The sequence below is a fragment of the Streptomyces sp. NPDC048392 genome (genome assembly GCF_043200575.1).
In the GTDB taxonomy this organism is placed as follows: Bacteria; Actinomycetota; Actinomycetes; order Streptomycetales; family Streptomycetaceae; genus Streptomyces.
The window spans coordinates 254,078-308,483 of the sequence record NZ_JBICYB010000005.1; the positions used below are offsets into that span (position 1 = coordinate 254,078).

A 54,406-nucleotide genomic window follows, 5' to 3' on the forward strand; every position below is an offset into this window, starting at 1 on the left:
AGCTCGTCCAGTGGAAGTACGGCGCCACCGGCATCGTCGCCCTGCTCCTGCTCACCCTGGGCATCAAGGCCAAGAGCCCGTCCGTCAGCTCCGCCGGGGCGGTGCTGCTGGCCCTCCTGGTCGCGGGTCCCGCACTGTGACCGGGGACGGTCAGGCCGTGAGCAGCAGCTCCGAACTGATCGTCCCCCACAGCGCGTCGAACCACAGCCGGGACTGCTTCACGAACACGCCGTCGCGCAGGCCACCGCCCTGCTCGAAACCGAACAGCGTCGAGCGGATGCCGTCCGCGTCGTACAACTCCAGCTGCTCGTGGCCGATCTCCTGCTCGCGCCTGCTGAGCGTGTAGTAAGCGAAGAGAGCCTCGGCACGGTTGAGCACGTACAGCTTCACCGGCGGAGTGAAGGGCAGCGCGCGGAAGGAGACGCGCACGTCGATGCCGTGCGTGGCGCGCAGGCTCAGCAGGTTGTGCTGGAGCACCTGCCCCTGGGCGTTGCGCATGGCCAGCCACCGCTCGTGCACCGGGCCGTCCGCCGCACCGCCCGCGACCGCCACCGGAAAGGCGAGGTCCATGTCGCCGCTCGGCAGCAGGACCCGGACGTCGACCTTGGCCGGTTTCAGTCCCCCCGCGTGGATCTGGCGCAGGGCTTCACCGAGGGCGAGGGTGAGCGAGACGGCGGTCAGGCACAGGGCGTCGATCTCCACGTGCTCGGCGGCGAAGGCGGCCGCGATCCGGGGCGCGAGGGCGACCGTGGTGGGCATCGGCCGCGCCCCCGGGCCGGCCTGGGCGCCGTAGAGGTCGGGCGCGACCGTGGCGGGGCTCCCCTTGGACACGTTGGTGAGCAGACGTTCCGACTGCAGGATGCGCAGGGCCTGACGGACGGCGCCGCGCTCCACGCCGAACTCGTCGGCCAACTGGGCCTGCGTGGGCATGCGCTGGCCCGGCCGCAGCCGACCGGACCTGATCCGGGCGCGCAGCTCGTCGGCCACCTCTCCGTGTGTGGTCTGTGGCCGCTGCCATCTCTTCCGCCCGTTGACGGGGGCATGTTCCGGCTCCACGACCAAACACTACAACTTCTCGCCATCTTTGGGCAGTTCACCGGAAGGTGGTTATGAGCCGCCCCCAAGCGGAGATAAGTAGAGAGAAGTTGGCAGCCAACTTGAGCAACGTGGTCGAACCTCACGGAGGTTGGCCACCACGGTGACAGGGGGTCCACCATGCCGCTCATCGCCATCGTCGTCGCGGCTCTGGCCATCGGGTTCGAGCAGCTCGTGCAATGGAAGTACGGGCCGATGGGCATCATCGCGTTCGTCGCGCTGTCCATCGGTATCAAGGCGAAGAACACCATGATCGGCGGTGTGGGCGCGGTGATCCTCGTGATGCTGCTCGCCCAGTCCGGCTGACCGACGTACTGCCGGCCGGGCCCCCTTCCGGAGGGGAGCCGGGAGCCCGGCGGCAGTAGGCACCACGCACAACAACCACAACCATCACCACAACCACAACCACAACCACAACCACAACCACAACCGGACAGCACGCGCTACGGATGCGCACGTCCACCCGTCACCGGCGGAAGGGAGCACCTCAGAACATGTCCGGGCACCAAGGCCGCCTGGACGTACGCAGCAGGGCGTCGACCACACGGGCGGCGCCCGCTCGTTCCTCCCGGACCCGGCCGAGCGCGGCCAGCCGCAGGGCCGGCTCGTCGCCCAGCCACAGCGCGGCGAGCGCGGCCACGTCGAGCACGAGATGGGCACTCTCGGTGGTCGGCGCGCAGGACGCCCCGTCCGGTCCCGCCTCCAGCCGCCACCGCCCTCCCGTCAGCCCGCCCCGGTCCACGACCTCGAGGACCAGCGACCCCCGCCCCTCGTACGTCCGCGCCTCGAGCGCCCGTACGACGTCCAGGATGCGCACCCACAGCCAGTCCGCCTGCGTGGTGATCCTGGCCGCGCGCGGGTCGGGCAGGAGGTTCGGGAGCAGGTCGTCGGGGGCCCGCCAGCCGCTCTTCACCGTCGTGATCCAGTCGACCGAGCACAGGTAGCGCCACAGCGCGCGCTCGGCGGACGGGGTCACGGCGAGCAGCCAGTCGACGGTCGCCGTGTTCAGCGGCTGCTTGGCGCCGCCCCAGCGGTCGTCGCTCCGGTACGCGGCCATACCCTCGACCTCGCCGTCCGCCGAGCGGTAGAGGGCGTAGTAGGGCTCGGTCCAGTGGGTGTCGTTCAGCTGCACGACCCCGGTCCTGGCCTCCCACCACAGCTCGGCCCGGCCGACGGCGCCCGGCTGGGCCCGGCGCAGCCGCTCGTGCAGCTCGGGACCGAGCTTGCGGACGTCGGCGCCGTCCACCAGGTCGATCCGGCCGCCGTCCTCCGGGGCCGCCCGGCGCGGGTCGAGACCGGCGCGGGGCACGTCGACCGTCCACTCGGTCATGGTGGTGGCGGGACCGAAGCCGTACCGGCCGTAGATCGGGTACTCCGCCGCGATCAGCGTCGCGACGACGTCCCCGCGGTCCTTCGCCGCGGCCAGGTCCTGGACCATCATCCGGGTGAGCAGGCCGCGGCGGCGGTGGGTCGCGGTGACGGTGACGTTGGAGATCGCGTCTGCCCCGACCAGGCCGCCCCCGACAGCCGTCAGCTCCTGGTCGAAGGACCGGAAGGTCGCGACGCAGCGATCCCCGTCGAAGGCACCGAGCAGCCGGCCGGGCACGAACTGCCGGCGCCGCGCCTCCAACTGCTCGGCGGCCACGACGGGCGACTGCAGGAACCCGGTGTTCAGAGCGCGGTTCCAGTCGGGGAACTCGTCCTCGGTGATCGGGCGTACGTCGATGTCGGTAGGGCGGGTCATGCGCTCACGGTAGGCCGACGCCCCCACCCGCGTCGCGGGGATTTGCCGGACCACGTCAGAACGCCGCCCGGACCTCCCCCACCTCACGGCCGCCGCCCAGCAGGGGGGCGCGGCCGATGCGGTCGACGACCGGGCCCCGCACGTCCAGGAGGGTCAGGGCGCGGGACAGTACCGGGCCCAGGGTCCGGATCGCGCCGTCCTCGATCTTGAAGGCGAGGGCGCGGCCGTCCGGCAGGGCCACCGCCTGGACGGCCTCCGCGCCCATCTTGGAGAGGGTGCCGGGCACCTCGCGCATCAGCCAGGTGTCGGCGCGGCGGCTGCCTGCGACGTACTCGGGGTGGGCGCGCATCGCGTCGGCGACCCGGCGCTCGGCCGATCCGGGCTCGGCGCCGACGAAGGAGCGGAAGGCGCGGGCCAGCCCGACCAGGCTGATCGCCATCAGCGGCGCCCCGCACCCGTCCGTACCGACGGCGGCGGCCGGCTCGCCCGCCGCGTCCTCCACAACCCTGTGGATGATCCGCTGGAGCGGGTGCTCCGGGTCCAGGTACGTCTCCAGCGGCCAGCCCCGCCGCGCGCAGACCGCGAGCATCGCGGTGTGCTTGCCGGAGCAGTTCATGGTGACGCGGTCGGGCAACGCGCCCGAGGCCAGGTACGTCTCCCGCTCCTCGGCGTCCAGCGGCAGGTCGGGCGGGCACTGGAGCAGGGCCGGGTCCAGGGCGTACTCGTCCAGCATCTTGCGGACCAGGTCCCGGTGAAACGGTTCTCCGGAGTGGCTCGCGGCGGCCATCGCCAGCCGCTCCCCCGAGAGGTCGAGACCGGCCCGCAGCACGCCCGCCGCCTGCATCGGCTTGTTGGAGGACCGCGGGAAGACCGGCGCGGTCACGTCCCCCAGCGCCAGCTCCACGGCTCCGTCGGCCCCCAGGACCACCAGACTGCCCCGGTGCCGCCCCTCGACGAAGCCTGACCGGACGACCTCGGCGAGGACGGGCGGCACGACGGGCGCGAGGGCGGAGGTGGGCACGGACTGATCCGCCTGTGACGACGCCTGGTTCCTTCGTGACGCCTGGCTCGGCTGCGACATCTGCGACGGCTGGGACGCTTGTGGCTGGTGGGGCGACGCAGACGGCTGGGGCGCTTGTGACGGCTGGGGCGCTTGTGACGGCTGGTGGGGCGCGGGCATCGGCGGTGGCCTTCCGGACGGTGGACCCGCCGGGCGACGGCCCCGGGATCACCGGGCCCCGGGGCGGCGCGGATGGCCGCCCCCCGTGTCACACGAGCAGGTCGTCGACTTGTGCTTCCCCTTCACGGTACCGGCGCGCGATCTCCCCGCTGCAGCCGTCCGCCGTGCGCTGAAGTCGCTGCCTGCGCCGGGAGACCTGCTGCTCGTAGCGCACGAGCCGCCCCATTCCGGCGGTCAGCTCGACGTCGGTGCGGGCCGTCAGGTCGGACAGCTCCACCTCGCCCAGTATCTCCGCGGCCAGCCGTCGGCACTCCTCGCTCCTCGGGGTGCCGAGCGTCACATGCCGGGCGGAGGAGCGCTGCCGGGCCGGCGCGTCGGCGAGGATCTCCGACAGCCGCTCGACCACGGACCCCGTCGTCGCGGTGGTCACCACGGCCGTCGGCCCGCGCCCCGCCAGCTCCGCACGCAGGATGTCGATACGGCCCTGCAGCATCCGTCGTACATAGCTGAGGTCGGCCTCCTCGCGCTGGGCGTCCCGGCGCAGGGTGCGCAGCTCCGGCAGGCTCAGCGCGGTCAGGTCCCGCTCCGGAGGCTCTGCGGGCAGCTCCGGACTGTCCGTGCGCTGCACGGGTGGCCGGGGCGCCTCCAGGGCACCCGGACACGTCAACGCGGCAGTCCCGAACGACCGCCCCGTACTCGGTGTGCTCATGTGTCTCAACCGTCCCCTCGCCCAGCGCCTGGGAGCATCGTGCCACCCCCGGTGGCCGCTATGTGACCGAGTGCCCACGATCGGCCCCGATCGGCCCCAGATGGGGGGTTAGGTAGCGAAAAGAAACCCCGTACGGGCCCGCCCGCCGACACCCTGGGGGCGCACGGCATCATGACGGGATGCGTGCAGTGGTGCAGCGGGTGGACGGCGCGAGCGTCGTCGTGGACGGCGAGACCGTGGGCGCGATCGACGGCGAGGGCCTGTGCGTCCTGGTCGGCGTCACCCACGACGACACCAGGGAGGAGGCCGCGCGGTTGGCCCGCAAGCTCTGGTCGGTGCGGATCCTGCACGACGAGAAGTCGTGCGGCGACCTCGACGCCCCGCTGCTGGTGATCAGCCAGTTCACCCTTTATGGCGACGCCCGCAAGGGCCGCCGCCCCACCTGGAACGCCGCCGCGCCCGGCGCCGTCGCGGAACCGCTGGTCGACGAGGTCGTCGCGCAGTTGCGCGCGCTGGGCGCGACCGTGGCGACGGGACGTTTCGGCGCACGGATGCGGGTGTCGCTGACGAACGACGGCCCGTTCACGGTCCTGGTCGAGGTCTGAGACGCGGTGCCCGCGACGCCGGGTCCGCAGGGCCCGGGACGCCGGGGGCCGCAGGTCCCGGGACGCAGGGTCCGCGGGGCCCGGGACGCGGGGTCCGCGGGGCCCGGACACCGGGGTCCGCGACGCGGGGTCCGCCGGTCCGTCAGGGCTCGACGACCGTCTCCTGCGCCGCCGCCGTGTCCTCGGCCATCAGCCGGGCGTCCACCGGCACGTTCCGCTTGACCAGGGCGAGGGCGACCGGGCCCAGCTCGTGGTGGCGTACGGACGTGGTGACGAAGCCGATCTTCCGGCCGTCGGGGCCGTCGTCCGCGAGGCGCACCTCGGCCCCGTTCGGCGGCAGGCGGACCTCGCTGCCGTCCAGGTGGAGGAAGACCAGGCGACGGGGCGGCTTCCCGAGGTTCTGCACCCGGGCGACGGTCTCCTGCCCGCGGTAGCAGCCCTTCTGGAGGTGCACGGCCGTGCCGATCCAGCCCAGCTCGTGCGGGATGGTCCGGTGGTCGGTCTCGAAGCCGAGGCGGGGGCGGTGCTGCTCGACGCGCAGCGCCTCGTGGGCGAGGATCCCGGCCGGCGGTCCGGCCTGGGCGGCGAAGGCCTCCAGCTCCTCCCGGGGCAGGAAGAGATCACGGCCGTACGGTGTCTCGCGGACCGCGGCGGACGCGGGAGCCGGGGCGATAGACCCGGCCGGCAGGTGCACGACGGCGGTGTCGGCGGTGCGGTCGGTGACCTCGACCCGGTAGAAGAACTTCATCGACTCCAGGTAGGCGATCAGCGCCTCCTGGCTGCCGGGTTCGACGTGGACCCAGACGGTGGTGCCGTCGTCGACGAGGTACAGGGCGTGCTCGATGTGGCCGTTCGCGGAGAGGATCAGCGCCTCGGTGGCCTGGCCGGTGGGCAGGTCGCTGACGTGCTGGGTGAGCAGCAGATGCAGCCAGCTCAGCCGGTCGTCGCCCGTGACGGCGACGACACCGCGGTGGGAGAGGTCGACGAAGCCGGTGCCGTCGGCGAGGGCACGCTGTTCGCGGAACAGGTCGCCGTAGTGGGCGGCGACGCCTTCGTCCGCACCCTCGGCGGGGACGGCGCCGGGCAGGGACAGCAGAGGGCTCTTCATACGCCCCAGCCTACGACTCGCTTACGACTCGGTAGTTGAACCCTTCAGGGAACAGCTCTCGCACCGGCCGAAGATCGCGAAGTGCTTCATGTCGGTGTCGAAACCGAACTGCTCGCGCAGCTTGGCGGTGAAGTCGGCGGCCACCGACAGGTCGGCCTCGATCACGTTGGTGCAGTCCCGGCAGACCAGGTGGATGTGGTGGTGCCGGTCGGCCAGGTGGTAGGTGGGCGCACCGTGACCGAGATGGGCATGGCTGACCAGCCCCAATTCCTCCAGCAGCTCCAGCGTGCGGTACACGGTGGAGATGTTGATCCCCGACGCCGTCTTCCGCACCTGGCCGAGGATGTCGTCGGGGGTCGCGTGCTCAAGGGTGTCCACGGCTTCGAGCACCAGCTGCCGCTGCGGGGTCAGCCGGTAGCCGCGCTGCCTGAGGTCGCTCTTCCAGTCGGTGCTCACCACACCCAAGAGTCTAGGACTACTTGAAGAAAGCGATGCCGTCGTCCGGCATGTCGTCCGGCAGAGCCTTGGCCCAGCGCTCGACGTCCTCCGGCGTGACGACCTTCTTCAGGTGCGCCGACATGTAGGGGCGCAGCTCGACCTCGGGGGTCTGCTTCTCGCCGACCCACATCAGGTCGCTCTTGACGTAGCCGTACAGCCGCTTGCCGCCGGTGTAGGGCCGCGAGGCGGCCGTGCGGGCCACCGCGTCCGTCACCAGGTCGATCTGGGGCTTCTGGTCGGCCAGCGTGCCGTACCAGATCTCGATGACGCCGTCGTCGCGGGTCATCGTGACCTCGACCCTGCGGTTCGCGTCGATGCGCCAGAAGCCGTACTCGGACTCCAGCGGACGGACCTTGTCGCCCTCCTGGTCCAGGACCCAGGTGTGGGACCGGTACTCCAGGAAGTCGCGGCCGTCGTGCGTGAAGGAGACCTCCTGGCCGAAGTTGCACTTCTCGGCGCCGGGGAAGTCGTGCACGCCCGCGCCCGCCCAGTCGCCCAGCAGAAAGGCGAGCGGGACGAGGTCCTTGTGGAGGTCGGACGGGATCTCGATCATGAGCGGTACTTCCTGGCGTCGGTGATCAGCGCTGGCCCTGGTACAGCTTCTTCACGGTCAGACCGGCGAAGGCGAGGACGCCGACGCAGACCAGGACCAGCAGGGCTTCGAAGAAGATCTCCACGGGGTGCTCCTCGATTGAGCGGAGTGCGGTACGTGAGCCAGGCCCTGGGTGCGCAGGGCCGGGGCCCAGCTTACGCGGCCGCGGCCCGGCCCTCAGTGCGAGGTCCGCCGGGCGGATCAGTGCCGCGGCTTCTTCGGCGGCAGTTCGCGCGGGTCTCCGTCGGTGCGCACCCTGCGGTCGCGGGAGGCCGGGAGTCGCTTCGCGGTCTCCCCGGGCTTCGCCGGGCTCGCCGGTCCTACTCCGAGACGACCCCCACAGGACGTGTAAGACGCGATCGACCGAGGGTGCGCCCAGGAGACCCGCAGTCCGGGCCGGGGATTGCGGCGATGTTGACTACGATTCGGCCATGGCGAAGAAGCTCGTGATCAAGGTGACGGCGGGGGCGGACGCGCCCGAGCGGTGTTCTCAGGCGTTCACGGTGGCGGCGGTGGCCGTGGCCAGTGGGGTCGACGTGTCGCTGTGGCTGACCGGTGAGTCCGCCTGGTTCGCGGTGCCGGGCCGCGCGGCCGAGTTCGAGCTGCCGCACGCCGCGCCGCTGCCCGATCTGCTCGACGCGCTCCTGGCGGGCGGCCGGGTGACGCTGTGCACCCAGTGCGCGGCCCGGCGCGACCTCACCGAGAAGGACGTCATCGAGGGCGTACGGATCGCGGGTGCGCAGGTCTTCGTGCAGGAGGCGCTGGCCGACGACACGCAGGCGCTCGTCTACTGACTCCTGCTGAAAAGCGCGAACAGCCGGCGGAGGACTGTCACTGGGGCGCTCAGATGAGCGCCACGAGGACAGTGGAGGGCGAAATGCTCACGCTTTCGCGGTGGATGGCCCCGCCCGGAGGCGTCCGTTCATCGCGGCGTCCGTCTGGGCACGCGCAGGGCGCAGCGGCGCCCGCCGACGGCAGGCCCGCCCTCATGACCGACGCCTGGGCCCAGGCCCTGTCGTCAAACTCCCGTCTGCCCAGCGACGTCATGCACGCACTCTCGCCGTACCGGGCGACGATGCGAGCTTGACGACAGGACCTAGTGCGGGCGCTTCTTTCCGTCCAGTTCGTCCCACCACGCGTCGGACTGGGCGTCGCCCGACGGGTCGTCCCACCAGCGGTCGTCGGGGCCGCGCCGGTTGGCCGTCATCGCGGCCAGCGGCGGGATGAGCATGGCCACCACGCACATGCCCACGGCCGCCGGGACGGACCAGATGCGCACGACTGCCCAGGCCAGGACGAAGAGCACGATGCAGGTCCCCATCATGGCGAAGTAGACGTGCCGCCGCCGCGCGTACATACCTCCAGCGTAGGCCCGTCACGCCGGAGGGGCCGCACCCCAGGCGTCCAACCCGGTGGGTGCGGCCCCTCGGCCGTCGCGTGCCGACGACTGCCGGCGACTGCCGGCGACTGCCGGCGACTGCCGGTACGTGCCGTCAGACGGCGATCGCGACCTCGGCCAGGCCACCCTGCTGGGCGACGACCGTGCGGTCGGCGGAGCCGCCCGGGACGAGCGCGCGTACGGTCCAGGTGCCCTCGGCCGCGTAGAAGCGGAACTGGCCCGTCGCGGAGGTCGGAACCTCCGCCGTGAACTCGCCGGTGGCGTCCAGCAGACGGACGTAGCCCGTCACCGGCTCGCCGTCGCGGGTCACCTGACCCTGGATGGTGGTCTCACCGGGCTTGATCGTCGAGGCGTCGGGGCCGCCGGCCTTCGCTCCGCACATGTCGTACTCCTGAGGGGTTGGGAAAGGTCGGTCGGGGTGGTTACTTCGCGGCGCCGAGCTCGATCGGCACGCCGACGAGGGAGCCGTACTCGGTCCAGGAGCCGTCGTAGTTCTTGACGTTCTCCACGCCCAGCAGCTCGTGCAGGACGAACCAGGTCAGGGCCGAGCGCTCACCGATACGGCAGTAGGCGATGGTGTCCTTCGCCAGGTCGACCTGCTCGTCGGTGTAGAGCTGCCTGAGCTCGTCGTCCGACTTGAAGGTGCCGTCGTCGTTGGCGTTCTTCGACCACGGGATGTTGCGGGCGGACGGGACGTGCCCCGGACGCTGCGACTGCTCCTGCGGGAGGTGGGCCGGGGCGAGCAGCTTGCCGGAGAACTCGTCGGGCGAGCGGACGTCGACCAGGTTCTGCGCGCCGATGGCGGCGACCACGTCGTCACGGAAGGCGCGGAGCGCGGTGTTCTGCGGCTTGGCCTTGTAGTCGGTGGCGGGGCGCTCGGGCACCTCGTCGCCGGGGACCAGCTCGCGGGCGTCCAGCTCCCACTTCTTGCGGCCGCCGTCGAGGAGCTTGACGTTCTCGTGGCCGTAGAGCTTGAAGTACCAGTAGGCGTACGACGCGAACCAGTTGTTGTTGCCGCCGTAGAGGACCACCAGCGTGTCGTTGGCGATGCCCTTGGCCGACAGGAGCTTCTCGAAGCCCTCCTGGTCGACGAAGTCGCGGCGGACCGGGTCCTGGAGGTCCAGGGTCCAGTCGATCCGGATCGCGTTCTTGATGTGGTTCTTCTCGTAGGCGGACGTGTCCTCGTCCACCTCGACGATCGCGATGCTCGGGTCGTCCAGGCGGTCCTGCAGCCAGTCGGCGTCGACCAGGACGTCACTGCGGCTCATGTTTTCTCCTCCGGGGCAGTTGGCGGCGGGGCGTGCGGTGAGAGGGGGACGCGCGCTCGGGCCGTGCGGCGGCGCGCGGGTGTGCCCGGGGGCACGGCGGGGTGAGGGGGCGCGGACTGGCGGCGTCGCCGTCCGCCTCAGAAGGTGCGACAGAGCATGGCGGCAACGCGGCACAGGTCCACTGCCCGCCGCTTCGTGAGATCCGCCTGTCGCTTCATAAGGACCGATCGTAGGGATTGAGGGCGGGCCATGTCACCGACGTGTCGCATGATGAGACACGATCGTCCGGAATGCGGGACGGAGGCCGGTGTCGGACGTCGCCGAGGACCGCCCGGGGCGGGGGCGGTCGTCTCCGCATCTACGGTACGGACGGTGCCGTCTCGCCTGTCGGACGTCATGCCCGTGGCGGACGCCGGACGCCAGAAACAGGACGCCAGAGACAGGACGCCGAACACAGGACGCCGGCGCCGTGCGGCGGGCCGCCCCTCGTCCTACCCGGCCAGCTCGACGTTCGAACCCTTCACCGTGATCTCGACGCCGTCCTCCGCCGCCTCGACCTTGTCCAGCTCGATGCCACCGGGCAGCTCGTCGATGGTCTGCTGGAAGTCGGTGATGGCCCGGATCCGGGACTCGGCGAGCTCCCTGCCGCCGATCTCCGGCAGACCGTCGGCGACCACCTCGACGTCGTCGTCCTTGACCTCGACCGAGCTGAGCACCTCGACCGGCTCGGGCACCTCGACGCCCAGGACCGTGGCCCGGAGCGACACCTTGATCTTGCCGTTGCCGCCGTCGGAGAGGCCGACGACCCTGGCGGTGATGCCGGGCGCGATGTCCGTGGGCTCGGACTTGGCGGCCTTCATCAGTTCGTCGTAGCCGACGGTCGCGGTGCCGGTGGCGGTGGCCGCGGTGGCGGACCTGTAGTCGCCGGAGAACGCGACGCCCTTCATGTGCGCGCGCAGCTCGGCGATACGGATCTTCTCGTCACCGTTGCCGGTGGACGCCTCGTAGTCGTCGATGCCGACCTCCACGTCACCCAGTTCACCGCCGGCGACCTGGGTGAGGAAGGGGAAGCCGTTGATCGAGACGTCCGGCGTCGAGGCCAGGTTCTCGGTGCTGCGCAGCTTGTCCGCCACCTCGTCCTCGGCGAAGTTGACGGCGACACGGTCGGCGATCACGAAGAGGCCGCCCAGGATCACGACGACGATCAACAGTATTCGCAGTGCGCGCATGCGGTGTTCCCCACCCTGGACGGTCGACGACGGCGGACCCGACGACCGGAGGCCGTCCAGCGCGAGCGTAACGCGGGCCGATGGCACCCCCCGAATTTTGTCGACCACCTGTAACAAGGGTGCCCGGCAACGCTCAGGCCAGGGCCCGGCCCAGGAGATAAACGGCCGGGGCCGCCGCCGCGAGGGGCAGGGCCACGCCCGCCGTGAAGTGGACGAAGCGGGAGGGGTAGTCGTAGGCCGCGACCCGCAGGCCGATCAGCGCGCAGACCCCGGCGCCCGCGCCGAGCAGGGCCCCGGACGCGCCGAAGTCCGTCATCGAGCCGACCGCGATCCCCGCACCGGCCGCCGTGAGCAGCGCGACGACCACGGACGCCGGAGCCGGCAGCGGCAGGGCACGGGCCACGGCGGCCACGGCGACCGCGATCGCGCCGACCGTCACCGCCTCCGCGTCGGCGGCGAGATACCCGCCCGCGACGACGGCCAGGGCCGCCGCGGCGATGGTCGCCATCAGGCCGTACATCCGCTCGTCGGGGTCGGCGTGCGAGCGCAGTCGCAGGACGAGGGAGAGCAGCACCCACACCCCGAGCGTGCCGAGGATCGCCGCCGGGGAGCGGTCCGACACCAGCAGCGCCGCGTCGGCGGCGAGCGCGCCCGCGAAGCCCAGCGCGATGCCCTGCCGGGCGGGCCACATGCCGTTCAGACGGAACCAGCCCGCCGCGGTGACGGCCTGGAGGGCGATGAGCGGGACGAGGAGGGCGTACGTGCCGAGCGCCGCCGCGCCGGCCAGCAGCAGCCCGAGCAGCGCGGTGAGACCGGCCGGCTGCATGCCCGGGTCGATGATCGGCGACCGCCCCTCCGCCCTGGCCCGCTGCGCGTCCGTGACCCGCGTGTTCCCGGCGACGGTCGCGGGACCGTAGCCCGGCTCGCCGGGGACGGGGGCGGGCACGGGGGCGGGCGCGGGGGACCCGTACGCCTGCGGCTGCGGCTGGTGCTGCGGCTGCGGCTGCGGCTGCGGCTGGGCTGCGTACATCTGCGGCTGGGACTGGTACGGCTGCGACGCGTACGGCTGGGGCTGCGGCTGCCCCTGCGGCGGCTGCGGCGGATACGACTGCGGCTGGGGCTGCGGGGCGTGCGGCGGCAGGTACGCCGTCTCCTCCGCGGAGACCGGCGGCTGCAGCTGTGTCTCCCAGGTCTGCCCCTGCCACTGCTGCGTGTACTGACCGGCGTTCGGGTCCGGTTGCTCGCCGTACCCCTCGTACGGCTGCTGCCCGGGCCACGCCTGCGCGTCGTACCCGGCGTACCCCGCCTGCCCTGCGTGGGCCCCGTGCTCGTCGTACCCCTCGTAGTGCCCCTCGTACGGCTGGTCCTGCCGGTACGGCTGGTGCGGCTGGTGCGGCTGGTGCGGCTGGTCGGTCATCGCTCACCCTCCTGCGAACGGCGGGAGCACCTCGACCGTGCCGCCGTCGGCCAGCCGTACCGTCTCGTGCCCGCGGGTGCCCACGGGGTCGCCGTCGACGAGGAACGAGCAGCGCAGCAGGACGCGCGCGAGTTCGCCCGGGTGGCGCTCGCGCACCGCGCCGAGCGCGTCGGCGAGCGTCGCCGCGTCGTACGGCTCCTCGGCCACCCCCGCCGCGGCTTTCGCGGCGGCCCAGTAGCGCACCGTGACCTTTGCCATCTGGATCCTTCGTCGCCGGTGCCGATCGGCGTCGGTGCCGATCGGCGTCGGTGCCGATCGGCATGAACAGTGTCAGGCTAGCCCGCCCGGGACACGGCCCAGTCGCCGATGCGGTGCAGCAGCCCCTCGTCCGACGCGTTCTCGGCGTGGCCCATGCCGGGCTCCAGCCAGAGTTCGCCGTGGTCACCGGCCGCGTCGGCCAGCATCCGGGGGTGGTCGAGGGGGAAGTAGCCGTCCCGGTCGCCGTGCACGACGAGCAGCGGCGTCGGCGCGATCCGTGCCGCCGCCTCCACGGGCGACAGCGGCACCGGGTCCCAGTCCCGGTGGTGGATACGGGTGCGCAGGCCGTAGCGGCCCACCAGGCGTCCGGCGGGGCGCATCACCAGCCAGTGCAGCCGGCGCATGGGCGCGGTGCCCCGGTAGTACCAGCGGGCGGGGGAGCTGACCGACACGACGGCGTCCGTGCGGGCGGCACCGCCACCGCCGTCGGCTGCGCCCCCTCTCTCCCTTCCCTCCCCTCCCTCCCCTCCGTCACCGCCGTACAGCGCGGCGTGCCGCAGTACCACCGAGCCGCCCATGGAGAAGCCGACGGTCACCACGCGGGTGTGCCCGAAGCCGCGCGCCCAGTCGACCGCGGCCGCCAGGTCGAGGACCTCGCGGTCGCCCACGGTGGACCGTCCACCGGACGTGCCGTGGCCCCGGAAGGAGAACGTGACCACGGCACCGTGCCGTGCGAACGCCGCCGCGATCCGTCGTACGTGGGGCCGGTCCGCGTCCCCCGTGAAGCCGTGCGCGACGACGAACACCAGGTCAGAGGCCTCGTGGTCGGCCGGTCCCGGCTCGTACACGGCGTCGATGAGGACACCGTCGGCCGTACGGAGGAAGGTGCGCGCGGGCGCGCGGCGCGGCGCCTCCCCGGGCGTCTCGGAATGCGGACGATTGACTGGACGACAGGTGGAACGCGCCACATGACCCGTCGGTCGGTTGCTCATGTCGGCTATTCTGCTGGGCAGAGGACTCGGGCAACGTAGCCCCCGGGTCCTTTCGTGCTTTCGGGAGCGACGCCGGGCAGCCGCCGGGCGTTCACCTCCCGGACGCGCGGCGGAACCCACGGGCACGGGATCCGCACCCGTACGAAGCAGTGCCGCAAACGTCCTCGCAGGGACCCGGGAGGAACCAGACGTTATGGGCGAGCGAACCGGGCACGACCATGAGACGACCCAGGCAGGTGGGACGCGATGAGTTCTCTGCTGCTCCTGACCAACGCCCTCCAGCCGTCGACGGAGGTGCTCCCCGCCCTCGGCCTGCTGCTGCACAACGTACGCGTCGCTCCGGCAGAGGGCCCCGCCCTCGTCGACACCCCCGGCGCCGACGTCATCCTCGTCGACGGGCGCCGCGATCTCCCCCAGGTCCGCAGCCTGTGCCAGCTGCTGCGTTCCACCGGGCTCAGCTGTCCGCTGGTCCTGGTCGTCACCGAGGGCGGCCTCGCCGCCGTCACCGCCGACTGGGGCATCGACGACGTACTCCTGGACACCGCCGGCCCCGCGGAGGTCGAGGCGCGGCTGCGGCTGGCAATGGGCCGTCGGCAGATCGTCGGCGACGACTCCCCCATGGAGATCCGCAACGGCGACCTGTCCGTGGACGAGGCGACGTACTCCGCGAAGCTGAAGGGCCGGGTCCTGGACCTGACCTTCAAGGAGTTCGAGCTGCTGAAGTACCTCGCCCAGCACCCGGGCCGCGTGTTCACCCGGGCCCAGCTGCTCCAGGAGGTGTGGGGGTACGACTACTTCGGCGGCACCCGCACGGTCGACGTGCACGTACGGCGGCTGCGCGCCAAGCTCGGCCCCGAGCACGAGTCGCTGATCGGCACGGTCCGCAACGTCGGCTACCGCTTCGTGACGCCGGAGAAGCCCGAGAAGGCGGAGCGCGCAGCGGAGGAGACGAAGGCGAAGGCCGGAAAGGCCCCGGACCCGGCCGACACGCAGGCGAAGACGGTGGACGCAAGGTCATCCAAGGTGTGACACGCCCTGCCCGGGGCGGGTCCATCCGCGTAGACTCCGCGCGTGGCCAAGGTGACTCGGGATGATGTGGCGCGGCTGGCGGGGACCTCGACCGCCGTCGTCAGCTACGTCATCAACAACGGACCCCGGCCGGTCGCCCCGGCCACGCGCGAGCGTGTACTCGCCGCGATCAAGGAACTGGGGTACCGGCCGGACCGGGTCGCCCAGGCGATGGCGTCGCGGCGCACGGACCTCATAGGCCTGATCGTGCCGGACGCGCGCCAGCCGTTCTTCGCGGAGATGGCACACGCCGTCGAGTGGGCCGCCTCCGAGCGCGGGAAGATGGTGCTCGTCGGCAATTCCGACTACGTCGGCGAGCGCGAGGTGCACTATCTGCGCGCCTTCCTCGGTATGCGCGTCTCCGGACTCATCCTGGTCAGCCACGCGCTGAACGACAACGCCGCCGCCGAGATCGACGCCTGGGACGCCCGGGTCGTCCTGCTGCACGAGCGCCCCGAGGCCATCGACGACGTCGCCGTCGTCACCGACGACCTGGGCGGTGCCCAGCTCGCCGTCCGCCACCTGCTGGAGCACGGGTACGAGTACGTCGCCTGTATGGGCGGCACCGCCGAGACCCCGTCCGTCGGCGACCCGGTCTCCGACCACGTCGAGGGCTGGAAGCGCGCGCTGAAGGAGGCCGGGCTCTCCACCGAGGGCCGGCTCTTCGAGGCGCCGTACAACCGCTACGACGCTTATCGGGTGGGGCTGGAGCTGCTCTCCGGGCCGCAGCGCCCGCCCGCGATCTTCTGCTCCACCGACGACCAGGCGATCGGCCTGCTGCGCGCGGCCCGCGAGCTGCGCATCGACGTGCCCGGCGAGCTGGCGGTGGCGGGCTTCGACGACATCAAGGAGGCGGCTCTCGCCGATCCGCCGCTGACGACGGTCGCCTCGGACCGGTCGGCGATGGCCCGGGCCGCCGTGGACCTGGTCCTGGACGACGGCCTGCGGGTGGCGGGCTCCCGGCGCGAGCGGCTGAGGGTATTCCCGTCGCGGCTGGTGACACGGCAGTCCTGCGGCTGCGCGTAGGGCCCACCCGGCGGGCGTCCTTATATCGGGCATACGAGGTTCTGCCGGGCTTCTCAGACAGTACTCAGGCCGCTCTCATGCGCGGGCGGGAAGCTCATGAACATGACCGAGAGCTTCCGCCGGAACGGCGAGTACGAGCACGCGAACCCCTACCAGGGAGCCCCCCAGCACGCCTCCTCTCCCGTCAGCCCCGAGTGGCCGCCCCCGCCGGCGCAGCCGCCCGGGACCCCCGTACCGCCTCCCCGGCCCGAGCCGTCGCACGGCACGCGCAGGGCCCGGAGCGGTCCCGCCGCGCTGCTCGCGGCCGTGGCGATCGTCGCGGCGGCCGTCGGCGGCGGCACGGCGTACGGCATCCAGGAGCTGACCGGCAGTGACACCGTCGCCTCCGGCGCCACCAGCACCAACGTGGTGCCCTCCAGCCAGAAGGGCACGGTCGCCGGGGTCGCGAAAGCGGTCAGTCCGAGCATCGTCGAGATCAACGCCACCTCGAACGCCGGCTCCTCGACCGGTTCCGGCGTGATCATCACCGGCGACGGCGAGATCGTCACCAACAACCACGTCGTGTCCGGCGCCTCGTCCGTCAAGGTGCGCACCAGTGACGGCAAGCAGTACACCGCCGAGGTCGTCGGCACCGACAGCGGGAAGGACCTCGCGCTGATCAAGCTGGAGAACGCCTCCGGCCTGAAGACCGCGACCCTCGGCGACTCCGACGGCATCGGGGTGGGCGACCAGGTCGTCGCCATCGGCTCCCCGGAGGGCCTGACCGGCACCGTGACCAGCGGCATCGTCTCCGCCCTCGACCGTGACGTGACCGTCTCGACGGACGAGGGGCGGCAGCAACAGCAGCAGGGCGGCCAGTGGCCGTTCGAGTTCGGCGGCCGGCAGTTCAACGGCGACACCGGCTCGTCCACGACGACGTACAAGGCGATCCAGACCGACGCGTCCCTCAACCCGGGCAACTCCGGCGGCGCGCTGATCGGCATGAACGGCGACATCATCGGCATCAACTCCGCGATGTACTCGGCGACCGAGTCCTCCGCGAGCGCGGGCAGCGTGGGCCTCGGCTTCGCCATCCCGGTCAACACCGTCAAGGCCGACCTGCCGGAGCTGCGGGCGGGCGCGAGCAACTGAGCGGACACGAGCGACAGCGCGGACACGGGAACGTGCGACGCTGAAGGCGTTGGCCCCCGTACCTCCCACCCGCCCCGTGCCCGTAGCCCATCGCACCCGAGGATCCCGAGCCCATGAGCCCCGCAGACGGCGACCGCGACCGTGACGTCCAGCGCATCCTGATCGTCGACGACGAGCCGGCGGTCCGCGAAGCCCTCCAGCGCAGCCTCGCCTTCGAGGGGTACGGCACCGAGGTCGCCTTCGACGGCGCCGACGCGCTGGAGAAGGCCGCGGCGTACCGGCCCGACCTCGTCGTCCTCGACATCCAGATGCCGCGCATGGACGGCCTCACCGTCGCCCGCCGGATCCGCGGGGCGGGCGACCTGACCCCGATCCTGATGCTGACGGCCCGCGACACGGTCGGCGACCGGGTGACCGGCCTGGACGCCGGCGCCGACGACTACCTGGTCAAGCCCTTCGAGCTGGACGAACTCTTCGCCCGCATCCGCGCGCTGCTGCGCCGCAGCTCCTACGCGGCGGCGGTGGAGGCCACCGGCAACGACGACACCCTCGCCTTCGCCGATCTGACCATGGACCTGGCGACGCGGGAGGTCACCCGGGCCGGGCGCCCGGTGGAACTGACCCGCACGGAGTTCACCCTCCTCGAGATGTTCATGGCGCACCCCCGCCAGGTCCTCACCCGGGAGCAGATCCTCAAGGCGGTCTGGGGCTTCGACTTCGAGCCGTCGTCGAACTCCCTCGACGTGTACGTCATGTACCTGCGCCGCAAGACCGAGGCGAACGGCGAACCGCGCCTCGTCCACACCGTCCGCGGCGTCGGCTACGTCCTGCGGCAGGGCGGCGCGGAGTGAGAGGGCCGGCCCGCCGCGTCCGCGCGCTGCCCATCCGGGCCCGGCTGTCGCTGCTGGTGGCGGCGGCGGTGGCGTTCGCGGTGGCGGCGGTCTCGGTGACGTGCTGGTTCCTGGTGCGCGAGCAGCTGTACAACCAGTTGGACGACCAGTTGCGCAGCGAGCAGGTGTCCAGAGGGCTGTTGAACAGCATGCTGCGCAACTGTCAGTCGGGGACACCGGAGGAACTTCCCCAGGTACCGAACGCCCCTGTCGTCACCATCCTGTACTCGGACGGCTCAACCTGCGTCAATCCCGGCAACGAGGAACTCCGCGTCCAGGACGCGGACGTGGACGTCGCCGACGGCCGGGCCGGGGACGCACTGCACACCGCGAGGACGACCGACGGCACAACGATGCGGGTCTACACACAGCGTGTCTACGACGCGGGCACCGGGCAGGTTCAGCCGGGCATCGCCGTCTCCATCGCCAAACCGGTCGAGGACGTCACCAAACCCCTGTCCTCCCTGGTCTGGGTCCTCCTGATCGTCTCCGGCATCGGAGTCATCGGCGCGGGCGCCGCCGGACTCGCCGTGGCCCGCGCCGGTCTGCGTCCCGTCGACGAACTCACCGACGCCGTCGAGCACGTGGCCCGCACCGAGGACCTGGCCGTCCGCATCCCCGTCGAGGACGACAGCGACGACGAGATCGCCCGCCTCTCCCGCTCCTTCAACAGCATGACCTCGTCCCTGGCCAGCTCCCGCGACCTCCAGCAGCAGCTCATCGCCGACGCCGGTCACGAACTGCGCACCCCCCTCACCTCCCTGCGCACCAACCTCGAACTCCTCACCCGGAGCGAGGAGACCGGCCGCCCGCTCCCGGAGGCGGACCGCAAGGCGCTGCTCGCGTCGGTCAAGGCGCAGATGACGGAACTGGCCGCCCTGATCGGCGACCTCCAGGAACTGTCCCGCCCCGACACCGGCCAGCACGAGGACCGCGCCCGCATCCTCGCCTGGCACGACGTCGTCGAGTCGGCCCTGCGCCGCGCCCGCCTGCGCGGCCCGGAGCTGACGATCGACGCGTGGGTGGCCCCCTGGTACGTGCGTGCCGAACCGGCCGCCCTGGAGCGTGCGGTCGTGAACATCCTGGACAACGCGGTGAAGTTCAGCCCGGACTCCGGCACCGTCGACGTACGCCTTTCCGAAGGCGTCCTCACCGTCCGCGATCACGGCCCCGGCATCCCCGCCGACGAACTCCCCCACGTCTTCGACCGCTTCTGGCGCTCCCCGAGCGCCCGCGCCCTCCCCGGCTCGGGCCTGGGTCTGTCGATCGTGGCCCGGACGGTGCAGCAGGCGGGCGGCGAGGTCGCCCTGACCCCGGCGGAGGGAGGCGGCACGACCGCGACGATGCGGCTGCCGGGGGCGCCCGTGCCGCCGCCGGAGGTGCCGTAGAACGCCCCGGCGGGCGACCGTTCGGCGTGTCGCGGTCGGCCGGAGAGAGCCCGTCGGGGCGGGCGGGCGGGATGTGACGCGTCCGGTCACCGCTCCGTGAGTCACGGCCCGTGGCCACTCGAGAAGGGCTGGGCGTAACTTGGCCCGGCACCCCGCGACGGCTGTGCCGTGCGGGGTGCCGGGCCCTCGGTGCCGCGGTCTCCGGTCGGCTACCGCACGACCGTGATCCGGTCGGCCGCCGGCGGTGCGATCGGGTCGCTCGCCGAGGAGTTGGCCGTCAGGTACTGCTCGAGCGCCGTCAGGTCGTCCGCTCCGACGAGCTCGTTCGCGCCCTCGCCCAGGGTCGTGAAGCCGTCACCGCCGCCCGCCAGGAAGCTGTTCGAGGCGACGCGGTAGGTGGCGTGCTCGTCGACGGGCGAGCCGTTCAGGCGAATCGAGTCCGTGACGACGCGGTCCGCGCCCGACTTCGTCAGGTCCAGGGTGTAGGTCAGGCCGGACGAAACCTGGAGGATCTTCGGGGCCGCCTCGTTCGGGCCGCTCACCTGCTCCTTGAGCACCTGGATCAGCTGGGCGCCCGTGTAGTCCTTGAGGTTCACCGTGTTGGCGAAGGGCTGGACGGTGAAGCCCTCGGCGTAGGTGACGACACCGTCGCCCTCCCGGCCCGTGGCCGCGTAGGTCAGCGGGGCGCGGATGCCGCCCGGGTTCATCAGGGCCAGGTCGGTCCCCGGGTCCAGGGACACGCCGTGGGCGAGCTGCGCGTCGGCGATCAGGTCGCCGAGCGGGGACTCGGTGCCGTCGCGGTTGACGTCTCCGGAGACGTAGCCGATGGGGCGGTCGCCGATCGGGGCGGCGAGGGTGCCCCACTCGCCGATCAGCCGGGTCATGTCGGGCGCCTTGGGGACGTCCCGCGTCACCACGTGGTTCGCCGACTTCACGGACGTACGGGCGATGTCACCCGTGCGGCGGTCGTACGTCAGCGTCGTGTCCGTGTACAGGCGGCCGAAGGACGAGGCCGAGGTGACCATGCGGGGGTTGCCCGCCGGGTCGGGGATCGTGCAGACGTACGCGTTGTGGGTGTGGCCGGTGACCAGCGCGTCGACCTGCGGCGTGATGTTCTTGGCGATGTCGACGATCGGGCCCGAGACGCCGTCGCCCGCGCCCGGGGAGTCGCAGTCGTAGTTGTAGGACGACGAGGCGGGGAAGCCGCCCTCGTGGATGAGCGCGACGATCGACTTCACGCCCTGGCGCTGCAGCTCCTTGGCGTACTTGTTGATCGTCTCGACCTCGTCCTTGAACGTGAGTCCCTTCACGCCCTCCGCCGAGACGATGTCCGGGGTGCCCTCCAGGGTCACGCCGATGAAGCCGACCTTGACGCCCCTCTGCTTCCACACCCAGTACGGCTTCAGGAGGGGCTTCCTCGTCTTCTCGTCCAGGACGTTGGCGGCCAGGTACGGGAAGTCGGCGCCCTCGAACTCCTGGTCCGTGTAGCAGCCCTCGGTGGGATGGCAGCCGCCGTTCTGGAGGCGGGCCAGCTCCTTGGCCCCTTCGTCGAACTCGTGGTTGCCGACGCTCGTCACGTCCAGGTCGAGCTTGTTCAGCGCCTCGACGGTCGGCTCGTCGTGGAAGAGCCCGGACAGCAGCGGGGAGGCGCCGACCATGTCGCCGCCCGCCGCGGTGACGGAGTACCGGTTGCCCTTGCGGGCCTCGCGAAGGTGGGTGGCGAGGTACTCGATGCCGCCCGCGTCGACGGTCTTCGTCGTGCCGTCCGGCTGGATCTCGGTGACGCGCCCGGAGGAACCGGCCGGCGGCTCCAGGTTGCCGTGCAGGTCGTTGAAGGAGAGGAGCTGGACGTCCTGGTAGCGGCCGTGGCCGTGCCCGTGGCCGCCATGGTCTCCGTGACCTCCGTGACCTCCGTGGCCGTGGTTGCCGTGGTTGCCTGCGCCCGCGCTCGCCGAGGCCGGCAGTGCCGCCGCGGCGAGCGCCCCGGCGGTGACGACGGTGGCGGCGGCGACGAGGAGACGGCTCGTACGGCGTCTGCGGCGCGGCTGGTGCGGCTGTGCTGTGGCTGGCATGCGCCCCCCTGTGGGTGTGCGTGGACGCGAGCCGCTGAGGAGACGGCTCGTCGGCGCACGAGCCTAGAGTCAACGCGCGTAGCGCGACAGGGGCTTCCGGGTTACAGCCTGGTTTAGCTTCGTCCTCGTCCACTGCCGCCGCTTTGCCCCACCCGCCCCTTACCCTCGTACGCATGACCAGCGACGACACCGTGCGGCACGGCCGCCCCCGCTCGATCGAGACCCTCGCCGAACTCGCCCCGGAGCAGACCGACGCCGTCCTCGCCCTGCTCACCGAGGCGGCCCGGAACGACGGGCAGCACGCCGTGTCCGAGCAGGGCCGGCTGCAACTGCGCGGTCCCGCGCGGGAGGGCGTCGTACACCTCCTGCTCACCGTCGACGGCGGGGGACTCGTCGGCTACGCACAGCTGGAAGGCACCGACCCGGTCGAGCCGCCGGCCGCCGAACTGGTCGTCCACCCCTCGCACCGGGGCCAGGGCCACGGCCGGGCGCTGGGCGCCGCGCTGCTCGCCGCCTCCGGCAAGCGGCTGCGGATCTGGGCCCACGGCGGGCACTCCGCCGCCCGGCATCTCGCGCAGGTCCTCGGGCTGTCCCTCTTCCGCGAACTGCGGCAGATGCGACGCCCGTTGGTCGGCCTCGACCTGCCGGAACCGCGGCTGCCCGAGGGGGTGGGCGTACGCGCCTTCGTTCCCGGTCAGGACGACGCGGCCTGGCTCGCCGTGAACGCGGCGGCCTTCGCCCACCACCCCGAGCAGGGCTCGCTCACCCAGCGCGACCTGGACGACCGCGAGGCCGAGTCGTGGTTCGACCCGGCGGGGTTCTTCCTCGCCGAGCGGGACGGCGAACTGATCGGCTTCCACTGGACCAAGGTGCACGCCGAGGAACGGCTGGGTGAGGTGTACGTCCTCGGCATCCGCCCCGACGCCCAGGGCGGCGGCCTGGGCAAGGCCCTGACCACGATCGGGCTGCGGCACCTGGAGGGGCGGGGCCTGCCCACGGCGATGCTGTACGTCGACGCCGACAACAAGGCGGCGGTGTCCGTCTACGAGCGCCTCGGATTCGCCACCCACGAGACGGACCTGATGTACCGCACGGAGACCTGAGCCGCGGGCTCCGCCCCGGCAGGTCCCTCGGGCGAGGCCCATCCCGCCACCGCCGAGGCCTCGCCCGTCCAACGCCCGGGCCGCGTCGGCACCCGAGGCCCCGACCGACCCGAGCGACCCGCCCGGCCGCGCACCGTCACACCGGTCCGCCAGCCCCGCGGACCGAGGCCCCACCCGTCCAACGCCCGGGCCGCGTCGGCACCCGAGGCCCCGACCGACCCGAGCGACCCGCCCGGCCGCGCACCGTCACACCGGTCCGCCGGCCCCGCGTACCTTCCGCGCCGTTCCCCGCCCCCGGCGCCCCACCGGTTCCGGTCCGCACAGCGCCCCCAGCGCGGCCGCCGCCGGCGCCAGCAGCGCCCACCGGTCGTGGGCGGCGGGCCAGCGCGGGTCGTCGGGCTGCACGAACAGTGCCCAGTCCGCCGGTGCGAGCAGGGGCACGAGGACGGCCGTGAGCAGCAGGGACGCCGCGACGAACGGCCCCGGACGCGCCTCGTCCGTCAGCCGTACCGCCATGGCCGCACCGGCGAGCGCCAGTGCGCCCACCGCCGCCGCCTCCAGGGTGACGTCGCCGACCGGGGGCCGGGACGCCGAGGGGACGAGGAGCAGCGCGGCCGTCCACCACAGTGCGGCGAACGGTGCGGCCAGGGCCACCCGCAGCGCCTGCCGGACGGGCCGTGGGGTGGGGACGGGTGCGGTGAGGTGGCGGGCCGGGTCGTCCAGCAGGAAGGCCAGGCCGACCGCGCCGATCAGGGCGACGCCCCGCAACAGCAACAGGGTCTGCCAGGGGGCCGGTGCGGCGCCGGTGACGACCGGGGTGGCGGCGGCCAGCAGGCCGACGGTTCCCGCCGCCGCCAGTGCCCGCCACGGCAGCGTGCGCCACAGCGGGGCGACCAGGTCCGCCGTCACTCCGCGCACGAGTCCGCCTTCTCCGGCCCGGCCACGCCCAGCAGTTCGGCGGCCCGGGCGGTCGTGACGCCCGGCGCGGTGAGTTCCGCCCAGTGCGCCTTCACCCGTGCCCCGGTCCCGGCGGACGGCTTCTCCAGCAGGCGCCGTACGACGTCCGTCTGGCCCTCGGTCATGGACAGCGGGTCGGTGGGCGACAGGACGATCGCCGACCCCGTCACGCTGTCGTCGAGGCGGACCCGACGCAGGGCGTTCACCGGATCGTCCTGCCAGCTCAGGGAGAGCCACATGACGGTGACCATCCGGCCGTCGCAGATCTCGCTGCCGGCCGCCTCCGTGCCCGCGACGAGGACGGCGGCGACGGCACTGGAGAACTCGGGGACCCGGTTGCCGCCCCAGGCGGTGCCCACGGTCACCTGGTGGGCGTCGGTCAGCGCGGGGATCGCGGTGTCGGCCTCCAGCCCGTACCGGGCGTCGATCCGCTGCCGTACGACCAGCGGCCGCTCGTGCGCCGAGCCGCCGGCCAGGGACTGGACCCGGTCCACGACCCCGGCCCAGGTGCCGGTGCGGGGCCCCCACTCGGGAAAGGCGCAGTACGTCGACCGGCCGTGCTCGGCGCAGCGCAGCGCGGGGCGCAGCGAGGCGCGCTCGCGGGCCGCCGTCAGCTCCGGCGACGGCGTCGCGCCCCCGGCCTGGAGGACCCCGCCCGTCACCGCCAGCGCGAGGCTCAGGACGAGGCCCGCCCGGGCGGCCGGGCTGCGCCCACCGGCGACGGCCACCGCGAGAAGGGCGACGCACAGGGCCGCGCCCGCCAGGTACAGGGCGTGCCAGGCGGCGGGCCGCCCCAGCAGGTCGGAGGGCAGGGCATCGGGGCCGGCCTGGGAGACGACCGGGGCCAGCCAGGACCGGCCGCCCGCGTCGCCCGGCGCGGTACCGAGGACCAGCGCGAGCAGCAGTACGACCACCAGCAGCGGCGCGGCGAGTGCCGACCGCGCCAGCCGGCCCAGCAGCACCCCGAACGCCCCGAACGCCAGCACCGTCAGCGGCCCCACGGCCAGCTCGGCCGGCGAACCGTGCCCGACGGCGCCCGGCTTGAGCGCCTCCCAGGTGAACTGACCGGTCACGCACGCGGCGGTGAGCAGGGCGGCCGGTACGACGGACAGCGCGTGGGCGGCCGTACGGCGCCAGGGCTGGAGCACCAGCACGGAGAAGTGGTGCTCGGTGCCGTGCCGCTCGGAGCGCACGACCGCGTGGTGGGCGTACAGCAGGACGGCGAGACCGACGAGCATCGGCATGGACTGGGTGGCGCGGTCGGCGTCCTGGAGGGCCGGATTGCCGTCCCAGGAGTCGCGGGTGCGCCAGACGATCCACGCGACGTACGCCACGAAGGCGATGACGACGGGGACGCTCAGCAGCAGCCTGCGGGCCTCGAACCGGGCCAGGGCGAGCACGGCCCGCGCACCCGCGCCGTGGGCCCCCGCCCGCACGGGCACGGGTGCCTGCTTCAGTACGGCGCTCACGCGGCCACCTCCGTGCCGCTCGTGCCGGCGCCGTCGAGGACGAGCAGGTAGCCGTCCTCCAGGGTGGGTTCCGCCGGCTCCGCTCCGGGGGGCGGGTCGCCCACGTTCCGGAAGGAGCCGGTCCCGGTGCGCCACCCGGCCCTGGCGCCCGGGTCCTTCTCCGTACTGCTCCACACCCGCCCGGCGGCGCGCGCGGTCAGCTCGGCCGGGGTCCCGTCGAACCGCACCGTCCCGGCCGCCATGACGATCACCCGGTGGCAGAGCATCGCCACGTCCTCGGTCTGGTGGGTGGACAGCAGCACGGTCCGTCCTTCCCCCGCCCCGGCGACCAGCTCCCTGAACCGCATCCGCTGCTCGGGGTCGAGACCGACGGTCGGCTCGTCGAGCACCAGGAACCCCGGGTCGCCGACCAGCGCGGCGGCGAGCGCGACCCGCTGCCGCATGCCCCCGGACAGCTTCTTGATCCGGCGCCCGCGCACGTCCCCCAGGCCGACCTCCTCCAGCACCCGCCGGACCTCGCGATGCCGCTCCCGGCGGTCGGCCAGCTCCTTGAGGATCGCCACGTAGTCGACGAACTCGAAGGCGGTGAAGTCCGGATGGAATCCGGGCGCCTGCGGCAGGTATCCGAGCCGCCGCCGTACCTCCTGCCGTCCGCGCGCGGTCCCCGGGTCGTGCCCGAGCACGGAGAAGGCGCCCCGGTCGGCGGGCACGGCGGTGGCGAGCACGCGCAGCAGCGTGGTCTTCCCCGCGCCGTTGGGCCCGAGCAGCCCGGTGACACCCGGGGTCAGCCGCAGCGACACGTCGTCGAGGGCGCGGGTGCGTCCGTAGTGGAGGCTGAGCCCGGAGGCGGAGACAGTGGGGGTCATACGGCACTCCCGTACGTGAAAGGGGTTTCAGGAAGGAGGGGGGAGGGACTCACGCGACGCCGCGCGCGGAGACGTCGAATCGGTCGCGGAACAGGAACAGCAGCCCGGCGCCCAGCACGGCGACGAGCCCGGACACGCCCTGCCCTGCCGCGGTGAACGGCGCCAGCGCGCCGTCCCCCGGCGCGCGCGCCGCGTCCGCGGCCAGCAGCACGGCCGCCCAGACGCCCGCGAGTACGGACGGCGCGATCACCGGACCCAGCCGGGGCGTCAGCGCGAGCCCGGTCGCGGTGAGGCCGAGCCCGGGCAGCAGCCAGGCCAGGGCGGCCGGCCCGTACCCGGGCATCGCGAGGCCGGCCAGGCCGCCCGCCCCGAGCGCCACGACGAGCACCGCGACGGTCCGGATCATCAGCAGCCGGAAGCCGTGCATCGGCGCGACGACGGCCATCTCGTACGCGGGGTCCAGTGCGGGCCCGTAGGCGAGCGCCACCGAGGCCAGCGGCAGCAGTGGGGCGAAGGCGAGGAAGAGGGCGGGCCTGCCCGCGGCGCCGGCCGAGTAGGCCACGAGGCAGCTCACGAGCAGCACGGCGGCGACCGCGCCGAACCAGGAACGGCGCAGTACGGGGGCGGCCGCGAGCAGTCGCGCGGTGCCGTCGTCGACGCCGCACCGCACCAGCAGTCCCTCGATCCGGCCCGGCCGGGGCGCGTCAAGCTCGGCGTCGAGCCGTTCCCAGCCCGCGTCCAGCGCGGCCGCGTCGCTCACCTCGGCGAGCACGCCCCGGCACGTCGCGCAGGCGCTCAGATGGGCGTCGGCGGACCAGAGCACGGGGGCCGCCAGCCCGCCCCGGGCGTAGGCCCGCAGGTCGTCCTCGTCCACGTGCCAGGTGTCCCGGCGACGGCTGTCCTCGGTAGTCATGCCAGCGCCTCCCGCAGCTGCCGGCGGGCGCGCATCGCCCGCGTCTTGACCGTGCCCGGCGGGATGCCGAGCAGGACGGCCGCCTCGCGGGTGGTCAGCCCGTCGACGACCGTGGCCTGGAGCACCGCGCGAAGCTCCGGCGAGAGCCGTACGAGCGCGCCGGCGAGGTCGCCGTGCTCGACCCCGGCGAGCACCCGCTCCTCCGCCGAGACCTCGTCCCGGTGCCGCAACCGTGCCAGCGCCTGCCGCAGCCGCCCGCGCGCGCCGTCGCCGCGCAGCACGTCGATCAGCCGCCGCGAGCCGATCCGCCACAGCCAGCCGGCCACGTCGCCCTCCTCCCGGTAACGGGCGCTGCCCCGCCAGACGGCGAGGAACGTCTCCTGTACGACGTCGTCGACCACGGCGGCGTCGGCGCAGCGGCCGCGCATGCGGGCGGTCAGCCAGGGCGCGTACCGGCGGTACAGCTCCTCGAAGGCACGCCGGTCGGCCTCGGCCGCGACGGCCCGCAGCAGCTCCCCGTCGCTTCTCGTTTCGCTCACGTCTCCTCATCGCACGAGCCCGGCCGACCGGTTCACACGGTCTCAGGGACTGTGCGGGGGAGTCTTCGGAGGCCCGCCGCTATCCCACACGTCATGTCCCCGTAACCATCGATTCAGACAGCCTTGCGAGGCTCACCGAATGAAGCCGACCGAGCCGGAGCATTCCGTGCCCTCCGACGCGCCTGTCTCGCGCGCGGCGCGGAAGAATGGGTTCATGAGGCAGTCGAACACGCAGGCAGAGGTCCAGCACACGCAGCTCTCCGTGGGCTCCATCGCCGCGCACCGCCCGCACACCGTGGCCGCCACGGTCTCCGACCTGGAGCCCGACATCGACGCCGACCTCGACGCGTACGAGGAGTCGGAGGAGTCCCAGGCCGGCGGCCCGCGGCTCCCGCAGGGCCGCTTCCTGGACCGCGAGCGCAGCTGGCTCGCGTTCAACGAGCGTGTGCTCGAACTCGCCGAGGACCCGAACACGCCCCTTCTGGAGCGGGCCAACTTCCTCGCGATCTTCGCCAGCAACCTGGACGAGTTCTTCATGGTCCGCGTCGCCGGCCTCAAGCGCCGCATCGCGACCGGCGTCGCCACCCGCTCCGCCTCCGGCCTGCAGCCCCGCGAGGTGCTGGACATGATCTGGGCCCGCTCGCGCGAGCTGATGGCCCGCCACGCCGCCTGCTTCCACGAGGACGTCGCCCCGGCCCTCGCCGACGAGGGCATCCACCTGGTCCGCTGGAACGAACTGACCGAGAAGGAACAGGCCCGCCTGTTCACCCTCTTCCGGCACCAGATCTTCCCCGTCCTCACCCCGCTCGCGGTCGACCCGGCCCACCCCTTCCCGTACATCTCGGGCCTGTCCCTCAACCTCGCGGTCGTCGTCCGCAACCCGGTCACCGGCCACCGGCACTTCGCCCGCGTCAAGGTCCCGCCGCTGCTCTCCCGCTTCCTGGAGGCGTCCCCGGGCCGCTACGTCCCCATCGAGGACGTCATCGCCGCCCACCTGGAGGAGCTGTTCCCGGGCATGGAGGTCCTGGAACACCACACCTTCCGCCTCACCCGCAACGAGGACCTGGAGGTGGAGGAGGACGACACGGAGAACCTCCTCCAGGCCCTGGAGAAGGAACTCATGCGGCGGCGCCTGGGTCCGCCGGTCCGCCTGGAGGTCGAGGAATCGGTCGACCGCGAGGTTCTGGACCTGCTGGTGCGCGAGCTGAAGATCGGTGAGGCGGAGGTCTACCCGCTCCCCGGCCCGCTGGACCTCACCGGCCTCTTCCGCGTCCACAGCATCGACCGGCCCGAGCTGAAGTACCCGAAGTTCGTCGCCGGCACCAACCGCGACCTCGCCGAGGTGGAGTCCGCGTCCGCGCCGGACATCTTCGCCGCCCTCCGCAGCAAGGACGTCCTGCTCCACCACCCGTACGACTCCTTCTCCACCTCCGTGCAGGCGTTCCTGGAGCAGGCGGCCACCGACCCGGACGTCCTCGCGATCAAGCAGACGCTGTACCGGACGTCCGGCGACTCCCCGATAGTCGACGCGCTCATCGAGGCGGCCGAGTCCGGCAAGCAGGTCCTGGTCCTGGTCGAGATCAAGGCCCGCTTCGACGAGTCCGCCAACATCAAGTGGGCCCGCAAGCTGGAGGAGGCCGGCTGCCACGTCGTGTACGGCCTGGTGGGCCTGAAGACCCACTGCAAGCTGTCCCTCGTCGTACGGCAGGAGGGCGAGACGCTGCGCCGCTACAGCCACGTCGGCACCGGCAACTACCACCCGAAGACGGCCCGCCTCTACGAGGACCTGGGCCTGCTCACCTCGGACCCGCAGGTCGGCGCGGACCTGTCCGACCTGTTCAACCGCCTCTCCGGCTACTCCCGGCGCGAGACCTACCGCCGGCTGCTCGTCGCGCCCAAGTCGCTGCGCGACGGCCTGGTCTCCCGTGTCCACAAGGAGATCCAGCACCACCGGGCCGGGCGCCCCGCCTACATCCGCATCAAGGTCAACTCGATGGTCGACGAGGCCGTGATCGACGCCTGCTACCGCGCGTCCCAGGCCGGTGTGCCGGTCGACGTGTGGGTGCGCGGCATCTGCGCGCTGCGCCCGGGGGTGACGGGCCTGTCGGAGAACATCCGGGTCCGCTCCGTCCTCGGCCGCTTCCTCGAACACTCCCGCGTCTTCGCCTTCGGCAACGGGGGTGAGCCCGAGGTGTGGTTCGGCAGCGCCGACATGATGCACCGCAACCTCGACCGCCGGATAGAGGCCCTGGTCCGGGTCACCGACCCGGCCCACCGGGCGGCCCTGAACCGGCTTCTGGAGAACGGCATGTCCGACGGCACCGCCTCCTGGCACCTCGGCCCGGACGGCGAGTGGACCCGGCACGCGACCGACGCGGACGGCCAGTCCCTGCGCAACGTCCAGGAGATGCTCATAGACGCCCGGAGGCGCCGGCGTGGCACAGCGACACCTTGACCCGACGGACCCCACGGCGACCGCCGGACCGCCGGAACCCGCGAGCGTGAAAGCGAACAGGGACCCACGCAGGAACCCGGACCCGCACGCCGAGCGGGGCCCCGCCCCCGGCACGGAGCCGCACGCCGACCGAGACCCGGCGCCCGGCGCAGACGCGGCCCCCGGCGCGGGCCCGTCCACCGACGCGGGCCCGCCCCCCGGCACCATCCCGGCTACCGGCACCGTCCCGGCCCCCGGCACGCACCCAACCCCCGACACCCTCCCGGCACCCGACACAAGCCCGACCACCAGCACGCACCCAACCCCCGACACCCTCCCGGCACCCGGCACGAACCCGCCCCCCGGCACCGTCCCGACCCACGGCGCGGACACCGACGCACTCGCGGGCTATCTGCGCGCCCAGGCCACGGAGTTCCTGCGCGCCCTGCGCCGGCACCGGGAAGCGGGGGTGGGCACGGGACCGGGAGCGGGGGCGCACGGCACGTCCGGGCCGGGGCGGGTCGCCCCGGACGCGGGCGCCCCGGACGCGGCCCTGGCCCTGCGCCGCGCGGCCCGCCGCATCAGCGGCACCCTGCACACCTTCCAGCCGCTGCTGGACGCCGACTGGGCGGAGGGCATGCGGCCCGAGCTGGCCTGGCTGTCCGGCACGCTGGCGATGGAGCACGCGTACGCGTCCCGTCTGGAACGCCTGCTCCAGGCCCTGCACCGGCTGTCCGGGGCGTCGGCGTTCCCGGCCCCGCGCCAGGCGGGCCGGCCGGCCGCCGCCACCGTGCCGGCCACGGAGTCCGCCGCCCGCCCGGCGCCCCCTGACCGCGTCAACCTCACGGTGGGCGCGGCCAGGGCGGGCGCGCTGCTCGACCGCCGGCTGACCCTGGCCCGCACCCGGGCGCACTCCACGGCCCTGCAGGCACTGGGCAGCAGCCGCTTCCACGCCGTCGCGGACAAGGTGGCCTTACTGGCCAGCGAGGTCCCGCTGCGCCGCAACGGCCGCACGGGCCGCGGCGCCGCCCCCGATGCCGCCCCTCACGACCTGCGCCCGCTGGCGGCCGCCGCGCAGGAGCGCCTCACCGACGCCGTGGCCGCCCTTCCCCTGGTCACCGCGGGCAGCCCGTACAACGCCCAGGCGCTCGTCCACGGCCTGTCCCCGGACCCGGCCCCGCACCCCCAGGACGCCCCGTGGCACCAGGTCCGCCTGCTGCTGCGCCTGCACCGCTACGCCCTCGAAGCGCTGGCCGGAGGGGACGCCGGAAACGCCGAGGACTCGGCGGACGTACGCCTCCCGGCCGCCGGCGAGGCCCTCGACCGTCACCGCGACGCCTCCGAGGCCGCCGCGGCCGCGGCCCAGGCCGCCCGCACGCCGCGCATCGCCCCGGCGACGGCGTACGCGCTCGGCGTCCTCCACGCCGACCAGCGGCACGAGGTGGAGGCGGCGCGGTACGCGTTCCAGCACAGCTGGCGCAAGGAGCCGATCAGGCTGCCGTAGCCAGTGCCGGCAGAGGCGGCCTGAGGCGGCCTGAGGCGGCCTGAGGCGGCCTGAGGCGTGAGCGCACCGTGGGCCCCGTCGACGGCACCACCGTCGTCCGCCCGGCCGGCTGTGTCCTGTGGGCGCCGCGCCGCGCCCCTGCAACCGTGTCCATGTCCGCCGGCCTGGAGCCGTGGCTCGCGCACCGCCCGAAGTGCGGCGGCTGGTCGCGTCCGAAGGGCAAGCCCGAGCCCGGCGAGGGCCCGCTCGCGGGCGCGCTGCGCGAGGTCGCGCAGGAGACGGGGTACGCCGTCGTGCCCGGCACCGAGCTGCCCGCCGTGCGCCACCCGGCGCACGGCCGCCCCGGGGAGGCCCGCTACTGGGCGGCGGCGGCCCGCACCGGCACGTCCACCCCGTCCGGCGAGGTCGGCTCGCCTCGTACGGCCGGCTCGTGAGGCGGCCCGCGCCCGCCTCACGCAGCCCCGGCGCCGGGCCCTCGTCGACGCGCTGCCCGCGACGCACCCGCCAGGAAAGCCCGGAACCGGTCCGTGTCCTTGACGTAAGCGTTCCGTGACCTCACCGCACCGTCCTCAGGGGTTCACCCCGCGTTCATTCACGCCCTTCGGCGCCTTCATCTCATCTGCCTAATTTCGGCCTTACCGATACGGAGCGCATCCCGAAAGCGCACGACGACGCGCCCGTGTCGCCCACTACTGCTCGTCCTCAACGCCACTCCTCGCACGCCGCCGAATTCAGGACGGCGGCTCCTGGAAGGAACTCCCTCAAGTGAAGCTTCAGCGCATGAACCGGCGGGCCCTCGCTCTCGGTGCTCTCGCCGTCTCCGGCGCCCTGGCCCTCACGGCGTGCGGCTCCGACGACACCGGCGGCAACAGCGGCGGCGACTCCAGCTCCGCCGCCGCCAACAGCGACATCAAGTGCGACGACGCCAAGGGTCAGCTCCAGGCCTCCGGCTCCTCCGCACAGAAGAACGCGATCGACGCCTGGGTCAAGCAGTACGTCGCGGCCTGCAAGGGCGTGCAGATCAACTACAACCCGACCGGCTCGGGCGCGGGCATCACGGCGTTCACGCAGGGCCAGACCGCGTTCGCCGGTTCGGACTCCGCGCTGAAGCCCGAGGAGATCGAGGCGTCGAAGAAGGTCTGCACCGACGGCCAGGCCATCGACCTGCCGATGGTCGGCGGACCGATCGCGGTCGGCTTCAACGTCCCCGGCGTCGACACCCTCGTCCTGGACGCCCCGACGCTCGCCAAGATCTTCAACAGCGAGATCAGCAACTGGAACGACGAGGCGATCAAGAAGCTCAACCCCGACGCCAAGCTGCCCGACCTGAAGGTGCAGGCCTTCCACCGCTCGGACGAGTCCGGCACCACGGACAACTTCACCAAGTACCTGAAGGCCGCCGCGCCCGACGACTGGAAGTACGAGGGCGGCAAGTCCTGGGAGGCCGAGGGCGGCCAGTCCGCGCAGGGCTCCTCCGGCCTGGCCGGACAGGTGAAGCAGACGTCCGGCGCCATCTCGTACTTCGAGCTGTCCTACGCCAAGGACGGCATCAAGACCGTCGACGTCAAGACCGCGGCCGCCGAGCCGGTCAAGGCCACCGTCGAGAACGCCACCGCCGCCATCGGCGCGGCCAAGGTCGTCGGCGCCGGCAAGGACCTCGCCCTGGAGCTGGACTACACCCCGGACGCCGACGGCGCCTACCCGCTCGTCCTGGTGACGTACGAGATCGCCTGCGACAAGGGCAACAAGGCTGACACCCTGCCCGCCACCAAGTCCTTCCTGAACTACATGGCCTCGGAGGACGGCCAGGGCCTGCTGGCCGACGCCGGCTACGCCCCGATGCCCGCCGAGATCATCACCAAGGTCCGCGAGACCATCTCGGGCCTGAGCTGACCCGAGTGCGGTCCGGTCCCCGCGCGGGGGCCGGACCGCACCGTCCGGTGCACCGCCGCCAGGAGCCCCCGCCGTCCGCGGTGGCTCCGCCCGAGCCGTCGCCCACGACGGCTCCGCAGACCGGAGAACCCGATGGACATCACCACTGACCCCCAGAAGCCCGCACCAGCCCCTGTGCCCCACCAGCCCCCCGGGACCAAGGACGAGCGCGCCACCCGCGGCGTCGGCCGCCCCGGCGACCGGATATTCGTCGGGCTCTCCCGCGGGTCCGGCATCCTCGTGCTGGTCATCATGGCCGCCATCGCGGCCTTCCTCACCTACCGCGCCTGGCTCGCCATCAGCGAGGACGAGGCGAACTTCTTCACCAGCTTCGAGTGGAACCCGACCGGCCTCCCGCCGGAGTTCGGCATCGCGGTCCTGGCCTACGGCACCGTCGTGTCGTCGGTCATCGCCATGGCCATCGCGGTCCCGGTCTCGGTCGGCATCGCGCTCTTCATCACGCACTACGCGCCGCGCAGGCTGGGCGGTCCGATCGGTTACGTGATCGACCTGCTCGCCGCCGTACCCTCGATCGTCTACGGCCTGTGGGGCGCACTCGTCCTCGTGCCGCACCTGGACGGGCTCTACGGCTGGCTGGACGACTACCTCGGCTGGACCGGGATCCTCGAGTGGCACGGCGGCGCGGGCCGCTCGCTGTTCACCGTGGGCATCCTGCTCGCGATCATGATCCTGCCGATCATCACCAACGTCAGCCGCGAGGTCTTCCGGCAGGTTCCGCGCATGCACGAGGAGGCCGCCCTGGCCCTCGGCGCCACGCGCTGGGAGGTCATCCGGATCTCGGTGATCCCGTTCGGCCGCTCCGGCGTCATCTCCGCCTCGATGCTCGGCCTCGGGCGCGCGCTCGGCGAGACGATGGCCGTGGCCATGGTGCTCTCCCCGACCTTCGACATCAGCCCCAGCCTGCTCGACCCGGGCGGCGGCACCTTCGCCCAGAACATCGCCAGCAAGTTCAACGAGGCCACCCCGATGGGCCGCGACGCGCTGATCGCCTCCGGCCTCGTCCTGTTCGTCATCACCCTGCTGGTCAACGGCGCGGCCCGGCTCATCATCGCCCGCCGCAAGGAGTACTCGGGGGCCAACGCATGAGCCACGCAACCCTTACCACCGAGAACCGCAGCTCCCTGCGCGCCGCCATCCTGCCCAAGTGGTTCCCCTGGGCGGTCGCGGCCGGCTCGGTCGTCCTCGGCCTCGGCATCAGCGCCGCCGCCGGGCTGCACAGCAGCATCCAGTGGGCCCTGATCGCCGCGGTCCTCTTCGTCGCCGGCTCGTACGGCATCTCGGCGCGCGTCGAGGGCGGGCGGCAGGCCAGGGACCGGGTGGCGACCAGCATGGTGTGGGTCGCGTTCCTGATGGCGCTGATCCCGCTGCTCTCCCTGATCTGGGCGACCGTCAAGCAGGGCGTGAAGGTCCTCGACGGCTACTTCCTCAGCCACTCGATGGGCGTGGTCGCCGACAGCGAGCCCGGCGGCGGCATCTACCACGCCATCCTCGGCACCCTGGAACAGGTCGGCCTCGCCACCCTGTTCTCCGTGCCGATCGGCGTGCTCACCGCGATCTACCTGGTCGAGTACGGACGCGGCCGGCTCGCCAAGGCCGTCACCTTCTTCGTCGACGTCATGACGGGCATCCCGTCGATCGTCGCGGGCCTGTTCGTGCTCAGCCTGTGGGTCCTGATCCTGGACATGGGCCCGTCCGGCGTCGCCGGGTCGTTCGCCCTGTGCATCCTGATGATCCCGGTCGTCGTCCGGTCCACCGAGGAGATGCTCAAGCTCGTCCCGAACGAGTTGCGCGAGGCGTCCCTGGCCCTGGGCGTGCCGAAGTGGCGCACGATCCTGAAGGTGGTCCTGCCGACCTCGATCGGCGGCATCGTCACCGGCGTCATGCTGGCCGTCGCCCGCATCACCGGCGAGACGGCCCCCGTACTGCTGCTGGTCTGGGGCACCGACTTCATCAACGCGAACCCGTTCCAGGGTCCGCAGGAGTCGCTGCCGATGTACATCTACCTGCAGTACGGCGCGGGCTCCGACGCGGCCTACGACCGTGCCTGGGCCGCGGCCCTGACGCTCATCGCGTTCATCATGATCCTCAACCTTGCGGCCCGCGGCATCGCGCGCTGGAAGGCCCCGAAGACCGGTCGCTGACGCGGCCAGGGCGACCACAGTCAGCGACCCGAAAGAAGCAGTGATCATCATGGCCAAGCGCATAGACGTCAGCGGCCTCAACGCCTACTACGGCTCCTTCCTCGCCATCGAGGACATCTCGATGACCGTCGAACCCCGCTCCGTGACGGCCTTCATCGGCCCCTCCGGCTGCGGCAAGTCCACCTTCCTGCGCACGCTCAACCGGATGCACGAGGTCACGCCGGGCGGCCGTGTCGACGGCAAGGTCATGCTGGACGACGAGAACCTCTACGGCACCGGCATCGACCCGGTGGCCGTGCGCCGCGAGGTCGGCATGGTCTTCCAGCGTCCGAACCCGTTCCCGACGATGTCGGTCTACGACAACGTGGCGGCGGGCCTGCGCCTGAACGGCAAGTACAAGAAGTCCCGGCTGGACGACGTCGTCGAGAAGTCCCTCAGGGGCGCCAACCTCTGGAACGAGGTCAAGGACCGCCTGAACAAGCCGGGCTCCGGCCTCTCCGGCGGCCAGCAGCAGCGCCTGTGCATCGCGCGGGCGATCGCGGTCGAGCCGAACGTCCTGCTGATGGACGAGCCCTGCTCCGCCCTGGACCCGATCTCCACCCTGGCGATCGAGGACCTGATCGGCGAGCTGAAGGAGCGCTTCACGATCGTCATCGTGACGCACAACATGCAGCAGGCGGCGCGCGTCTCCGACCGCACGGCGTTCTTCAACCTGGCGGCGGTGGGCCGGCCCGGCAAGCTGATCGAGATCGACGAGACGGAGCGCATCTTCTCCAACCCGTCGGTACAGGCCACGGAGGACTACATCTCCGGCCGCTTCGGCTAGACCGCCCCGCCCCTCCGATCCCCTCGCGGTGCTGCATGGCGGTGCCACCGCGAGGAGCACAAGGGCCCGCCCCCGGTCAGGGGGCGGGCCCTTCGCCGTACCGGTGAGGCGCTGCTACAGGAACGCCAGGTTCACGATCCAGAACGACACCGCGGCCACCACGGCGGCCGCCGGCATCGTGATGAACCACCCCATGATGATGTTCTTGGCGACCCCCCACCGCACGGCGTTCACCCGCTTCGTCGCACCCACACCCATGATCGCCGAGGTGATCACATGCGTCGTGGAGATCGGTGCGTGGAACAGGAACGCCGACCCGAACATGATCGAGGCCCCCGTCGTCTCCGCGGCGAACCCCTGGGGCGGGTCCAGCTCGATGATCTTCCGCCCCAGCGTCCGCATGATCCGCCAGCCGCCCGCGTACGTGCCGAGCGACAGCATCAGGGCGCAGGAGAGCTTCACCCACACCGGGATGGGGTCGCCGTAGTCCTCGACATCGGCGATGACCAGGGCCATCACCACGATGCCCATCGTCTTCTGCGCGTCCTGCAGACCGTGGCCCAGCGCCATGCCCGCCGCCGACACCGTCTGCGCGATACGGAAGCCGCGCTTCGCCTTGTGCGGATTGGCGCGCCGGAAGATCCACATGATCGCGGTCATCACCAGATAGCCGGCGATCAGCCCGACCACCGGCGACACGAACATGGGAATGACGATCTTGTCGACGACCCCGTGCCAGTACACGGTCGTGCTCCCGGCCAGTGCCGCGCCCACCATGCCGCCGAACAAGGCGTGCGAGGAGGAGGACGGCAGCCCGAAGTACCAGGTGATGAGGTTCCAGACGATGGCGCCCACGAGCGCCGCGAAGAGGATCCCCATCCCCTTCGAACCCTCGGGGGTCTGGATCACCCCCTCGCTGACGGTCTTGGCGACCCCGGATCCCATGAACGCGCCGGCCAGGTTCATGACCGCGGCCATGGCGAGCGCCGCCCGGGGCGTCAGCGCGCGCGTCGACACGGAGGTGGCGATCGCGTTGGCCGAGTCGTGGAAACCGTTGGTGTACGTGAAGAAGAGCGCGACCCCGATGGTCACGACCAGAGCAAAGGTGTCCATGAAGAGGTCAGGACTCCTTGACCGCGATGGTCTCCACCGTGTTCGCCACGTGCTCGAAGGCGTCGGCCGCCTCTTCCAGGACGTCCACGATCTGCTTCAGCTTCAGCACCTCGATGGCTTCGTAGGAGCCGTTGAAGAGGTGGGCGAGCAGCTTGCGGTGGACCTGGTCGGCCTGGTTCTCCAGCCGGTTGACCTCGATCCAGTACTCGGTGAGGTTGTCCATGGTGCGCAGGTTCGGCATCGCCTCGGCGGTCAGCTCGGCGGCCCGTGCCAGCACCTCGATCTGCTGGTCGACGCCCTTGGGCAGTTCCTCGACGTTGTAGAGGACGACCAGGTCGACGGCCTCCTCCATGAAGTCCATGATGTCGTCGAGGGACGAGGCGAGGTTGTAGATGTCCTCGCGGTCGAAGGGCGTGATGAACGAGGAGTTCAGCTGGTGGAAGATCGCGTGCGTGGCGTCGTCACCCGCGTGTTCGGCGGCCCGCATACGCTCTGCGATCTCGGCCCGGGCGGATGCGTCCGCCCCGAGCAGTTCCATCAGGAGCTTGGAGCCCGTGACGATGTTGTCCGCGGAGGCGGCGAACATGTCGTAGAAGCTCGTCTCCCTGGGGGTCAGACGAAAGCGCACGTGGGTTCCTCGGGGTGCATCGGTTTCGGTCAGGCTGATGCTAGGTGCATCATCCGGCCACTGCTAACGGGCCGTCCCCCAGTGTCGCCCATCGGGGACGGTGATGAGCAGGGGGGCGACACCGGGTGCTCGGCCAGGGGCCCCATACCCGGGAAAGTTCGTTACCATATACCCACCAGGGGTATATCCGGCATATACCCCTGATCCCCGGGATCCGCCACTTCCACCGTTTCCGCCGATATCACCGTTTCCGCCGATACGAACGAATCCAACCGAATCCACCGAATCCACCAGGAGGACGCGATGACGACCACCGAGGCCGGCGCAGGTGCGCCCTCCCCCGCCGCGGAGCCGGTGGACCGGGCGGACACGGACGGCACGGACGGCACGGACATCGTGACCGACCACGACCGCGGCGTGCACGGCTACCACAAACAGAAGGACGAGCACCTCAAGCGCCTGCGCCGGATCGAGGGCCAGATCCGCGGCCTGCAGCGGATGGTCGACGAGGACGTCTACTGCATCGACATACTCACCCAGGTCTCCGCCTCCACGAAGGCCCTGCAGTCCTTCGCGCTGCAGCTCCTCGAGGAGCACCTGCGCCACTGCGTCGCCGACGCGGCCGTCAAGGGCGGCACCGAGATCGACGCGAAGGTGGAGGAGGCGACGAAGGCCATCGGCCGCCTACTGCGCACGTGAACGCTCCTCGGCCACGCGCAGCACCTCGTCGATGCTCTCCAGGCTGAGCCGCTCCCGGGCGGCCGACGCCGCGATGATCAGGTCGCCGCACAGCTCGATCTCGGCGAGGGCCACGTGGTCCTGAACCGCCGTACCGCTGCCCGGAGCCACACGCGTCACCTCGTCTCTGCCGTCACCGACTTCCTAGAGTAGGGAGCGGCTACACACCGCGCATGGCACGGAAGGGCTAGTTCTTGCCGTCCGCCGCCTCACCCGGCCCCGCGGCGATCTTCCCGGCGTAGATGTCCCGGTCCTCGGGCAACCGTACGTCGACGGGGGCACCGAAGTCGTACAGCAGTGTCGTCGAGGCGACGGCCACGGTGCCCTCGTCCCGCCCGTTGGAGAAGCTGAAGCGGTGCCGGACCTTGCGGATACGGCCCTCGTCGTCGAGGTAGACGTCGAACGGCACCTCGGCGGTGGCGAACCCCTCGGCCGCCGCGGCCAGCGCCTTCTTGTTGCCGCCCGAGGCGTCCCGCGCCGCCCGGGCGAGGTCGGCGGTCCCCCGGTAGTGCCGCACCGCGGTCCCGGCCAGCTCCGTGCGCTCCACGAACTCGGCCGTCCGCGTGCCCCGCAGCACCTCGGCGGCGGCGAACGGGTCCGTCGCCCCGCCGGTCACCAGGTTCCCGTCGGACAGCGAGTCGGTCTCCACCCGCACCCACTTGTCGTCGGGGACACCGGCGCCCCGGTTCTTCATGAACAGGGCCCCCGGCGCGAGCAGCTCGGTGATCGGCCGGTGCTCGCTCGACCCCGCCGGGTCCTGCGGCAGCCGCACCGTCAGCTGCCCGAGCCGCTCCACGAAGTCGTACACGCCCTCGCCCCGGATGGTCACCCGCGTCCCGCCGCTGGCCATCTCCATCGCGGTGCGCGCCTTGGCACTACGGGCGGCCACCAGCCGGTCGGCGGCCCGGTGCACCACGGCGACCGGGTCACCGCCGTCCGCGCTCCGGACCGAGGCCACCTGTCCGGAACACCCGGCCCCGGCCAGACAGACGCAGACCACACCGCCGGCGGCGGCGAGACCGCCGCCCGCCCTCCAACCCCGCAGCTCCCACTCCCGCCGGACCATCGCCACCTGCTATCCCAAGCCGTCTCGCCCGTTCCGGACCCCCTGCCGTCCCGGTTAACGAGGGGCAGGCGACCCCGGTAACGTTGCGGGCGTGGCGCAGCAGGACGGTCTCGAAGCCCCCGGGGACGCCCCGGAGCACCTCACGACAACGGTCGAACAAGGCCCCTTCTGCCTGGCCCGCTGCACCTGCGGCTGGCGAGGCCCGGCCCGCAGGGCCAGAAGCCAGGCCCGCACAGACGCGAAGTCCCACGCCCCCGCGTGACACGGGGACGCGGCACGCCCGGCCACACGGGGACGCGGCACGCCCGGCCACCAAGAACGCGGCCCACACGGGGACGCGGCTGACCCGGCCACACGAGGGCGCGGCACGCCCGGCCACGCAAGAACGCAGCCCACCCGGCCACACGAGGACGCGGCACGCCCGGCCACACGAGGACGCGGCACGCCCGGCCACGCAAGAACGCGGCCCACCCGGCCACACGAGGACGCACGGGGAGCCCCGCCGCCGCTGCGGGGCCGCCCGACGCACCACCGCTGCGGATCGCCCCGGCCCACCGCCGCTGCGGGCAGCGTGCCTCCCCCGGTGCCTGAACGGCCTGGGAGGCCCCCCGGCACGGCACCGGTGGGCGACGGGGCCCCCGGCCGAGCGAAGCCGGGAGTGGGGAGGCGCCCCGCGAAACGCCGGGCCGCGCGCCCACCCCGCCCCGCCCCACGCCGGGCGCCCATGCACCCGCCCGGAGCACCCGGGGAACCCCGGCCCCCACACCTCCGTCTCCACTCAAGCCCCCCCACGGGACACAGACGCGGAGGCGACATGCACCGGCGCACATTCCTCGGCGGCACCACAGCCGCCGCCCTGACGGCGACCACAGCCGCCTGCACGGGCAGACACCCGACCACCGGCACCGAAACCAAGGGAACCGACGCCGGCAAGAACCCCGCACCCTCCACCGGCACCCCTACGGACACCCCCACCCGCACCGCCACCCGCACCCCCGCCCCCGCCCCCGCCCCCGCCACCTGGACCGCCCTGGCCGCATCCCTGGACGGCCAGCTGGTCCGCCCCGGCGACCACGCCTGGAAAACGGCCCACCAGCTCTACAACACCCGCTTCGACACCCTCAAACCCACCGCCGTCGCCTACGCCGCCCATCCCGACGACATCCGCACCGCCCTCTCCTACGCCCGCGCCCACCACATCCCCGTGGCGATCCGCAACGGCGGCCACTCCTACGCCGGATGGTCCTCAGGCGACGGCCGCCTGATCATCGACGTCTCGAAACTCAACCGGGTCCGGGCGTCCTCCGGCGAGGCAGTCGTCGGCGCCGGCGCCAAACTGATCGACGTCTACCGCGCCCTCGCCGCGAAGGGCGTGACCATCCCGGCCGGCTCCTGCCCCACCGTCGGCGTCTCCGGCCTCACCCTCGGCGGCGGCCACGGCGTCGTCTCCCGCGCCTACGGGCTGACCTGCGACAGCCTCACCCAGGCCACCCTGATCACGGCGGACGGCAGGGAACTCACCGCCAACACCACCGACCACAAGGACCTGTTCTGGGCCCTGCGCGGCGCGGGCAACGCCACCTTCGGCATCGTCACGGAGTTCCACTTCCGCACCCACCCCGCGCCGCGGGCGGTGTCGGGGTACCTGAGCTGGCCCTGGCGCAAGGCCCCCGCGGTCGTCCGTGCCTGGCAGGAGTGGGGTCCGGGTCAGCCCGACGAGATCTGGTCGTCCCTCCACCTCGCCGCCGCCCCCGGCCGCGCCCCCACCGTCTCGGTCGCCGCCTTCTCCCTCGGCGGCTACGGCGAACTCCAGAACGCCGTCGACCGTCTCGCCGACCGCATCGGCTCGCCCGCGAGCAACGTCTCCCTCAAGCGCCGTACGTACGAGGAGTCGATGGAGATGTACGCGGGCTGCTCGTCCTTCTCCACCGACGCCCGCTGCCACCTTCCGGGCTCCGCCCCCGGTCACTCACCGCAGGGGGCGCTCGGCCGGGAGACGTACGCGGCCCGCTCGGACTTCTTCGACCGCCCGCTCCCGCCGGCCGGCGTCAAGGCCCTGCTCGCCCGGCTCACTTCGGTGCGCGGCGGCGCCGGCAGCATCGCGTTCACCGCGCTCGGCGGAGCGGTGAACCGCGTCCCGCCGACGGCCACCGCGTTCGTGCACCGGCGCTCCCGGACGCTGGCGCAGTACATCGCGTCGTGGCGTCCGGGCACGAACGGCAGGGCGGCCCGGTCCTGGCTGGATTCGGCCCACGGCGCGATGCGCCCGTACGCCTCGGGCGCCGCCTACCAGAACTACACGGACCCGACCCTGACGGACTGGCGGAGGGCCTACTACGGAGACGCGGCCCCGCGACTGGAGCGTCTGAAGCACCAGTACGACCCGGACCGCGTCTTCACCGGCCCACAGACGCTGTAGGCACCGTCAGCAACCCTGCTCCGCCTGAGACCCGACCTTCGCCTGTCTCCATGCCTACGCGGCGAGATCCCGCTGCCCCGCCGCCTCGGCACTCTCCTTGCCGGCCCCCGGCGTCACGGCATCGCGCCCGGCGGCACTCTCGCGCCCCCGCGCGCTGACCAGCCACCCCACCCGGGGCGAGCGCTCGACGGCCCGGGTCAGCGGCGTCAGCAGGGCCATGGCGACCGGCGACAGCAGCAGGGCGACCGCCGTGCCGAGGGCGAACCCGCCCACGACGTCCGTCGGATAGTGCACGCCCATGTAGACCCGGGCGAAGCCGCCGAACAGCGCCAGCACGATCGCGGCGATCCCGAACCTCCGGTGGGCGACGAACAGGCCCACGGCCAGGGCCATGCAGAGCGTGGCGTGGTCACTCACGAAGGAGAAGTCGTCCTTCCCGTCGACGAGCACTTCGAGCCCCTGGTGCGACTTGAAGGGCCGGGGCCGCTCCACGAAACCCCGTATCGGCACGTTGACCAGTACCGCCACCCCTGCCGCGAGCGGCGCCCACACCAGAGCCGCCACGTTCGAGGCCGCGTCCTCGCCGCCCCGCCGCCGCACACCCCACCAGCACCACAGCACCAGCAGCACGATGGCGAACAGCAGTCCGTACTCACCCACGAACTCCATGACCCGGTCGAACCAGTGCGGTGCCTCCTTGGCCAGGCCGTTGATGTCGTAGAGCAGCTCGACGTCGGGGTTCGACCCGGATGCGGCGAGTCCAGCCATGGTGCTGCGGCCCCTTCGTCATGTCCTCCGGCGCACCGAACGCACGCCTCTTCTGCCACCCCCGTGGTCACCTACACGTCAACAGGAACGCACGGCCCCCGTTGATACGTTCCACACTCCACTGAATGATCACGCAGACGTTATCGAAGAGAGACACGTCGCCGCAGCTCAGGGCAGGGTTTCACGCTGGGTTCAAACCCTCCCATTCACACCGTGGTGGGCAGCGCTTTCGCGCCATCCTCGGTCACCCGGGTGGCTCCGAAGTAGTCGGGGGTGTCGATCGGGTCGAACCGGATCACGGCACCCGTCCGCGGCGCGTCGATCATGTATCCGCCACCCACGTAGATCCCCACATGCCGGATGGACCGTGAGTTGGTGAGGTCGTCGGAGAAGAACACCAGGTCCCCGGGCAGCAACTCCTCCCGTCCGGGATGCGCTCCCGCGTTGTACTGATCGTTCGCCACCCGGGGCAGCTTGATCCCCACACTCTCGTACGCCGCCTTGGTCAGCCCCGAACAGTCGAACCGCCCTCCCTGGTCGGCCGTTCCGTTCCCACCCCACAGATAGGGCGTCCCGAGCTTCTTCTGCGCGTAGGCGATGGCGCCGGCGGCCTGCTCGGTCGGATCGACCCGGGTGGTGGGCGCGGCGAAGCTCTTCTCCAGCGTCGTGATCACCTTGACGTAGTTCCGCGTCTCCTTGTACGGCGGCACGCCCTGGTACTTGATGACCGCGTAGGCCCCCGCGTTGTAGGAGGCCAGCATGTTCTCGGTCGGGTTCCCGGGCACGTCCTTCACGTACGAGGCGAGGGAGCAGTCGTACGACGCCGCCGACGGGATGGCGTCGTCGGGGTCCCACACGTCCCGGTCGCCGTCACCGTCCCCGTCCACACCGTGGGTGGCCCACGTCCCCGGGATGAACTGCGCTATGCCCTGCGCCGCCGCCGCGCTCCGCGCCTTCGGGTTGAACCCGCTCTCCTGGTACAGCTGGGCGGCGAGCAGCGCCGGATTGATGGCGGGGCAGAGGTTGCCCCACTTCTGCACCAGCGGCTGGTACGCGGCGGGCACGGTCCCCATGGCAAGCTTCTTGGCCCCGCCGCCCGCCCCTCCTGCCAGGTTCCCTGCGATGACGTAGACACCCACGACGAGCAGCATCACGAAGCCCATCCCGACGGCACCCGCGGCACCGGCACCGATCCACATCTTGCGCATGCTCCAACCCTCCCCCATGAGCGAGCCGTTCAGTGACGTTTCCCGGCCATGTCGGCCCCGCGCCGAACCGCGCGCGGATGGCTGCCGGTGCCGAACCCGCCGAGACCAGGGCGGCCACCCGACCGGCGGCCGCCCAGGTCGCCTTCGCCCGCGAGCGTGACGCCGCCGCCCCGTCCGCGTCCAGGGCTCCGACGCCCGGAACCGTCATCACGACGGGTCGTCAGAAGCGGGGGGGCCTCAGCGCTCCAGTGAAGGCGGGCGAATCCGGCCACCGCACAGAAGGGCCCAACGACGCAACCACGCGACAGGTTGCGCTCCAGCGTCATTGCCCGGCGTAACCTCTCGTGATACACAGAGTGACCATACGACTCTTTGCACACCGGCCCGCACCACCCCGCCAGCGTCCGGCGCGGACCGGTGGCAAGCTGTTCGCACGAAACCTGCCAATCAATGACGCCAAGTCGACATGCGACTGCGCCATTGTCGGCGACAATGAGGTCTGACCTCTGCACGTCCGCAGAGGGCGCGGAACTACCCGACAGGGGCGGTGGCTTACATGCTCTTTGCGGCTGACGAGGGAGACATCAACACCATCATCGGGGGGATCGCTCCTGACTGGGGCCCCTTCGGCAGCCTGGGCAACGAGGCCAAGGTGATGGTCGAGGTGGTGATGGCCGTCGCCATTCTGCTCTGCCTCGGCATCGCCATCTGGGGCGCCGCCAAGCAGCGCATCGGGGCCACGGCACTGCGCGACACCTTCAGCGCGGAGCAGGGCAAGGGCCTGATCATCGCCGGGCTGACGGGCGTGTTCATCATCGGCTCACTCGGCACGCTCTTCACCATCGTGTACGGGATGGCCGTGTAGCCCGACACGCGTCCGTTCCTCACCTCCACCCCACCCGCCCGTCGTGCCAACCTGGCTGAGGTCGCGTCACCCTGATGTCGAGTCATAACACCGCGCCCGAGCGGGAACCAGCACGGCTACCGTCGTACGTACACGGCCGACCCGACGTCGAGGGGGCGTACGCGGCATGAGTCTCGGAGACGACCACCAGTCCTCCGGCGGTTACGGCGGCGCCGGCCAGACCCGGACCCGGCTGCCCGACGGGGACGGCGACGGCCACGGCACGTCCCGGCGCGGCGGCCGCTCGTCCTCCCGGAGCCTGGTCACCATGGTGGGCGTCGTCGTCCTGCTCGTCGCCGCGATCGCCTTCGCGAACCGTGGAGGAGACGATTCCGCAGGCTCGGACGACGCGGCGGCGGACACCCCGAAGACCTCGGCGACGGCGCCCTCGGGCACCCGCCCGGTCCAGGCGGGCTTCGCCCACGACGCACAGGGCGCGCAGAGCGCGGCGGCGAACTACGCGGTGGCCCTGGGGTCTGACGGCATGTTCGACAAGGCGAAGCGTGACGCGATCCTGCAGGCCATCATCGTTCCCGGCAGAGTGGCGGACTTCGAGACCACCCTGGACAAGGCGTACAGCCCGTCGTTCAACAAGAACGTCGGCCTGAACGAGAACGGCTCGGCGCCGAAGGGCTACACCTTCGTGTCCCGCACGAGCCCGATCGGCACCAAGGTCACCGAGAGGTCGGCCGACAGCGCAACCGTCGAGGTCTGGTGCAGTGGTCTCCTCGGGCTCGCAGGTCAGAACTCGACATCTCCGGTCACGAACAGCTGGTTCACCATCACCATGAAGCTTGAGTGGGTGAATGGTGACTGGAAGATCGTGACGCACTCGCAGAAGGACGGCCCAGCGCCGATTCCCGGCGATGACAGGGCGTCCAGCGCGGACGAGATGGCGAAGGCCGTCCAGGAGTACGGAGGGTTCACGTATGCTCGCTAACCGCCGCGTACTCGAACTGACCGGCGCAGTCGTGGCCGTGCAGACGGCAGCGGTCCTGTTCGCCACCCGTGCTTTCGCCGATCCGTCTCCGTCACCCACGCCGAGCAATGACCCCTGCGACCTGATCCACGGCCCCGCCAAGGACTACTGCGAACGAGGCGAAGGCGGCGCGGCGCGACGCGGTACGACCCCCGACACCCTCACCGCCACCCTCGATCCCCTCTCCTCCCTCGCCAAGGGCTGTGCCGACGCCGCCGCCTGGACCGTCGACACGCTCAGCGACGCCGTGAAGAACACCGCCGAGGTCGACTTCACGAACGGCACGTTCCTCAAGCAGTACGCCGTCGTCTTCGCGGCGTCCGCGTTCCTGACACTGGTCCTCTGGCTGCTGGCGGTCGCCAAACGTGCCGTGCGCGGCGTCCCCCTCACCACCGCGCTCACCGAGGCCGTCGGGTTCCTCTGGCTGACGGTCCTGGCCTCGGCCTTCACGCCGTTGATCCTGTACACGGTCGTGTCCGCGACCGACGCCGTGACCGATGTCCTGGCCAAGGGCACCGGAGACCAGACGGACACCTTCTTCGGCACGTTCTCCAAGGCGCTGGAGCAGGGGGACGACATCGGCGGCGGCCCGATCATGCTGATCCTGGTGTCGTTCGTGTCCATCATCGCCGCCGGTGTCCTCTACCTGGAGCTGTATCTGCGGGCCGTCCTGCTCTACGTCGGCGCCCTGCTCGGGGTCGTCGTCTACGCCGGCCTGGTGGACAAGAACCTGTGGGGCCACGTCCGCCGTTGGGCGGGCATCATGATCGCCGTGATCATGGTCAAGCCAGTGATCGTCATCGTGCTGGGCCTCGCGGGCGCGCTGACCACGGCGGAGGGGCCCGACTCCGTCGCCGCCATCGTGTCCGGCCTCGCCATCATCCTGCTCGCGATCTTCGCCTCCGCGATGATCTACCGCTTCGTCCCCGGTTTCGGCGACGAGATCGCGAACGGCCGCAACAACCGCATCATGCAGGGCGCCGAGGGCAAGGCCGCCGCCGTGATCAGCTCCCCGGCGAACCTCGTCGCCCAGGGCATCAGAACCCACAGCTCCCGCAACAACGGCGACGGCGGCGGACAGTCCTCGTCCTCCGCCGCGGCCCGCCCCTCGAACCCCGCATCCGGCGGTGTCGCCGCGCACAGCTCGCGCCCCTCGAACGGCGGCGGCGGAAGTGTCCCCTCCGCCGCACCCGCACCGCGCTCCGGCAGCCCGGTGAACACGCCCCACGCAAGCAACACCCGCAACACTGGTAACAGCCAGAGCACAGGAGGTGACGGGCGTTGACGACCGAGTCCCACGTGTCCCACACGGTCACGCCCCGCCGTACGTATCTGATCGGCCGCGCCCGGCCGAACGCGATCGTCGGCCGCAACCGCGAGACCGGTGAGATCGCGCTGATCGTCGCGGGCGCGTTCCTCGGCATGATGTGCGGGCTCCTCGTCCCCGTCCTGAGCCTGCGCATCGTTCTGCTCTGCGGCTTCCCGATGCTCGCGCTGGCGGCGGTCTACGTGCCGTACAACCACCGGACCTTCTACCGGTGGTACGAGATCAACCGCAGCTACAAGCGGACCCTCCGCAAGGGCACCACCTACCGTTCCGGCGTCATCGAGGCCGGTACCCGGATCGACGGCCGGGAGATCGAGGTCGGCCCGCCGCCCGGCATCGGCCGCATCTCCTGGCTGGCGGCCCCCTTCGGGCCCGACGAGATCGCCGTACTGCTGCACGCCGACCGCAAGACCGTGACGGCCGCGATCGAGATCGAGGGGCCCGGTGTCGGCCTGCGCGACTCCGAGGACCAGGAAGCCCTCGTCGACCGCTTCGGCACCCTGCTCAAACACGTGGCCAACGGCGACGGTTTCGTCACCCGCATCCAGATGCTCGCCCGCACCCTCCCGGCCGACCCCGACGCGCACGCCAAGGACGTCGCCCAGCGCGGCGACGACCGGGCGCGGCCGTGGCTGCAGCAGTCGTACGACCAGCTCCAGTCGATGGTGTCCACCAGCAGCGAGCAGCACCGCGCCTACCTCATCGCGTGCATGCACTACAACCGCGAGCTGGCGGCCGAGGCACACGCCATGGCCCGCGCCGCCCGGCCGCACAACGGACGCAAGCTGGACCGGGACGCGGGTCTCGCGGTCGTGATGGCGCGCGAGCTGACCGACATCTGCTCCCGTCTGCAGGAAGCCGACATCCGCGTACGCCAGCCGCTGGGCCAGGGACGGCTCGCCTCCCTCATCCACGCCATGTACGACCCGGACCACCCGATCGACCACATCCAGGCGATGACCAAGCGCAACGCCTGGCCGGCCGAGCTGGACGCCATGGAGCCCACCTATCTCCAGGCCAAGACCCGCGAGTCCGCCACCCGCGCCCCCTGGTGCCACGCCACCGCCTGGATCAAGGAATGGCCGATGACCCCGGTCGGCGTGAACTTCCTCGCGCCGCTCCTCGTCCACACCCCCGACGTCATCCGCACCGTCGCCGTCACCATGGACCTCGAACCCACCGAGGTCGCCATCGAGCGCATGCTGACCGAGAAGACGAACGACGACGCCGAGGCCTCCCGCGCCGCGAAGATGAACCGGACCGTGGACCCACGCGACATCGCCGCCCACGGCCGGCTCGACCAGCGTGGCGAGGACCTCGCCAGCGGCGCGGCCGGCGTCAACCTGGTCGGCTACATCACCGTCTCCTCCCGCAACCCCGAGGCGCTGGCCCGCGACAAGCGGACGATCAGGGCCTCGGCCGGAAAGTCGTACCTGAAACTGGAGTGGTGCGACCGTGAGCACCATCGCGCCTTCGTGAACACTCTTCCGTTCGCCACCGGCATCCGAAGGTAGGGGCTGAGCCTGATGCGGGACCCGCTGTCCGTCCTCACCGACGCCTTCACGTCCTTCCTCTTCGGGAAGGTGGAGACGACCCGCCTCCCCGTCCGCACGTCCACCGGTCAGGCCCAGGCCGTCTACCTGCCGACGGCCGCGCCCGGCCTCGGCGACTCCGGCGTGATCATCGGCCGCGAGGTCTACTCCGGCAAGGGCTACATCTACGACCCCTTCCAGCTGTACGGCCAGCAGCTCCCCGCCCCGCACTGGCTGGTGCTCGGCGAGTCCGGCAACGGCAAGTCGGCCCTGGAGAAGACGTACGTCCTGCGCCAGCTCCGCTTCCGCGACCGCCAGGTCGTCGTCCTCGACGCCCAGGGCGAGGACGGTGTCGGCGAGTGGAACCTCATCGCCGAGGAACTGGGTATAACCCCCATCCGGCTGGACCCGATGGCCGCCCTGAACCACGGCATCCGGCTCAACCCCCTGGACCCGGCGATCACCACGACGGGGCAGCTGGCGCTGCTCCGCACGATCATCGAGGTCGCGATGGGGCACGGCCTGGACGAGCGCTCCGGCTTCGCCCTCAAGGTCGCGCACGCCTACGTCAACGAGACGATCGTCGAGCGCCAGCCCGTCCTCACCGACATCGTCGAACGGCTCCGCCACCCCGAGCCGGAGTCGGCCGAGGCGATGAACGTCGCCATAGACGACGTACGGGCCTGGGGCCTGGACGTCGCCCTGGTCCTCGACCGGCTCGTCGACGGTGACCTGCGCGGCATGTTCGACGGCCCGACGACCGTCGGCATCGACCTCGACGCCCCCCTCATCGTCTTCGACCTGTCCCACATCGACCGCAACTCCATCGCCATGCCGATCCTCATGGCCATCGTGGGTGTCTGGCTGGAGCACACCTGGATCCGCCCCGACCGGAAGAAGCGCATCTTCCTGGTCGAGGAGGCCTGGCACATCATCAACAGCCCGTTCGTGGCGCAGCTGTTCCAGCGGCTGCTGAAGTTCGGACGCCGACTGGGTCTGTCGTTCGTGGCGGTGGTGCACCACCTGTCGGACGTCGTCGACGGGGCGGCGGCCAGAGAGGCCGCGGCCATTCTGAAGATGGCCTCCACCCGCACCATCTACGCCCAGAAGGCCGACGAGGCGCGGGCCACCGGACGCGTACTGGGCCTGCCACGCTGGGCGGTGGAGATCATCCCCTCCCTGACCCCGGGCATCGCGGTCTGGGACGTCAACGGCAACGTGCAGGTGGTCAAGCACCTGATCACCGAGACCGAACGCCCCCTGGTCTTCACCGACCGCGCGATGACCGAGTCCTCCGCCGACTTCAACGACGACGCCCTGCGCGCCGCCGAACTGGAGGCGGAGGAGCGGGCGGCGGCCTTCATGGAACAGCACATCGGCGACGCGTCCGAGTCGACGGTGGCGTAGGACGACGGTGGATGACGGCGGACGACGCAGAGGGACCGGACGCATGAGAGACGGAAAGGCACCGGAGGCATGAGACCGGACGACCGCCGCGATCAACGGCCGGCCCAGGGCGGCATCCCCGACGGCCTGCTGATCGGCCTACTGGCCTTCCTCCTCGGGATGACGCTGCTGGTGTGGACGGCGACGGGCCTGTCCGCCGTGTTCGCCCACGGCTCCTGGCCCGCCGGCGTCGGCTTCACCGGCACCCCGCGGGCCATGCGCCACCTGATCGCCGCGCCCCACGACATCCCGGGCGCCTGGCCCGGCACCCCGGAGGGAGCACTCTCCGGGTACGGGCTGTTCTGGGGACTCTTCATCGGCCAGCTGATGGTGCTGGTGGTGCTGACGGTGTTCGTGATGGGCACGGTGGCACGCTGGCGTGCGCTACGCCGGCGGCGGCGCACCGAACCGGCACCGGCACCGGCACCACGGCCGGCGCCGATCCAGGAGCCGCTGGTCCGGGAGACCCCGCCGCACGAGACCCCGCCGCACGAGGCAACGCCGCACGAGGCACCGTTGCACGAGGTCCCCACCCCGAGGGCACCCCGACAGGTGCAGCCAACTGCGACCCAGGAGACCGGCCCCTTCCCCGTTGTGCCCGCCGGCGCCCGGATGGGCGGGTGGGAGACGAACCGCACCGAGGGCACGGTGCACTACGGACTCAGGGACAGCCGCCACGCGACAGCCGTCCAGACCCTGCAGGACGCGGAAGGCGCCGCCCTCGTCATCACGTCCAACCCGGCCCTCTGGTCGGACACCAAGGACGCCCGCACGAAGCTCGGCCCCACCCAGCTCTACGACCCGCACCACCTCTGCGACACCCCGGCCCGCCTCCACTGGTCCCCCACCGCGGGCTGCGAGGACAGACAGACGGCCACGGCCAGAGCCGCCGCCCTCCTCACGCCGGTGCGCCCCACCGCCCGCCTCGACCAGGCGGTCGGCGACACGGCCGAACTGCTGCTGCGCAGCTACCTCCACGCCGCCGCCATCGACGGCCGCACCGTCCGCCACGTCCACCGCTGGTCCCAGGGCCTCCAGGTCCAGGACGCCGTCCGGATCCTGCGGACCCACCCCAAGGCGGCCCCAGGTTCCGCGGGCGAACTCGAAGGATCCCTCACCGCCCACCCGGAGCGCCGGGACATGGCCCAGCAGTTGACCGCCCGGGCGCTCGCCGCGCTGTCCACGGTCAACATCCGCGAGGCATGCACTCCCAACCGAAATGATGCCCTCGCCCTGGATTCCTTCGTCCACGAACAGGGCACCCTTTACGTGGTGGGCGAATCCATCGAGGACCCCCGCACGAGCCCGGGCGCGATGCCGCTGCTGACGGCGCTCGTCTCCAGCGTGGTCGAGCGCGGCCGGCGCATGGCCGAACGGTCATCCTCCGGTCGCCTCGACCCACCAATGACGCTCGTCCTGGACGACGTCGCGGCCGTGGCCCCGCTGCCCCAGCTCCCGGAGCTGCTGACCGCCGGCACAGACGTGGGCATGCCGACCCTGGCCCTGCTCCGCTCCCGCGAACAGGGCCGCGTCCGCTGGCCACACGACGAACTGCCGGTCTAGAGCGGACAGGGGATCGGGGCCCCGGGGGATCGGGGCCCCGGGGGATCGGGGCCCCGGGGGACGGAGGCCGCCGCTACCGCTCCAGGACGTACTCCAGCTCGTAGTCACCGGGCCCACCCACGAGCGGCACCGTCCGCCCGCTCGGCACGAACCCGGCCTTGCGGTACGCCCCCTGCGCCCGCGAGTTGTCCGGATGCACGATGAGCCGCATCCGCTCCACGCCGTTCGCCCACGCCCACTCGAGACCGGCGTCGAACAGCGCCTTGGTCAGCCCGCTGCCCCGCCACTCGGACCGTACGAACACCCCGACGACGTGCCCCTGCCGCCGCTCCACCGGGAAACCGGCCCAGTCCGTCGTGCCGGCCTCCTCCACCAGCACGGTCAAGGTACCGAGCCACAGCCCGCCGGGACCCTCGGCGACGAGCTGCTGCGCCCCGGAAGCACCCTGCGCGCCACCGGCCGCCCGCTCCTGCCAGAAGGAGTCAGGGCGCGCGGCGGCGTCGTCGTACGTCTCCAGATACGCGAGATCCGCGACCGGGTCACGCAGCGCACGCAGCCGCAGCTCCTTCACCGCGGACCACTCGTCGGCGCGTATGGAGCGGATCACGTAGTCACCAGGGACCGAGGCACTCATGCCGGCCACCGTAATACCCGGGTACTACGCCCCTCACCTCATATACGGCCCCCGGGCGGACGCCCGTCGCGCCCCGCCCCCCGATCATGGGCGGATGGACCCCGTGAAGCCCGTGCCGGAGAGCCGTGCGGCCGACCCCCTCACCGAGTACGTGCAACGCGTCAACCGCCGGGTCCGCGCCTTCGACCGCCGCCGCCCCCTCGTCTGGGACCTGCACCTCACCGGCTTCTGGGTACTGGCCGCCCTGATCGACGCCTCCGGCGGCTGGCGCAACGTCGCCCACGACCCCGACGTGCCGGTCGGCCTCGTCGTGGCCCTCAGCCTCGCCCTCTCCGTCCCGCTGCTCCGGCGCCGCAGCCACCCCCGGACCGCCCTCCTCGTCACGCTGCCCGCTGCCCTGGTGAACGCCTGGACGGGCGCCGCCCTCCAAGCCGCCCTGCTCCAGCTCCTCCTCGTCCACCACATCGCCCTGCGCCTGCCGCTGCGCGACCTCTCATGGGCGGTGGTCCTGGTGACCGCCCCGACCTGTCTCACCGTCGCCCGCTACGGGGACGGCGCGGGCTCCTGGAGCCAGCAGCTCGGCTCGCAGCTCCTCTCGATCGGCGTGGCCGCCCTCATCGGCATCACCGTCCGCGCCCGCCGCGGCCACACCGAAGCCCTGGAGGACCGCGCCCGCCGCCTGGAGAGGGAACGCGACCAACAGGTCCGGCTCGCCGCGGCCACCGAACGCGCGCGCATAGCCCGGGAGATGCACGACATCATCGGCCACAACCTCTCCGTCATCACCGGCCTCGCCGACGGTGGCCGGTACGCCGCCGCCAAGTCCCCCGACCGCGCCACCCAGGCCCTGGACGCCATCGGCACCACCAGTCGTCAGGCCCTCGGCGAACTCCGCCGCCTCCTTGACGTCCTGCGCGACGACGACCAGGACGGCACCCGCACCGCCGAACTGACCCCGCAGCCCGCCCTCACCGACCTCGCCCACCTCCTCGACGGCGTCCGCCGGGCCGGCCTCCCCGTGCGCACGACCGTCCGGGGCGAGGCCGCCCTCCCCGAGGGCCGCCAGCTCACGCTCTACCGCGTCATCCAGGAAGCCCTCACCAACACCCTCAAGCACGCCGGCCCCGACGCCACCGCCCACATCGAGCTCTCCTACGAGGCGGGCGGCGCCGTCACCCTCACCGTCACCGACACCGGACGAGCGAGCCCCCTCCCCTCCCCCGCGCCATCCGACGGCCGCGGCCTGCCCGGGATGCGCGAGCGAACGTCCCTGTACGGGGGCACACTTGAGGCCGGCCCACGCCCGGCCCCCGAGCGGGGCTGGCGCGTCCGTCTGCACCTACCGGAGGAATCCCCGCAGTGACCACCGTCCTCATAGCCGACGACCAGCCCGTCCAGCGCTTCGGCTTCCGGATGCTCCTGGAGAGCCAGGAGCCTCCACCTCGCCGAGTCGACGGTGAAGACCCATGTGGGCCGCATCCTGGCCAAGACGGGCTCGAGGGACCGCGTCCAGGCCGTCATCCTGGCCTACGACACGAGACTGGTGGGCTAGAAACTGCGCGATGAACGCAGAAAACCCCGCACCGTTCCCGGTGCGGGGTTTCCTCGCAATGATTGTTCGGCGGCGTCCTACTCTCCCACAGGGTCCCCCCTGCAGTACCATCGGCGCTGTAAGGCTTAGCTTCCGGGTTCGAAATGTAACCGGGC

54 protein-coding genes, 1 rRNA gene and 1 pseudogene (1 of these 56 only partly in view) are annotated in these 54,406 nt (G+C 72.0%); 28 read left to right on the forward strand and 28 right to left on the reverse strand.

Going from position 1 to position 54,406, the window contains the following annotated elements:
• Window positions 1–140 carry the 3' portion of a hypothetical protein gene (locus ACGFYH_RS10985; protein WP_393802816.1) on the forward strand. 49 nt of this gene lie to the left of the window's left edge, so only the last 140 of its 189 coding nucleotides appear in the window; its start codon lies off the left edge, out of view; the stop codon is at window positions 138–140.
• Between the two features lie 10 nt (window positions 141–150).
• Here the strand turns inward: ACGFYH_RS10985 and ACGFYH_RS10990 are convergent, their stop codons facing one another.
• Window positions 151–1,062 (reverse strand): winged helix-turn-helix domain-containing protein, encoded by a 912-nt coding sequence (locus ACGFYH_RS10990; RefSeq protein WP_393802817.1) that lies wholly within the window; start codon window positions 1,060–1,062, stop codon window positions 151–153.
• A 153-nt stretch (window positions 1,063–1,215) separates the two neighbouring features.
• On the opposite strand from ACGFYH_RS10990, the gene ACGFYH_RS10995 reads away from it, so the two are divergent.
• Window positions 1,216–1,401, forward strand: coding sequence for a hypothetical protein (locus tag ACGFYH_RS10995; RefSeq protein ID WP_003974784.1), 186 nt, complete (start codon window positions 1,216–1,218; stop codon window positions 1,399–1,401).
• A gap of 181 nt (window positions 1,402–1,582) precedes the next feature.
• Here ACGFYH_RS10995 and ACGFYH_RS11000 read toward each other — a convergent pair whose 3' ends face one another.
• The 3 genes from ACGFYH_RS11000 to ACGFYH_RS11010 form a co-directional block, all read right to left on the reverse strand.
• A complete protein-coding gene (locus ACGFYH_RS11000; protein ID WP_393802818.1) occupies window positions 1,583–2,839 on the reverse strand; it encodes a GNAT family N-acetyltransferase in 1,257 nt (418 codons plus the stop codon).
• Window positions 2,840–2,894: 55 nt separating this feature from the next.
• The gene (locus ACGFYH_RS11005; RefSeq protein ID WP_393802819.1) at window positions 2,895–3,920 is read right to left on the reverse strand and encodes an asparaginase; all 1,026 of its coding nucleotides are present in this window, start codon (window positions 3,918–3,920) and stop codon (window positions 2,895–2,897) included.
• 187 nt (window positions 3,921–4,107) lie between these two features.
• Window positions 4,108–4,728, reverse strand: a complete 621-nt coding sequence (locus ACGFYH_RS11010; protein ID WP_393802820.1) for an aerial mycelium formation protein — start codon at window positions 4,726–4,728, stop codon at window positions 4,108–4,110.
• Between the two features lie 179 nt (window positions 4,729–4,907).
• On the opposite strand from ACGFYH_RS11010, the gene dtd reads away from it, so the two are divergent.
• Entirely contained in the window at window positions 4,908–5,333 is a 426-nt protein-coding gene (gene dtd / locus ACGFYH_RS11015) for a D-aminoacyl-tRNA deacylase (protein WP_393802821.1), read from the forward strand.
• Window positions 5,334–5,475: 142 nt separating this feature from the next.
• On the opposite strand, the gene ACGFYH_RS11020 is transcribed toward dtd, so the two are convergent.
• The 3 genes from ACGFYH_RS11020 to ACGFYH_RS11030 are packed head-to-tail and all read right to left on the reverse strand — an operon-like array spanning window position 5,476 to window position 7,492.
• The gene (locus ACGFYH_RS11020) at window positions 5,476–6,441 is read right to left on the reverse strand and encodes a YgfZ/GcvT domain-containing protein (protein WP_393802822.1); all 966 of its coding nucleotides are present in this window, start codon (window positions 6,439–6,441) and stop codon (window positions 5,476–5,478) included.
• Between the two features lie 21 nt (window positions 6,442–6,462).
• Window positions 6,463–6,900, reverse strand: coding sequence for a Fur family transcriptional regulator (locus ACGFYH_RS11025; RefSeq protein WP_115743326.1), 438 nt, complete (start codon window positions 6,898–6,900; stop codon window positions 6,463–6,465).
• A 16-nt stretch (window positions 6,901–6,916) separates the two neighbouring features.
• Window positions 6,917–7,492, reverse strand: a complete 576-nt coding sequence (locus ACGFYH_RS11030; RefSeq protein WP_393802823.1) for an FABP family protein — start codon at window positions 7,490–7,492, stop codon at window positions 6,917–6,919.
• 470 nt (window positions 7,493–7,962) lie between these two features.
• On the opposite strand from ACGFYH_RS11030, the gene ACGFYH_RS11035 reads away from it, so the two are divergent.
• The gene (locus ACGFYH_RS11035; RefSeq protein ID WP_219187413.1) at window positions 7,963–8,325 is read left to right on the forward strand and encodes a DsrE family protein; all 363 of its coding nucleotides are present in this window, start codon (window positions 7,963–7,965) and stop codon (window positions 8,323–8,325) included.
• A gap of 302 nt (window positions 8,326–8,627) precedes the next feature.
• Here ACGFYH_RS11035 and ACGFYH_RS11040 read toward each other — a convergent pair whose 3' ends face one another.
• The 7 genes from ACGFYH_RS11040 to ACGFYH_RS11070 all read right to left on the reverse strand — a co-directional run bounded on the left by ACGFYH_RS11040 (window position 8,628) and on the right by ACGFYH_RS11070 (window position 14,094).
• Window positions 8,628–8,888, reverse strand: a complete 261-nt coding sequence (locus ACGFYH_RS11040; RefSeq protein WP_393802824.1) for a DUF3099 domain-containing protein — start codon at window positions 8,886–8,888, stop codon at window positions 8,628–8,630.
• Between the two features lie 136 nt (window positions 8,889–9,024).
• On the reverse strand, window positions 9,025–9,312 hold the full coding sequence (locus ACGFYH_RS11045; RefSeq protein WP_100048746.1) for a DUF1416 domain-containing protein: 288 nt from the start codon (window positions 9,310–9,312) through the stop codon (window positions 9,025–9,027).
• 40 nt (window positions 9,313–9,352) lie between these two features.
• Window positions 9,353–10,198, reverse strand: a complete 846-nt coding sequence (locus ACGFYH_RS11050) for a sulfurtransferase (RefSeq protein WP_393802825.1) — start codon at window positions 10,196–10,198, stop codon at window positions 9,353–9,355.
• Window positions 10,199–10,689: 491 nt separating this feature from the next.
• Complete coding sequence (locus tag ACGFYH_RS11055; RefSeq protein WP_393802826.1) at window positions 10,690–11,427, reverse strand: DUF2993 domain-containing protein; 738 nt, start codon at window positions 11,425–11,427, stop codon at window positions 10,690–10,692.
• A gap of 133 nt (window positions 11,428–11,560) precedes the next feature.
• Window positions 11,561–12,844, reverse strand: coding sequence for a hypothetical protein (locus tag ACGFYH_RS11060; RefSeq protein ID WP_393802827.1), 1,284 nt, complete (start codon window positions 12,842–12,844; stop codon window positions 11,561–11,563).
• 3 nt (window positions 12,845–12,847) lie between these two features.
• Window positions 12,848–13,102, reverse strand: a complete 255-nt coding sequence (locus ACGFYH_RS11065; RefSeq protein ID WP_393802828.1) for a MoaD/ThiS family protein — start codon at window positions 13,100–13,102, stop codon at window positions 12,848–12,850.
• Between the two features lie 77 nt (window positions 13,103–13,179).
• Complete coding sequence (locus tag ACGFYH_RS11070) at window positions 13,180–14,094, reverse strand: alpha/beta hydrolase (protein WP_393802829.1); 915 nt, start codon at window positions 14,092–14,094, stop codon at window positions 13,180–13,182.
• Between the two features lie 246 nt (window positions 14,095–14,340).
• Between ACGFYH_RS11070 and ACGFYH_RS11075 the strand changes: the two genes are divergently transcribed.
• The 5 genes from ACGFYH_RS11075 (at window position 14,341) to ACGFYH_RS11095 (ending at window position 19,597) form a co-directional block, all read left to right on the forward strand.
• Window positions 14,341–15,123, forward strand: a complete 783-nt coding sequence (locus ACGFYH_RS11075) for a response regulator transcription factor (protein WP_393802830.1) — start codon at window positions 14,341–14,343, stop codon at window positions 15,121–15,123.
• Window positions 15,124–15,165: 42 nt separating this feature from the next.
• Window positions 15,166–16,188 carry a LacI family DNA-binding transcriptional regulator gene (locus tag ACGFYH_RS11080; protein ID WP_393802831.1) on the forward strand — a complete coding sequence of 341 codons (1,023 nt, stop codon included), beginning with the start codon at window positions 15,166–15,168 and terminating at the stop codon, window positions 16,186–16,188.
• Between the two features lie 102 nt (window positions 16,189–16,290).
• On the forward strand, window positions 16,291–17,319 hold the full coding sequence (locus ACGFYH_RS11085; protein ID WP_393802832.1) for a S1C family serine protease: 1,029 nt from the start codon (window positions 16,291–16,293) through the stop codon (window positions 17,317–17,319).
• A 113-nt stretch (window positions 17,320–17,432) separates the two neighbouring features.
• A complete protein-coding gene (locus ACGFYH_RS11090) occupies window positions 17,433–18,170 on the forward strand; it encodes a response regulator transcription factor (RefSeq protein ID WP_393802833.1) in 738 nt (245 codons plus the stop codon).
• Window positions 18,167–19,597, forward strand: a complete 1,431-nt coding sequence (locus ACGFYH_RS11095) for a sensor histidine kinase (protein WP_393802834.1) — start codon at window positions 18,167–18,169, stop codon at window positions 19,595–19,597. The genes ACGFYH_RS11090 and ACGFYH_RS11095 overlap by 4 nt, the downstream gene beginning before the upstream one ends.
• Before the next feature lie 209 nt (window positions 19,598–19,806).
• Here the strand turns inward: ACGFYH_RS11095 and ACGFYH_RS11100 are convergent, their stop codons facing one another.
• Window positions 19,807–21,669, reverse strand: coding sequence for a bifunctional metallophosphatase/5'-nucleotidase (locus ACGFYH_RS11100; RefSeq protein ID WP_393802835.1), 1,863 nt, complete (start codon window positions 21,667–21,669; stop codon window positions 19,807–19,809).
• A 173-nt stretch (window positions 21,670–21,842) separates the two neighbouring features.
• Here ACGFYH_RS11100 and mshD point away from each other — a divergent pair, with 173 nt between their 5' ends.
• Window positions 21,843–22,772 carry a mycothiol synthase gene (mshD, locus tag ACGFYH_RS11105; protein WP_393802836.1) on the forward strand — a complete coding sequence of 310 codons (930 nt, stop codon included), beginning with the start codon at window positions 21,843–21,845 and terminating at the stop codon, window positions 22,770–22,772.
• Window positions 22,773–23,018: 246 nt separating this feature from the next.
• Here mshD and ACGFYH_RS11110 read toward each other — a convergent pair whose 3' ends face one another.
• From ACGFYH_RS11110 to ACGFYH_RS11130, 5 genes are read right to left on the reverse strand one after another with little or no spacing between them, the layout of a single operon-like run.
• Window positions 23,019–23,690 (reverse strand): ABC transporter, encoded by a 672-nt coding sequence (locus ACGFYH_RS11110; RefSeq protein ID WP_393802837.1) that lies wholly within the window; start codon window positions 23,688–23,690, stop codon window positions 23,019–23,021.
• Entirely contained in the window at window positions 23,678–25,198 is a 1,521-nt protein-coding gene (locus tag ACGFYH_RS11115) for an ABC transporter permease (RefSeq protein WP_393802838.1), read from the reverse strand. The genes ACGFYH_RS11110 and ACGFYH_RS11115 overlap by 13 nt, the downstream gene beginning before the upstream one ends.
• Window positions 25,195–26,064 (reverse strand): ABC transporter ATP-binding protein, encoded by an 870-nt coding sequence (locus ACGFYH_RS11120; protein WP_393802839.1) that lies wholly within the window; start codon window positions 26,062–26,064, stop codon window positions 25,195–25,197. The genes ACGFYH_RS11115 and ACGFYH_RS11120 overlap by 4 nt, the downstream gene beginning before the upstream one ends.
• 49 nt (window positions 26,065–26,113) lie before the next feature.
• Entirely contained in the window at window positions 26,114–26,977 is an 864-nt protein-coding gene (locus ACGFYH_RS11125; protein ID WP_393802840.1) for a zf-HC2 domain-containing protein, read from the reverse strand.
• On the reverse strand, window positions 26,974–27,516 hold the full coding sequence (locus ACGFYH_RS11130; protein ID WP_393802841.1) for an RNA polymerase sigma factor: 543 nt from the start codon (window positions 27,514–27,516) through the stop codon (window positions 26,974–26,976). Before ACGFYH_RS11130 ends, ACGFYH_RS11125 begins: the two co-directional genes overlap by 4 nt.
• 214 nt (window positions 27,517–27,730) lie before the next feature.
• Here ACGFYH_RS11130 and ACGFYH_RS11135 point away from each other — a divergent pair, with 214 nt between their 5' ends.
• The 7 genes from ACGFYH_RS11135 (at window position 27,731) to pstB (ending at window position 36,374) form a co-directional block, all read left to right on the forward strand.
• Window positions 27,731–29,971, forward strand: a complete 2,241-nt coding sequence (locus ACGFYH_RS11135) for an RNA degradosome polyphosphate kinase (protein ID WP_393802842.1) — start codon at window positions 27,731–27,733, stop codon at window positions 29,969–29,971.
• A 391-nt stretch (window positions 29,972–30,362) separates the two neighbouring features.
• Complete coding sequence (locus ACGFYH_RS11140) at window positions 30,363–31,454, forward strand: CHAD domain-containing protein (RefSeq protein WP_393802876.1); 1,092 nt, start codon at window positions 30,363–30,365, stop codon at window positions 31,452–31,454.
• A gap of 68 nt (window positions 31,455–31,522) precedes the next feature.
• Window positions 31,523–31,888: an NUDIX domain-containing protein gene (locus ACGFYH_RS11145; protein WP_393802843.1), complete on the forward strand. Its 366-nt coding sequence runs from the start codon at window positions 31,523–31,525 to the stop codon at window positions 31,886–31,888.
• 331 nt (window positions 31,889–32,219) lie between these two features.
• Window positions 32,220–33,347, forward strand: a complete 1,128-nt coding sequence (gene pstS, locus ACGFYH_RS11150; RefSeq protein ID WP_393802844.1) for a phosphate ABC transporter substrate-binding protein PstS — start codon at window positions 32,220–32,222, stop codon at window positions 33,345–33,347.
• 132 nt (window positions 33,348–33,479) lie between these two features.
• A complete protein-coding gene (gene pstC, locus ACGFYH_RS11155) occupies window positions 33,480–34,493 on the forward strand; it encodes a phosphate ABC transporter permease subunit PstC (protein ID WP_393802845.1) in 1,014 nt (337 codons plus the stop codon).
• Window positions 34,490–35,548, forward strand: coding sequence for a phosphate ABC transporter permease PstA (gene pstA / locus ACGFYH_RS11160; protein WP_393802846.1), 1,059 nt, complete (start codon window positions 34,490–34,492; stop codon window positions 35,546–35,548). Before pstC ends, pstA begins: the two co-directional genes overlap by 4 nt.
• A gap of 49 nt (window positions 35,549–35,597) precedes the next feature.
• Window positions 35,598–36,374 (forward strand): phosphate ABC transporter ATP-binding protein PstB, encoded by a 777-nt coding sequence (pstB, locus tag ACGFYH_RS11165; protein ID WP_393802847.1) that lies wholly within the window; start codon window positions 35,598–35,600, stop codon window positions 36,372–36,374.
• Window positions 36,375–36,488: 114 nt separating this feature from the next.
• On the opposite strand, the gene pitH is transcribed toward pstB, so the two are convergent.
• Window positions 36,489–37,487, reverse strand: coding sequence for a low-affinity phosphate transporter PitH (gene pitH, locus ACGFYH_RS11170; RefSeq protein ID WP_393802848.1), 999 nt, complete (start codon window positions 37,485–37,487; stop codon window positions 36,489–36,491).
• Between the two features lie 7 nt (window positions 37,488–37,494).
• The gene (locus ACGFYH_RS11175) at window positions 37,495–38,115 is read right to left on the reverse strand and encodes a DUF47 domain-containing protein (protein WP_007451048.1); all 621 of its coding nucleotides are present in this window, start codon (window positions 38,113–38,115) and stop codon (window positions 37,495–37,497) included.
• Between the two features lie 303 nt (window positions 38,116–38,418).
• Between ACGFYH_RS11175 and ACGFYH_RS11180 the strand changes: the two genes are divergently transcribed.
• Window positions 38,419–38,814 carry a metal-sensitive transcriptional regulator gene (locus tag ACGFYH_RS11180; protein ID WP_393802849.1) on the forward strand — a complete coding sequence of 132 codons (396 nt, stop codon included), beginning with the start codon at window positions 38,419–38,421 and terminating at the stop codon, window positions 38,812–38,814.
• On the opposite strand, the gene ACGFYH_RS11185 is transcribed toward ACGFYH_RS11180, so the two are convergent.
• Together ACGFYH_RS11185 and ACGFYH_RS11190 are read right to left on the reverse strand one after the other, a co-directional pair.
• A complete protein-coding gene (locus ACGFYH_RS11185; protein WP_393802877.1) occupies window positions 38,800–38,964 on the reverse strand; it encodes a hypothetical protein in 165 nt (54 codons plus the stop codon). The genes ACGFYH_RS11180 and ACGFYH_RS11185 overlap by 15 nt on opposite strands.
• 76 nt (window positions 38,965–39,040) lie before the next feature.
• Window positions 39,041–39,919, reverse strand: coding sequence for a hypothetical protein (locus ACGFYH_RS11190; protein ID WP_393802850.1), 879 nt, complete (start codon window positions 39,917–39,919; stop codon window positions 39,041–39,043).
• A gap of 91 nt (window positions 39,920–40,010) precedes the next feature.
• Here ACGFYH_RS11190 and ACGFYH_RS11195 point away from each other — a divergent pair, with 91 nt between their 5' ends.
• Entirely contained in the window at window positions 40,011–40,181 is a 171-nt protein-coding gene (locus ACGFYH_RS11195) for a hypothetical protein (RefSeq protein WP_393802851.1), read from the forward strand.
• A 552-nt stretch (window positions 40,182–40,733) separates the two neighbouring features.
• Window positions 40,734–42,338, forward strand: coding sequence for an FAD-binding oxidoreductase (locus ACGFYH_RS11200; RefSeq protein ID WP_393802852.1), 1,605 nt, complete (start codon window positions 40,734–40,736; stop codon window positions 42,336–42,338).
• Between the two features lie 54 nt (window positions 42,339–42,392).
• Here the strand turns inward: ACGFYH_RS11200 and ACGFYH_RS11205 are convergent, their stop codons facing one another.
• Entirely contained in the window at window positions 42,393–43,106 is a 714-nt protein-coding gene (locus ACGFYH_RS11205) for a phosphatase PAP2 family protein (RefSeq protein WP_393802853.1), read from the reverse strand.
• A gap of 206 nt (window positions 43,107–43,312) precedes the next feature.
• A complete protein-coding gene (locus ACGFYH_RS11210; protein ID WP_393802854.1) occupies window positions 43,313–44,332 on the reverse strand; it encodes an NlpC/P60 family protein in 1,020 nt (339 codons plus the stop codon).
• Window positions 44,333–44,870: 538 nt separating this feature from the next.
• Here ACGFYH_RS11210 and ACGFYH_RS11215 point away from each other — a divergent pair.
• From ACGFYH_RS11215 to ACGFYH_RS11240, 6 genes are all read left to right on the forward strand, one after another.
• A complete protein-coding gene (locus ACGFYH_RS11215) occupies window positions 44,871–45,179 on the forward strand; it encodes a hypothetical protein (RefSeq protein ID WP_393802855.1) in 309 nt (102 codons plus the stop codon).
• 166 nt (window positions 45,180–45,345) lie between these two features.
• Window positions 45,346–46,158: a hypothetical protein gene (locus ACGFYH_RS11220; protein ID WP_393802856.1), complete on the forward strand. Its 813-nt coding sequence runs from the start codon at window positions 45,346–45,348 to the stop codon at window positions 46,156–46,158.
• Complete coding sequence (locus ACGFYH_RS11225; protein ID WP_393802857.1) at window positions 46,148–47,482, forward strand: hypothetical protein; 1,335 nt, start codon at window positions 46,148–46,150, stop codon at window positions 47,480–47,482. Before ACGFYH_RS11220 ends, ACGFYH_RS11225 begins: the two co-directional genes overlap by 11 nt.
• Entirely contained in the window at window positions 47,479–49,038 is a 1,560-nt protein-coding gene (locus ACGFYH_RS11230) for an SCO6880 family protein (RefSeq protein WP_393802858.1), read from the forward strand. Before ACGFYH_RS11225 ends, ACGFYH_RS11230 begins: the two co-directional genes overlap by 4 nt.
• Before the next feature lie 12 nt (window positions 49,039–49,050).
• Window positions 49,051–50,463 (forward strand): ATP-binding protein, encoded by a 1,413-nt coding sequence (locus tag ACGFYH_RS11235; RefSeq protein WP_393802859.1) that lies wholly within the window; start codon window positions 49,051–49,053, stop codon window positions 50,461–50,463.
• Window positions 50,464–50,532: 69 nt separating this feature from the next.
• A complete protein-coding gene (locus ACGFYH_RS11240; protein ID WP_393802860.1) occupies window positions 50,533–52,065 on the forward strand; it encodes a type VI secretion protein in 1,533 nt (510 codons plus the stop codon).
• Window positions 52,066–52,138: 73 nt separating this feature from the next.
• On the opposite strand, the gene ACGFYH_RS11245 is transcribed toward ACGFYH_RS11240, so the two are convergent.
• Complete coding sequence (locus ACGFYH_RS11245; RefSeq protein WP_393802861.1) at window positions 52,139–52,699, reverse strand: GNAT family N-acetyltransferase; 561 nt, start codon at window positions 52,697–52,699, stop codon at window positions 52,139–52,141.
• 94 nt (window positions 52,700–52,793) lie between these two features.
• On the opposite strand from ACGFYH_RS11245, the gene ACGFYH_RS11250 reads away from it, so the two are divergent.
• Window positions 52,794–54,062 (forward strand): sensor histidine kinase, encoded by a 1,269-nt coding sequence (locus ACGFYH_RS11250; RefSeq protein ID WP_393802862.1) that lies wholly within the window; start codon window positions 52,794–52,796, stop codon window positions 54,060–54,062.
• A gap of 63 nt (window positions 54,063–54,125) precedes the next feature.
• A pseudogene (locus ACGFYH_RS11255) lies at window positions 54,126–54,251 on the forward strand (LuxR C-terminal-related transcriptional regulator); the annotation flags it as partial.
• 64 nt (window positions 54,252–54,315) lie between these two features.
• Here the strand turns inward: ACGFYH_RS11255 and rrf are convergent.
• Window positions 54,316–54,406 (reverse strand): 5S ribosomal RNA (gene rrf, locus ACGFYH_RS11260); the annotation flags it as partial.

Coding starts and splice junctions, on each gene's coding strand:
- ACGFYH_RS10995 (WP_003974784.1), top strand. CDS start 1,216: ATGCCGCTCATCGCCATCGTCGTCGCGGCTCTGGCCATCGGGTTCGAG.
- ACGFYH_RS11000 (WP_393802818.1), bottom strand. CDS start 2,839: ATGACCCGCCCTACCGACATCGACGTACGCCCGATCACCGAGGACGAG.
- ACGFYH_RS11005 (WP_393802819.1), bottom strand. CDS start 3,920: ATGTCGCAGCCGAGCCAGGCGTCACGAAGGAACCAGGCGTCGTCACAG.
- ACGFYH_RS11010 (WP_393802820.1), bottom strand. CDS start 4,728: ATGAGCACACCGAGTACGGGGCGGTCGTTCGGGACTGCCGCGTTGACG.
- dtd (WP_393802821.1), top strand. CDS start 4,908: ATGCGTGCAGTGGTGCAGCGGGTGGACGGCGCGAGCGTCGTCGTGGAC.
- ACGFYH_RS11020 (WP_393802822.1), bottom strand. CDS start 6,441: ATGAAGAGCCCTCTGCTGTCCCTGCCCGGCGCCGTCCCCGCCGAGGGT.
- ACGFYH_RS11030 (WP_393802823.1), bottom strand. CDS start 7,492: ATGATCGAGATCCCGTCCGACCTCCACAAGGACCTCGTCCCGCTCGCC.
- ACGFYH_RS11035 (WP_219187413.1), top strand. CDS start 7,963: ATGGCGAAGAAGCTCGTGATCAAGGTGACGGCGGGGGCGGACGCGCCC.
- ACGFYH_RS11040 (WP_393802824.1), bottom strand. CDS start 8,888: ATGTACGCGCGGCGGCGGCACGTCTACTTCGCCATGATGGGGACCTGC.
- ACGFYH_RS11045 (WP_100048746.1), bottom strand. CDS start 9,312: ATGTGCGGAGCGAAGGCCGGCGGCCCCGACGCCTCGACGATCAAGCCC.
- ACGFYH_RS11050 (WP_393802825.1), bottom strand. CDS start 10,198: ATGAGCCGCAGTGACGTCCTGGTCGACGCCGACTGGCTGCAGGACCGC.
- ACGFYH_RS11055 (WP_393802826.1), bottom strand. CDS start 11,427: ATGCGCGCACTGCGAATACTGTTGATCGTCGTCGTGATCCTGGGCGGC.
- ACGFYH_RS11060 (WP_393802827.1), bottom strand. CDS start 12,844: ATGACCGACCAGCCGCACCAGCCGCACCAGCCGCACCAGCCGTACCGG.
- ACGFYH_RS11065 (WP_393802828.1), bottom strand. CDS start 13,102: ATGGCAAAGGTCACGGTGCGCTACTGGGCCGCCGCGAAAGCCGCGGCG.
- ACGFYH_RS11070 (WP_393802829.1), bottom strand. CDS start 14,094: ATGAGCAACCGACCGACGGGTCATGTGGCGCGTTCCACCTGTCGTCCA.
- ACGFYH_RS11075 (WP_393802830.1), top strand. CDS start 14,341: ATGAGTTCTCTGCTGCTCCTGACCAACGCCCTCCAGCCGTCGACGGAG.
- ACGFYH_RS11085 (WP_393802832.1), top strand. CDS start 16,291: ATGACCGAGAGCTTCCGCCGGAACGGCGAGTACGAGCACGCGAACCCC.
- ACGFYH_RS11090 (WP_393802833.1), top strand. CDS start 17,433: ATGAGCCCCGCAGACGGCGACCGCGACCGTGACGTCCAGCGCATCCTG.
- ACGFYH_RS11100 (WP_393802835.1), bottom strand. CDS start 21,669: ATGCCAGCCACAGCACAGCCGCACCAGCCGCGCCGCAGACGCCGTACG.
- mshD (WP_393802836.1), top strand. CDS start 21,843: ATGACCAGCGACGACACCGTGCGGCACGGCCGCCCCCGCTCGATCGAG.
- ACGFYH_RS11120 (WP_393802839.1), bottom strand. CDS start 26,064: ATGACCCCCACTGTCTCCGCCTCCGGGCTCAGCCTCCACTACGGACGC.
- ACGFYH_RS11125 (WP_393802840.1), bottom strand. CDS start 26,977: ATGACTACCGAGGACAGCCGTCGCCGGGACACCTGGCACGTGGACGAG.
- ACGFYH_RS11135 (WP_393802842.1), top strand. CDS start 27,731: ATGAGGCAGTCGAACACGCAGGCAGAGGTCCAGCACACGCAGCTCTCC.
- pstC (WP_393802845.1), top strand. CDS start 33,480: ATGGACATCACCACTGACCCCCAGAAGCCCGCACCAGCCCCTGTGCCC.
- pstA (WP_393802846.1), top strand. CDS start 34,490: ATGAGCCACGCAACCCTTACCACCGAGAACCGCAGCTCCCTGCGCGCC.
- pstB (WP_393802847.1), top strand. CDS start 35,598: ATGGCCAAGCGCATAGACGTCAGCGGCCTCAACGCCTACTACGGCTCC.
- pitH (WP_393802848.1), bottom strand. CDS start 37,487: ATGGACACCTTTGCTCTGGTCGTGACCATCGGGGTCGCGCTCTTCTTC.
- ACGFYH_RS11180 (WP_393802849.1), top strand. CDS start 38,419: ATGACGACCACCGAGGCCGGCGCAGGTGCGCCCTCCCCCGCCGCGGAG.
- ACGFYH_RS11190 (WP_393802850.1), bottom strand. CDS start 39,919: ATGGTCCGGCGGGAGTGGGAGCTGCGGGGTTGGAGGGCGGGCGGCGGT.
- ACGFYH_RS11200 (WP_393802852.1), top strand. CDS start 40,734: ATGCACCGGCGCACATTCCTCGGCGGCACCACAGCCGCCGCCCTGACG.
- ACGFYH_RS11205 (WP_393802853.1), bottom strand. CDS start 43,106: ATGGCTGGACTCGCCGCATCCGGGTCGAACCCCGACGTCGAGCTGCTC.
- ACGFYH_RS11210 (WP_393802854.1), bottom strand. CDS start 44,332: ATGGGGGAGGGTTGGAGCATGCGCAAGATGTGGATCGGTGCCGGTGCC.
- ACGFYH_RS11215 (WP_393802855.1), top strand. CDS start 44,871: ATGCTCTTTGCGGCTGACGAGGGAGACATCAACACCATCATCGGGGGG.
- ACGFYH_RS11220 (WP_393802856.1), top strand. CDS start 45,346: ATGAGTCTCGGAGACGACCACCAGTCCTCCGGCGGTTACGGCGGCGCC.
- ACGFYH_RS11225 (WP_393802857.1), top strand. CDS start 46,148: ATGCTCGCTAACCGCCGCGTACTCGAACTGACCGGCGCAGTCGTGGCC.
- ACGFYH_RS11235 (WP_393802859.1), top strand. CDS start 49,051: ATGCGGGACCCGCTGTCCGTCCTCACCGACGCCTTCACGTCCTTCCTC.
- ACGFYH_RS11240 (WP_393802860.1), top strand. CDS start 50,533: ATGAGACCGGACGACCGCCGCGATCAACGGCCGGCCCAGGGCGGCATC.
- ACGFYH_RS11245 (WP_393802861.1), bottom strand. CDS start 52,699: ATGAGTGCCTCGGTCCCTGGTGACTACGTGATCCGCTCCATACGCGCC.
- ACGFYH_RS11250 (WP_393802862.1), top strand. CDS start 52,794: ATGGACCCCGTGAAGCCCGTGCCGGAGAGCCGTGCGGCCGACCCCCTC.